Annotated in this window: 53 protein-coding genes (2 of these 53 only partly in view); 29 read left to right on the forward strand and 24 right to left on the reverse strand. The window is 69.0% G+C overall.

The features are described 5' to 3' along the window. The 7 genes from ASC76_RS20340 to ASC76_RS20370 form a co-directional block, all read right to left on the reverse strand. Positions 1-626, reverse strand: partial view of a TIGR00266 family protein gene (locus ASC76_RS20340; RefSeq protein ID WP_056470615.1) — the 5' portion only. Its footprint begins 193 nt before the window's first position; 626 of the gene's 819 nt are visible here — the first part of the coding sequence; it begins with the start codon at positions 624-626; its stop codon lies off the left edge, out of view. 178 nt (positions 627-804) lie between these two features. Further along, on the reverse strand, positions 805-1,470 hold the full coding sequence (locus ASC76_RS20345) for an HAD family phosphatase (RefSeq protein WP_056470617.1): 666 nt from the start codon (positions 1,468-1,470) through the stop codon (positions 805-807). Then, positions 1,471-2,841: an aldehyde dehydrogenase family protein gene (locus ASC76_RS20350; protein ID WP_056470621.1), complete on the reverse strand. Its 1,371-nt coding sequence runs from the start codon at positions 2,839-2,841 to the stop codon at positions 1,471-1,473. It abuts the gene before it with no gap. Positions 2,842-2,868: 27 nt separating this feature from the next. After that, the gene (locus ASC76_RS20355) at positions 2,869-3,669 is read right to left on the reverse strand and encodes a gamma-glutamyl-gamma-aminobutyrate hydrolase family protein (RefSeq protein ID WP_056470623.1); all 801 of its coding nucleotides are present in this window, start codon (positions 3,667-3,669) and stop codon (positions 2,869-2,871) included. A gap of 1 nt (position 3,670) precedes the next feature. Beyond that, positions 3,671-4,810, reverse strand: a complete 1,140-nt coding sequence (locus ASC76_RS20360; RefSeq protein WP_056470626.1) for an iron-containing alcohol dehydrogenase — start codon at positions 4,808-4,810, stop codon at positions 3,671-3,673. Between the two features lie 40 nt (positions 4,811-4,850). Beyond that, positions 4,851-6,443: an ABC transporter substrate-binding protein gene (locus tag ASC76_RS20365; protein ID WP_056470628.1), complete on the reverse strand. Its 1,593-nt coding sequence runs from the start codon at positions 6,441-6,443 to the stop codon at positions 4,851-4,853. Between the two features lie 2 nt (positions 6,444-6,445). Further along, on the reverse strand, positions 6,446-7,834 hold the full coding sequence (locus ASC76_RS20370) for a glutamine synthetase family protein (RefSeq protein WP_056470631.1): 1,389 nt from the start codon (positions 7,832-7,834) through the stop codon (positions 6,446-6,448). A 45-nt stretch (positions 7,835-7,879) separates the two neighbouring features. On the opposite strand from ASC76_RS20370, the gene ASC76_RS20375 reads away from it, so the two are divergent. Further along, positions 7,880-8,053: a hypothetical protein gene (locus tag ASC76_RS20375; RefSeq protein WP_200947183.1), complete on the forward strand. Its 174-nt coding sequence runs from the start codon at positions 7,880-7,882 to the stop codon at positions 8,051-8,053. Positions 8,054-8,060: 7 nt separating this feature from the next. On the opposite strand, the gene ASC76_RS20380 is transcribed toward ASC76_RS20375, so the two are convergent. The 4 genes from ASC76_RS20380 to ASC76_RS20395 are packed head-to-tail and all read right to left on the reverse strand — an operon-like array spanning position 8,061 to position 13,041. Next, positions 8,061-9,164 carry a 2-aminoethylphosphonate--pyruvate transaminase gene (locus ASC76_RS20380; RefSeq protein WP_056470634.1) on the reverse strand — a complete coding sequence of 368 codons (1,104 nt, stop codon included), beginning with the start codon at positions 9,162-9,164 and terminating at the stop codon, positions 8,061-8,063. Between the two features lie 22 nt (positions 9,165-9,186). Next, positions 9,187-10,908 carry a putative 2-aminoethylphosphonate ABC transporter permease subunit gene (locus ASC76_RS20385; RefSeq protein ID WP_056470636.1) on the reverse strand — a complete coding sequence of 574 codons (1,722 nt, stop codon included), beginning with the start codon at positions 10,906-10,908 and terminating at the stop codon, positions 9,187-9,189. A 28-nt stretch (positions 10,909-10,936) separates the two neighbouring features. Beyond that, positions 10,937-11,995: a putative 2-aminoethylphosphonate ABC transporter ATP-binding protein gene (locus ASC76_RS20390; RefSeq protein ID WP_056470640.1), complete on the reverse strand. Its 1,059-nt coding sequence runs from the start codon at positions 11,993-11,995 to the stop codon at positions 10,937-10,939. A gap of 8 nt (positions 11,996-12,003) precedes the next feature. Beyond that, positions 12,004-13,041 (reverse strand): putative 2-aminoethylphosphonate ABC transporter substrate-binding protein, encoded by a 1,038-nt coding sequence (locus tag ASC76_RS20395; protein WP_056470643.1) that lies wholly within the window; start codon positions 13,039-13,041, stop codon positions 12,004-12,006. A 179-nt stretch (positions 13,042-13,220) separates the two neighbouring features. Between ASC76_RS20395 and ASC76_RS20400 the strand changes: the two genes are divergently transcribed. From ASC76_RS20400 to ASC76_RS20430, 7 genes are read left to right on the forward strand one after another with little or no spacing between them, the layout of a single operon-like run. Continuing rightward, the gene (locus ASC76_RS20400) at positions 13,221-13,940 is read left to right on the forward strand and encodes a phosphonate utilization associated transcriptional regulator (RefSeq protein ID WP_056470645.1); all 720 of its coding nucleotides are present in this window, start codon (positions 13,221-13,223) and stop codon (positions 13,938-13,940) included. Next, positions 13,937-15,157, forward strand: coding sequence for a phosphonoacetate hydrolase (phnA, locus tag ASC76_RS20405; protein ID WP_056470648.1), 1,221 nt, complete (start codon positions 13,937-13,939; stop codon positions 15,155-15,157). Before ASC76_RS20400 ends, phnA begins: the two co-directional genes overlap by 4 nt. Positions 15,158-15,186: 29 nt before the next feature. After that, positions 15,187-16,605 carry a phosphonoacetaldehyde dehydrogenase gene (phnY, locus tag ASC76_RS20410; RefSeq protein WP_371262162.1) on the forward strand — a complete coding sequence of 473 codons (1,419 nt, stop codon included), beginning with the start codon at positions 15,187-15,189 and terminating at the stop codon, positions 16,603-16,605. A gap of 24 nt (positions 16,606-16,629) precedes the next feature. Next, positions 16,630-18,309, forward strand: coding sequence for a Na/Pi cotransporter family protein (locus ASC76_RS20415; protein ID WP_056470656.1), 1,680 nt, complete (start codon positions 16,630-16,632; stop codon positions 18,307-18,309). 13 nt (positions 18,310-18,322) lie between these two features. Further along, positions 18,323-18,895 carry a phosphonate degradation HD-domain oxygenase gene (locus ASC76_RS20420; RefSeq protein WP_056470659.1) on the forward strand — a complete coding sequence of 191 codons (573 nt, stop codon included), beginning with the start codon at positions 18,323-18,325 and terminating at the stop codon, positions 18,893-18,895. Next, positions 18,895-19,767: an EamA family transporter gene (locus tag ASC76_RS20425; RefSeq protein ID WP_056470662.1), complete on the forward strand. Its 873-nt coding sequence runs from the start codon at positions 18,895-18,897 to the stop codon at positions 19,765-19,767. Before ASC76_RS20420 ends, ASC76_RS20425 begins: the two co-directional genes overlap by 1 nt. Positions 19,768-19,776: 9 nt before the next feature. After that, entirely contained in the window at positions 19,777-22,188 is a 2,412-nt protein-coding gene (locus ASC76_RS20430) for an FAD-dependent oxidoreductase (protein WP_056470665.1), read from the forward strand. 9 nt (positions 22,189-22,197) lie between these two features. On the opposite strand, the gene ASC76_RS20435 is transcribed toward ASC76_RS20430, so the two are convergent. The 5 genes from ASC76_RS20435 to smc all read right to left on the reverse strand — a co-directional run bounded on the left by ASC76_RS20435 (position 22,198) and on the right by smc (position 30,332). Continuing rightward, positions 22,198-22,554, reverse strand: a complete 357-nt coding sequence (locus ASC76_RS20435) for a YXWGXW repeat-containing protein (protein WP_056470668.1) — start codon at positions 22,552-22,554, stop codon at positions 22,198-22,200. A gap of 150 nt (positions 22,555-22,704) precedes the next feature. Next, on the reverse strand, positions 22,705-23,511 hold the full coding sequence (locus ASC76_RS20440) for a DUF4743 domain-containing protein (RefSeq protein ID WP_056470671.1): 807 nt from the start codon (positions 23,509-23,511) through the stop codon (positions 22,705-22,707). Beyond that, on the reverse strand, positions 23,508-25,595 hold the full coding sequence (gene ligA, locus ASC76_RS20445; protein WP_056470675.1) for an NAD-dependent DNA ligase LigA: 2,088 nt from the start codon (positions 25,593-25,595) through the stop codon (positions 23,508-23,510). The genes ASC76_RS20440 and ligA overlap by 4 nt, the downstream gene beginning before the upstream one ends. 41 nt (positions 25,596-25,636) lie before the next feature. Then, entirely contained in the window at positions 25,637-26,710 is a 1,074-nt protein-coding gene (locus ASC76_RS20450) for a cell division protein ZipA C-terminal FtsZ-binding domain-containing protein (RefSeq protein ID WP_056470684.1), read from the reverse strand. A gap of 106 nt (positions 26,711-26,816) precedes the next feature. Further along, on the reverse strand, positions 26,817-30,332 hold the full coding sequence (gene smc, locus ASC76_RS20455) for a chromosome segregation protein SMC (RefSeq protein ID WP_056470687.1): 3,516 nt from the start codon (positions 30,330-30,332) through the stop codon (positions 26,817-26,819). Positions 30,333-30,472: 140 nt separating this feature from the next. On the opposite strand from smc, the gene queF reads away from it, so the two are divergent. Further along, positions 30,473-30,946 (forward strand): preQ(1) synthase, encoded by a 474-nt coding sequence (gene queF, locus ASC76_RS20460; protein WP_056470691.1) that lies wholly within the window; start codon positions 30,473-30,475, stop codon positions 30,944-30,946. Between the two features lie 9 nt (positions 30,947-30,955). Then, the gene (locus tag ASC76_RS20465) at positions 30,956-31,681 is read left to right on the forward strand and encodes a hypothetical protein (RefSeq protein WP_056470693.1); all 726 of its coding nucleotides are present in this window, start codon (positions 30,956-30,958) and stop codon (positions 31,679-31,681) included. Here the strand turns inward: ASC76_RS20465 and ASC76_RS20470 are convergent, their stop codons facing one another. Further along, positions 31,682-32,515, reverse strand: coding sequence for a transglutaminase family protein (locus ASC76_RS20470; protein WP_056470697.1), 834 nt, complete (start codon positions 32,513-32,515; stop codon positions 31,682-31,684). 200 nt (positions 32,516-32,715) lie between these two features. Here ASC76_RS20470 and dapC point away from each other — a divergent pair, with 200 nt between their 5' ends. The 9 genes from dapC (at position 32,716) to ASC76_RS20515 (ending at position 42,302) form a co-directional block, all read left to right on the forward strand. Further along, positions 32,716-33,927 carry a succinyldiaminopimelate transaminase gene (gene dapC, locus ASC76_RS20475; protein WP_056470700.1) on the forward strand — a complete coding sequence of 404 codons (1,212 nt, stop codon included), beginning with the start codon at positions 32,716-32,718 and terminating at the stop codon, positions 33,925-33,927. After that, positions 33,924-34,757: a 2,3,4,5-tetrahydropyridine-2,6-dicarboxylate N-succinyltransferase gene (gene dapD, locus ASC76_RS20480; protein WP_056470704.1), complete on the forward strand. Its 834-nt coding sequence runs from the start codon at positions 33,924-33,926 to the stop codon at positions 34,755-34,757. The genes dapC and dapD overlap by 4 nt, the downstream gene beginning before the upstream one ends. Before the next feature lie 73 nt (positions 34,758-34,830). Further along, positions 34,831-36,021, forward strand: a complete 1,191-nt coding sequence (locus ASC76_RS20485) for a PilT/PilU family type 4a pilus ATPase (protein ID WP_056470707.1) — start codon at positions 34,831-34,833, stop codon at positions 36,019-36,021. 8 nt (positions 36,022-36,029) lie between these two features. Beyond that, positions 36,030-37,181 (forward strand): succinyl-diaminopimelate desuccinylase, encoded by a 1,152-nt coding sequence (dapE, locus tag ASC76_RS20490; RefSeq protein ID WP_056470709.1) that lies wholly within the window; start codon positions 36,030-36,032, stop codon positions 37,179-37,181. Next, positions 37,178-38,065, forward strand: coding sequence for a 50S ribosomal protein L3 N(5)-glutamine methyltransferase (prmB, locus tag ASC76_RS20495; protein WP_056470713.1), 888 nt, complete (start codon positions 37,178-37,180; stop codon positions 38,063-38,065). The genes dapE and prmB overlap by 4 nt, the downstream gene beginning before the upstream one ends. Before the next feature lie 4 nt (positions 38,066-38,069). Continuing rightward, on the forward strand, positions 38,070-40,061 hold the full coding sequence (locus ASC76_RS20500) for an ABC-F family ATP-binding cassette domain-containing protein (RefSeq protein ID WP_056470716.1): 1,992 nt from the start codon (positions 38,070-38,072) through the stop codon (positions 40,059-40,061). 86 nt (positions 40,062-40,147) lie between these two features. Beyond that, positions 40,148-40,636, forward strand: coding sequence for a MarR family winged helix-turn-helix transcriptional regulator (locus ASC76_RS20505; RefSeq protein ID WP_056470720.1), 489 nt, complete (start codon positions 40,148-40,150; stop codon positions 40,634-40,636). A 42-nt stretch (positions 40,637-40,678) separates the two neighbouring features. Beyond that, complete coding sequence (locus tag ASC76_RS20510; protein ID WP_056470724.1) at positions 40,679-41,104, forward strand: organic hydroperoxide resistance protein; 426 nt, start codon at positions 40,679-40,681, stop codon at positions 41,102-41,104. Positions 41,105-41,237: 133 nt separating this feature from the next. After that, positions 41,238-42,302 (forward strand): hypothetical protein, encoded by a 1,065-nt coding sequence (locus ASC76_RS20515; RefSeq protein WP_056470727.1) that lies wholly within the window; start codon positions 41,238-41,240, stop codon positions 42,300-42,302. Positions 42,303-42,341: 39 nt separating this feature from the next. Here the strand turns inward: ASC76_RS20515 and ASC76_RS20520 are convergent, their stop codons facing one another. Beyond that, the gene (locus tag ASC76_RS20520) at positions 42,342-44,573 is read right to left on the reverse strand and encodes a bifunctional diguanylate cyclase/phosphodiesterase (protein ID WP_056470730.1); all 2,232 of its coding nucleotides are present in this window, start codon (positions 44,571-44,573) and stop codon (positions 42,342-42,344) included. 192 nt (positions 44,574-44,765) lie between these two features. Between ASC76_RS20520 and ASC76_RS20525 the strand changes: the two genes are divergently transcribed. Next, positions 44,766-45,158, forward strand: a complete 393-nt coding sequence (locus tag ASC76_RS20525) for a hypothetical protein (RefSeq protein ID WP_056470732.1) — start codon at positions 44,766-44,768, stop codon at positions 45,156-45,158. Positions 45,159-45,192: 34 nt separating this feature from the next. Further along, a complete protein-coding gene (locus ASC76_RS20530) occupies positions 45,193-45,615 on the forward strand; it encodes a hypothetical protein (protein ID WP_056470735.1) in 423 nt (140 codons plus the stop codon). On the opposite strand, the gene ASC76_RS20535 is transcribed toward ASC76_RS20530, so the two are convergent. Continuing rightward, positions 45,594-46,565: an asparaginase gene (locus ASC76_RS20535; RefSeq protein WP_056470736.1), complete on the reverse strand. Its 972-nt coding sequence runs from the start codon at positions 46,563-46,565 to the stop codon at positions 45,594-45,596. The genes ASC76_RS20530 and ASC76_RS20535 overlap by 22 nt on opposite strands. A 91-nt stretch (positions 46,566-46,656) precedes the next feature. On the opposite strand from ASC76_RS20535, the gene lexA reads away from it, so the two are divergent. Together lexA and ASC76_RS20545 are read left to right on the forward strand one after the other, a co-directional pair. Beyond that, on the forward strand, positions 46,657-47,349 hold the full coding sequence (gene lexA, locus ASC76_RS20540; RefSeq protein WP_056470740.1) for a transcriptional repressor LexA: 693 nt from the start codon (positions 46,657-46,659) through the stop codon (positions 47,347-47,349). A gap of 1 nt (position 47,350) precedes the next feature. Beyond that, complete coding sequence (locus ASC76_RS20545; protein WP_082549319.1) at positions 47,351-47,662, forward strand: helix-hairpin-helix domain-containing protein; 312 nt, start codon at positions 47,351-47,353, stop codon at positions 47,660-47,662. A gap of 4 nt (positions 47,663-47,666) precedes the next feature. Here ASC76_RS20545 and ASC76_RS20550 read toward each other — a convergent pair whose 3' ends face one another. After that, a complete protein-coding gene (locus tag ASC76_RS20550) occupies positions 47,667-48,179 on the reverse strand; it encodes a DUF1993 family protein (RefSeq protein WP_056470742.1) in 513 nt (170 codons plus the stop codon). 106 nt (positions 48,180-48,285) lie between these two features. Between ASC76_RS20550 and ASC76_RS20555 the strand changes: the two genes are divergently transcribed. From ASC76_RS20555 to ASC76_RS20570, 4 genes are read left to right on the forward strand one after another with little or no spacing between them, the layout of a single operon-like run. Continuing rightward, the gene (locus tag ASC76_RS20555; protein WP_056470745.1) at positions 48,286-49,293 is read left to right on the forward strand and encodes a D-2-hydroxyacid dehydrogenase family protein; all 1,008 of its coding nucleotides are present in this window, start codon (positions 48,286-48,288) and stop codon (positions 49,291-49,293) included. Further along, positions 49,293-50,471, forward strand: coding sequence for an MFS transporter (locus ASC76_RS20560; protein ID WP_056470748.1), 1,179 nt, complete (start codon positions 49,293-49,295; stop codon positions 50,469-50,471). The genes ASC76_RS20555 and ASC76_RS20560 overlap by 1 nt, the downstream gene beginning before the upstream one ends. Continuing rightward, positions 50,468-51,064, forward strand: a complete 597-nt coding sequence (locus ASC76_RS20565) for a chromate transporter (protein ID WP_056470750.1) — start codon at positions 50,468-50,470, stop codon at positions 51,062-51,064. The genes ASC76_RS20560 and ASC76_RS20565 overlap by 4 nt, the downstream gene beginning before the upstream one ends. Further along, on the forward strand, positions 51,061-51,606 hold the full coding sequence (locus tag ASC76_RS20570; RefSeq protein ID WP_056471229.1) for a chromate transporter: 546 nt from the start codon (positions 51,061-51,063) through the stop codon (positions 51,604-51,606). The genes ASC76_RS20565 and ASC76_RS20570 overlap by 4 nt, the downstream gene beginning before the upstream one ends. Before the next feature lie 17 nt (positions 51,607-51,623). Here the strand turns inward: ASC76_RS20570 and ASC76_RS20575 are convergent, their stop codons facing one another. The 3 genes from ASC76_RS20575 to rlmB all read right to left on the reverse strand — a co-directional run bounded on the left by ASC76_RS20575 (position 51,624) and on the right by rlmB (position 53,564). Continuing rightward, entirely contained in the window at positions 51,624-52,088 is a 465-nt protein-coding gene (locus ASC76_RS20575; RefSeq protein ID WP_056470753.1) for a hypothetical protein, read from the reverse strand. A gap of 89 nt (positions 52,089-52,177) precedes the next feature. Beyond that, the gene (upp, locus tag ASC76_RS20580) at positions 52,178-52,804 is read right to left on the reverse strand and encodes a uracil phosphoribosyltransferase (RefSeq protein WP_056470756.1); all 627 of its coding nucleotides are present in this window, start codon (positions 52,802-52,804) and stop codon (positions 52,178-52,180) included. A 13-nt stretch (positions 52,805-52,817) separates the two neighbouring features. Further along, the gene (gene rlmB, locus ASC76_RS20585; RefSeq protein WP_056470759.1) at positions 52,818-53,564 is read right to left on the reverse strand and encodes a 23S rRNA (guanosine(2251)-2'-O)-methyltransferase RlmB; all 747 of its coding nucleotides are present in this window, start codon (positions 53,562-53,564) and stop codon (positions 52,818-52,820) included. A gap of 29 nt (positions 53,565-53,593) precedes the next feature. On the opposite strand from rlmB, the gene ASC76_RS20590 reads away from it, so the two are divergent. Continuing rightward, positions 53,594-54,841 carry an FAD-dependent oxidoreductase gene (locus ASC76_RS20590; RefSeq protein ID WP_056470764.1) on the forward strand — a complete coding sequence of 416 codons (1,248 nt, stop codon included), beginning with the start codon at positions 53,594-53,596 and terminating at the stop codon, positions 54,839-54,841. Positions 54,842-54,895: 54 nt separating this feature from the next. Continuing rightward, a complete protein-coding gene (gene thrH / locus ASC76_RS20595) occupies positions 54,896-55,513 on the forward strand; it encodes a bifunctional phosphoserine phosphatase/homoserine phosphotransferase ThrH (protein WP_056470768.1) in 618 nt (205 codons plus the stop codon). Between the two features lie 225 nt (positions 55,514-55,738). Here thrH and ASC76_RS20600 read toward each other — a convergent pair whose 3' ends face one another. Then, positions 55,739-55,768, reverse strand: partial view of a DUF1624 domain-containing protein gene (locus ASC76_RS20600; RefSeq protein WP_056470771.1) — the 3' end only. The gene runs 711 nt beyond the window's last position; 30 of the gene's 741 nt are visible here — the last part of the coding sequence; its start codon lies beyond the right edge, outside the window; it ends in the stop codon at positions 55,739-55,741.

Below are 55,768 nucleotides of genomic sequence, written 5' to 3' on the forward strand. Positions count from 1 at the left end.
TCGCCGCCGAACAGCGCGGTCTTGACCTTGCCGACGTACTGGATCTCGAAATTCACGTTCGGCGTCATCGCGACAAGGCAACCGGTGTCGACGAGCAGGGTCTGGCCCGCCCGCAGTTCGCGCTTCACCACCGTGCCGCCGGCGTGCACGAAGGCCAGGCCGTTGCCCTCGAGCTTCTGCATGATGAAGCCCTCGCCGCCGAAGAAGCCGACCGACAGCTTCTGCTGGAAGTAGATGCCGAGCGACACGCCGCGCGCCGCGCACAGGAAGGCGTCCTTCTGGCAGATCAGCGTACCGCCGAGCGCGGTCAGGTCCATCGGCAGGATCTTGCCCGGGTACGGTGCGGCAAATGCCACCCGCAGCTTGCCCTGGCTCTGGTTGGTGTAGACCGTGGTGAACAGCGACTCGCCGGTGACCAGGCGCTTGCCGGCCCCGAGCAGCTTGCCGAACAGGCCCCCACCGCCGCCGCCCGAGCCATCGCCGAACACCGTGTCCATGCCGATGCCGGCGTCCATGAACATCATGCTACCGGCTTCGCCGACGGCCGCTTCGCCCGGGTCGAGCTCGACCTCGACGAACTGCATCTCGGCGCCACGGATCTCGTAGTCGACCACGTCCATTGCCATCTCTTCTTCCTCCTGTCGCTCGCTATTCTTGTCCCTGGCACTCGCCAGACCGGGGCGCAGCATAACGGCTGTCGCGCCGAAGGCATGCAAAGACCGCACCATCCGTGTCCCGTGGGCACGGTAGCGCATCGCTGCGAGGCGAGGTAACGGAGGTTGTCAGAGGCCGGGCGCGCCGCTTTCAGCGGGCCAGACGCAGTACGGGCCAGCCGGCCGCGGCGGCGTGGCGGTGCAGCGCGGCGTCCGGATCGACGACGGTCGGTTCGGCGACCGCGCTCAGCAGCGGCAGGTCGTTCGCCGAGTCGCTGTAGAAGACCGCCTCGCGCATCAGCGAGTCCGGCAGCGCCTGTTCCGCGAGCCACGCAAGCAGGCGTTCGACCTTGCCCTCCCGCATGTTCAGCACGCCGGCGGTGCGGCCGGAACACCGACCGTCGACCAGTTCGACCTCGGTCGCCAGCAGATCATCGATCCGCAGATGGCGCGCCGTCATGCCGGTCAGCACGCGGTTGGTGGCGGTCGTCAGCACCAGCCGGTCGCCGCGCGCGCGATGCGCCGCCACCAGCGCATGGGCCGCGGGCGGAATGCGCGGGGCGATCACCTCGGCGAGAAAACGGTCGCACCACGGACGCCACTCGGCCGGCGAGCGGCCCGCCAGCGTGGACACGTAGAACTCGCAGAAATCCTGCGCGCTGACGCTGGCCTCGGCGTAGCGCCGCGCCATCTCGGCATTGCGCGGCGCGAACTCGGCGCGGTCCAGCACGCCCTGGTCCATCAGGAACTCGCACCAGAGCACGTCGCTGTCGCCGGACAGCAGCGTGTGGTCCAGGTCGAACAGCGCCAGGCGCATTCAGGGTCGACGCAGGTGCCAGGCGCGGGGTCGCGTGAAGGTCTGCAGGCCGAGCGTCGACAGCGTGAGGCCCACGCCCGAATCGCCGTGACCGGACCAGGGCAGGCGCGGGCTCACCCGGTCGCAGCAGTTCCAGTAGACCGTGCCGGCGTTGACCTTGGACAGGATCGCGGTGGCGCGCGCTTCGTCCTTCGTGAACACGCCGGCCGTCAAGCCGTAGCGCGTGTCGTTCATCAGCGCCAGCGCCTCGGCGTCGCCGCTGACCTTCTGGATGCCGATGATCGGGCCGAAGCTCTCCTCGCGCATCACGTCCATCGTGTGGTCGACGCGGCTCAGTACCGTGGGCTCGAACCAGTTGCCGGGGCGGTCGGTCAGGCGGCGGCCGCCGGTCAGCAGTTCGGCGCCCTTCGCGCGGGCGTCGGCCACCTGCGCCTCGAGCACCGCGATCTGCGGCGCACGCGCGATCGCGCCGATGTAGGTGTCCTCGCTGGCCGGATCGCCGATCACGAAGCCATTGACCGTGTCGACGAAAGCCGCGACGAACGCGTCGTGGATGCGCTCGTGCACGTAGATGCGCTCGACCGAGCAGCAACTCTGGCCCGTGTTGTACATCGCGCCGTCGGCCAGCGATTCGGCGGCGGCCTTCACATCCGCGTCGTCCGCCACGTAGGTCGGGTCCTTGCCGCCGAGCTCGAGCTGCAGCTTGATGAAGCGCGGCCCGACCGCTGCGGCGATGCGCTGGCCGGTCGCGTGCGAGCCGGTGAAGAACACGCCGTCGATCCGCTGCTCGAGCAGGGCCGCACCGACCGCACCGCCGCCGACCAGCGGCACGAACACGTCGAGCGGCACGCCCGATTCGTGCAGCAGCCGGGCGATGTGCAGGCCCGTCAGCGTCGAGAATTCGGAGGGCTTGTAGAGCACCGCGTTGCCGGCCAGCAGCGCAGGCACGAAGACGTTGCCGCCGACGAAGTACGGGTAGTTCCAGGCCGAGATGTTGACGACGACGCCGAGCGGATCGAAGCCCAGCACCTCGCGCGTGCTGCCGTCGTCGTGCAGCTGCTGCGCGCCGATCGACGCCTCGGCCTGCGCGAGGAAGAAGTCGATGCGCGGCAGCAGACCGTTGACCTCGTTGCGCGACTGGCGGATCGGCTTGCCCACCTCGGCGGTCAACGTGGCGGCCAGGGCTTCCACCTCGGACGCCAGCGCGACGCGGAAGCGCTGCAGGATCTCCATGCGCTCGCGCAGCCCGAGTGCGGCCCAGGCCGGTTGGGCGGCACGCGCCGCCGCGGCCCGCTCGCAGACGATGGCGGGCGTGGCTTCGGGCACTTCGGCCAGCGGCGCGCCGGTCGCGGGGTTGTGGATCTTCAGCATGGGTGGACTCGTCGAGAAGGTGAGAGGTCAGGCCTCACGGCACGCACGCGCGGTCGCGAGGAAATCCTGCAGGATCGGGCTGCCGTCGAGCTGGGTCTTGTCCAGCGGCGTGAGCGCCAGGAACTCGGGGTGCCATTGCATGCCGAACACGTAGCTCGGCCCGCGCCAGCGGATCGCCTCGACGATGCCGTCGGGCACGCCGAGCGCCTCGACGACCAGGTCGCGGCCCAGGTCCTTCACCGCCTGGTGGTGGATCGAGTTGATCTTGGCCTGCTTCACGCCCGGGTACATCTGCGCGAGCTTGGTGCCCTGGATCAGGTTCACGTCGTGCAGCGCGCGCTCGTACAGGTCAGCGTCGCGGTGCGAGATCGCCTGGGTGACCTGGGTCGGGATGTCCTGGAACAGCGTGCCGCCGAGCGCCACGTTGATCAGCTGGCATCCGCGGCAGATGCCGATCACCGGCTTGCCGGCGGCGACGAAAGCGTTGAACAGGTCGATCTCGTAGCGGTCGCGCACGCGGTCGCCGGCCCACTCGGGCGTCAACGGGGTCTCGCCGTAGCTCTCGGGCGCCACATCCGCGCCGCCCTGCAGCACCAGACCGTCGAGGTGCTCGGCATACGAGCTCAGGCTCATCTCGCTGCGCTGGATCAGCCCCTCGCTCTCGATCGCCGGGATCATCACTGCGAGCACGTCCTTCGCGAGCACCCAGTGCGCGACCGATTGCTCGAGGTAGTGCAGCGTCTTGGTGTAGACACCGCCCAGGTCGAGCACCGGGCCGACCGGGTGGTGGATGCGTGCCGAGATGCCGATGATCAGGGGCCTGGCCATCTCAGAACGCCTCCGTGAAGAAGCGCTCGAAGTCCGCCGCGGTACAGGCGCGTGGATTGGTCGCGTGGCAGCCATCGGCCGTGGCGATCTCCACCAGCCGGCCGAACTGCTCGCGCTTGACGCCGACCGCCGCCAACCCCGGCGCGATGCCGATCTGGTGCTTCAGGTGCGCCAGCCACGGCACGAATCCGCTGGCCGACGACACGCCGACCACGTGCGCCAGTTCGGCGAGCTTGTGCGGCACCGTCTCCAGGTTGAAGCTCATCACCGGCTCGATCATCAGCGCGTTGGCCAGGCCGTGGTGCAGGTCGCACACCGTGCCGAGCGCGTGTGCGCAGGAGTGCACCGCGCCCAGGTCCTTCTGGAACGCGATCGCGCCCATCATCGAGCTCATCATCATGTCGGCCCGCGCCTGCAGGTTGCCGGGCTCGCGCACCGCCGTCAGCAACGCACGCGCGCCGATGCGCGTGCCTTCGAGCGCGATGCCGTCGCACAGCGGGTGGTACGCCGGCGACAGGTAGCTCTCGATGTTGTGGGTCAGCGCGTCCATGCCGGTCGCCGCGGTCACCGCGGGCGGCAGGCCGAGCGTGAGCTCGGGGTCGGCGAACACGACCTCGGCGAGGATCGCCGGCGAGAAGATCACGCGCTTGACGTGCGAGGCCTCTTCGCTGATCACGCTGCTGCGGCCGACCTCGCTGCCGGTGCCCGAGGTGGTCGGCAGCGCGATGAAATACGGCAGTGTGGCGGCGTCGATCGGGCGGACGTGCGGGTAATCCCACACGTACTCCATCACGTCGCCGGGGTGCGTGGCGAGCAGGCCGACGACCTTGGCTACGTCGAGCGCGGCACCGCCGCCGACGCCGATCACGCAGTCGGCCGCGTGCGCCTTGTACGCGGCGGCGCCGTTCATCACCTGGCTGCCGGTCGGGTTGCCGAACACGCCGCCGTAGACGGCGACGCTCAGGCCGGCCGCCTCCAACCCGGCCTGCAGCTCGGCCATCAGTGGCAGCGCGGCCAGGCCCTTGTCGGTGACGATCAGCGGGCGTTTCAGGCCCTGCTCGCGCAGGTGCGGTCCCGCGAGGGCGCGCGCACCGGCGCCGAAGTGGATCGTCGTCGGGAAGGAAAACTTGATGATGCTCATGGCGGTGTGGATGGTGCGGCCCGTCGGGCGATGGCGTGGATTATTGAACCCGCGCCCAGCGCAGCTCGGTGTAGTCGGTCGGCCACTGCACGACCGTGACCTTCTTGTTCATCGCCCAGTTGAGCGAGCGGCGGTAGAGCGGGATGAACGGCAGGTCGTCATGGACCATCCGCAGCGCGACGCCGACCATCGCGCGCCGTCGGGTCAGGTCGGGCTCGACGCGCATGCCGTCGATCAGCAGGTCCAGCTTCGGGTTGCTGTAGCGGCCGGCGTTGAAGGTGCCGCCGCCCGACTTGTCCCAGGTGCGGAACAGCGCGTTCAGCGACGCCCACGCGTCCGGGTTCGGCGTCCAGCCGAACTCCATGAAGCTCGCGGTGGCGCCCGTGAGCTTGGGGAAGAACTGGTTGGTCGCCGAGGTGCGCAGGCTGGCGCGGATGCCGACCTTGGTCAGCATCGCCGTCATCGCCTGGCACACCGCCTCGCGCCACGGCACGTTGACGCAGTCGAGCGTGACCGAGAAACCGTTCGGGTAGCCCGCCTCGGCGAGCAGGGCTTTCGCGCGCACCGGGTCGTACGGCAGGCGCTTGTCCAGTTCGGCCGGGGATCCATCGACCTTCGGCGACAGGAACGCGCCGGTCGGCACGCCCTGCCCGCGCAGCACCTTCTGCGCGATCAGGTCGACATCGAGCGCGTGGTAGACCGCGCGGCGCACGCGCAGGTCCTTGAACGGGTTGCGCGGCTGGCCGCCGATCCGGGCGTCGCTGCCCTCGAGTTCGTCGCGCGCCTGGTCGAACGTCAGGTACTGCTGGCCGAGGTCGACGGTCTGCATCAGCTTGATCGCGCCCTCGCGCTTCAGGCGCTCGATGTCCTGGTACGGCGGGTCGAGCACCAGGTCGATCTCGCCCGAGACCAGCGCCGCCAGCCGAGTCGCGTCGGAGCGGATCGCGACCAGCGTCACCTCGTCGACATTGCCGGAGCGCTTGTCGCCCCAGCCCCACCAGCGCGGGTTGCGCTGCAGCACGGTGCGCACGTCGGGTTCGAAGCGCTCCAGCCGGTACGGGCCCGTGCCGTTGGCGTTGCGCACGGCGAAGGTCTCCTGCTTGCCGTTGAAGTCCTGCGCCTTCTCGACCTTGTTCGCGACGCTCCAGGCCCGGCTCATCATCGCCAGCCCCTGCAGCTTCTCTGGCAGCACCGCGTCGGGCGCGTCGAGCACGAACTCGACCGTCAGGTCGTCGACCCGGCGTGCCGCCTTCACGCCCTTGAGCTGGAACGAGCGCTGCGAGGTGGCCCCGAGCGCGCGCTCGATCGAGAACACCACGTCGTCGGCGGTGAACGGCGTGCCGTCGTGGAACAGCACGCCCGGGCGCAGCTTGAAGCGCCAGGTGGTGGGGCCGGTGGCCTGCCACGACAAGGCCAGCGACGGCTCGGGCCGGAACAGCGCATCGCGGTTCACCAGCGATTCATACACCTGGGTGTAGACCCGCGTGTGGTACAGCAGCGCGACGGCGTGCGGGTCCATCGTCTGCGGGTCGAACGCGCTGGCAATGCGCAGCGTCACCGCGCCGGCGATAGGCGCCGCGGCGATCAGCGCCACGGCGAACAGATGGCGAACGCGGCTGAACAGGCGCGGCATCGTCAGATGATCTCGAAGTAGCGCTTCAGTTCCCAGTCGGTCACGCCGTCCAGCCACTGGCGCCACTCCCACTCGCGGGTGGCAGCGAAATGGTCGACGAAGTCGTCGCCGAACCAGTCCCGGGCCACGTCGGACTGCCTGAACACCTGCGTCGTCTCGATCAGCGTGCGCGGCGCGCGCGGGATGTCGTCCGCGCCCTGGTTGGTGCCGGTGATCGGCGGCTGGGTCAGCTTCAGGCCCTGCTCGACGCCGTGCAGCCCGGCCGCGATCACCGCGGCCATCGCGAGGTACGGGTTCACGTCGGCGCCGGGGCAGCGGGTCTCCAGGCGCGTGGCCTTCGGGCTGCCGGCGATCACGCGGAAACTCGCGGTGCGGTTGTCCATCCCCCAGGTCGGTTTGACCGGCGCCCAGAAGCCATCGACCAGGCGCTTGTAGCTGTTGATGGTCGGCCAGAACATCGGCGCCATCTCCATCAGGAAGCCGCACTGCCCCGCGAGGTAGCTCTCGAATAACTTGCTCATCTTGCGCGGCGATTTCGCATCGAAGAACAGGTTGGTCTTGCCATCCGACAGGCTCTGGTGGATGTGACCGGAGCAGCCTGGCAGCTGCTGGTTCCACTTCGCCATGAAGCTGGGCATCACGCCGAAGCGCGCGCCGATCTCCTTGGCGCCGGTCTTGAACAGGATCGCGCGATCGGCCTGCTCCAGTGCCTCGCCGAACGCGATCGCGACCTCGTACACGCCCGGCCCGGTCTCGGTGTGCAGCCCCTCGATCGGCACGCCGAACAGCGGCATCTCGTCCATCAGCGCCTTGAAGAACTCGCGCTTGTGGTTCATGCGCAGCAGCGAGTAGCCGAACATACCCGGCGTGATCGGCTCCGGGCCGACGCCCTGCTTGGCCGCCCAGCTCTGCGGCGTCTCGGCGAAGTTGAACCACTCGAATTCCATGCCCGCCATCGGCAGCACGCCGAGCTTCTCGGCGCGCTTGAGCACGCGCTTGAGCGTCTGGCGCGGGCAGATCGGCGACGGCTCGCCGGCCGGGGTCACGAAGTCGCCGAGGAAGAACGGCACGCCATCGTCCCACGGCACGTTGCGGAAGGTGTCGAGATCGAGCCGCGCGAGCGCGTCCGGAAAGCCGTGCTGCCAGCCGGTCAGCGTGGCGTTGTCGTAACAGTGGTCGTTGGCATCCCAGCCGAACACCACGTCGCAGAAGCCGAAGCCGCCGTTCGGGTGCGGTTGCGCCGCGCCGAGGAACTTGTCGATGTGCAGGTACTTGCCGCGCAGGATGCCGTCGATGTCGCTGACCGCGACCTTGACCTTGCCGGTGCCGGATTCGCGCACCGCCCTCAGCGCGGGATGCTCGGCCGAATTGTTCGCTCGCTTGTTCGCCATGGGCTGCCCTTTGATCGATCACACGATACTATTTGCGCTGCCTCGGTGCACACGCGCGCGCTGAGAGAAGGCAGCACGCTGAACAAGCAGCTCCGCCTGTGGCTGACCGACTACGCTCACCCGATCCCATTGCGGCAGTACGAAGCTGCGATGACCGGCTTGCGCGGCAAGTTGGTCGTGGGTCGCAAGCTGACGCGCGACGAGATGAACCGGCGTTGACGACCATTCAACGCGCCCAGACCAGCGCGCGCATCGCGTCGGCCACCGCGTTCACCGCCTGCTGCATCTCGTTGCGCCCGATCGCGCCGATGCAGCCGACGCGGAAGGTCTCCACCTCCGTCAGTTTGCCCGGGTAGAGGATGAACCCGCGGCGCTTGGCCTCGGCATAGAACGCCTTGAAGTCGTAGCCGGCGACCGCCGGCGCATGGAAGGTGACGATGATCGGCGCCTGCAGCGCCGGCGCCAGGAAGGGCTTGAAACCGAGCCCCTTCATGCCCTCGATCAGCGTCGCGCAGTTGTCGGCATAGCGCGCCAGGCGGGCGGGCTGTCCGCCCTCCTCGTCGAACTGCTTCAGCGCCTCGCCCAGCGCCGCGACCACGTGCGTCGGCGGCGTGAAGCGCCACTGGCCGGTCTTCTCCATGTAGGCGTGCTGGTCGAACAGGTCCATCGCCAGCGAGTGCGAGTTGTTCTCGCAGGCCGCGAGGGCAGCCTTGCGGATGAACACGAAGCCCATGCCGGGCACGCCCTCCAGGCACTTGCCGCTGGCGGCGACGAGCGCGTCGAACGTGACGGCACGCGCGTCGATCGGCAGCGCCGCGAACGAGCTCATCGCGTCGATGATCAGGCCCTTGCCGTGGCGCCGGCACACGTCGCTGACCGCCTGGAGCGGGTTGAGCACGCCGGTGCCGGTCTCGCAATGGATGAAGCCGACGTGGGTGATGCTGGGATCGGCGCGCAACTTCGCATCGAGCGCTTCCGCCGAGACGGCTTCGTCCTCGGGGTGCGCCATGATCGTCGTGCGCCGGCCCATCAGTGTGGCGACCTTGCCGAGCCGCTTGCAGTACGCACCGTTGTCCAGCACCAGCAGGTGGCCGTCGCGCGGCACCAGCGTCGCGACCGCGGCTTCGACCGAGAACGTGCCGCTGCCCTGCAAGGGCACGACGACGTGCGAATCGGCGCCGTCGATGATTGCGATCAGCCGGCGGCGCAGCTCGGCGGTCATCGCGACGAAATCGGCGTCCCACGAGCCCCAGTCGCGCAGCATCGCGAGCTTGGTGCGCAGCGTGGTGGTCAAGGGGCCCGGGGTCAGCAGGATGGCATCACGGTCCACGGCGTCGTCTCCTTCCTTGTTGTCAGCGGCCGCCGCGCCAGGCCTGGGTCCGGCGGTTGACCCACCAGCCGAGCGCGATGAACAGCAGGGTCACCAGCGTCGAGCCGGCGGTGATCAGCACCGCGCAGGCGGCGGCGGCGCCGGCCTCGCCGGCCTCGTCGAGGTTGAGGATCGCGATCGACGCGACCTTGGTGCTCGGCGAATAGAGGAACACCACCGCCGAGATCGTCGTCATCGCGTTGATGAAGAAGTAGCGTGCGATGTCGAGCAGCGTCGGCGTGCAGATCGGCAGCGTGACGCGCCAGAAAGTCTTGAAGAACGGCACCTTCAGCGACGCCGAGACCGATTCGAACTCGGTGTCCAGCGCCTTCAGCGCCGTCACGGCCGTCAGGTGACCCGTCGTGTAGAAGTGGACGATCGTGCACAGCACCAGCAGCGGCAGCGTCTGGTACAGGCCGTTCAACGGGTTGCCCGGCAGGTTGAAAAAGAAGATGTAGCCCAGCCCGAGCACCAGCCCGGGCACAGCCATCGGCAGCATCGCGAGCAGCCGCACGACCGGGCGCAGTGCGTCCATGCCGCGCGTCTTCTCCAGCATGTAGGCGCCGACGAAGACCAGGATCGTGCCGAAGAACGCCGTGCCGGCCGCGAGCTTCAGGCTGTTGACGAAGGCATCGCCGACCTCGGCGTCGACCAGCCCCATCGTGTAGTGGGTCAGCGTCGGCGCGAGGTTGTAGGGCCAGAAACTCGCGAACGACGCGAACACCGCCATGCCGAGCATCGCGAGCATCAGCGCGGCGATCAGCAGCGCGAAGACCAGCATCGCGATGTCGAAGCCTCGCGCCGGCTTCGGCCGGTACGGCACGGCGCGCGCCGACAGCATCGCGGTCTGCTTGCGGCTGATGGTCCAGTCGACGACGAAGGTGAGCACTGCCGGCGTCAGCAGCAGCAGGCCGACGACCGCGCCGCGCTGGAAATCCTGCTGGCCGATCACCAGCTTGAACACGTCGGTGGCGAGCATGTTGAAGTTGCCGCCGATCACCTTGGGGATGCCGAAGTCGGTCATCACCAGCGTGAAACTGACCAGCGCGGCCGAGATCAGCCCGTACTTCGCGCCCGGCAGCGTGATCGTGAAGAACTTGCGCCGCGTGCCGGTGCCCAGCGCGTCGGCCGCTTCGTACAGCCGCGCGTCGGCCAGCGACAGCGCCGTGACCAGGATCATCAGCGCGTGCGGGAACACCGCGAAGCACTCGGCCGCGACGACACCCGGCGCGCCGTAGATTTCGTTGAACCCGAACGCCTGGATGAAGCCGCGCACCAGACCCTGGTTGCCGAACCAGTAGATCAGCGACAGCGCAGACAGCAGCGAAGGCGCCAGCAGCGGCACCAGCGCGATCGTCCGCAGCGTGCCTTTCAGCGGAATGCAGCTGCGCGTCAACGCATACGCGAACGTGAAGGCCAGCGGCACCGTGATCGCGGTGACGAGCAGCGAGACCCAGACGCTGTTCCACAGCGAGGTCAGCAACGACGGTGTCGCCAGGTAGCTGGTGAAATTGACGAGGCCGACGAAGGCGCCCTGCGGGTCCTGCAGCGACTTGACCAGGATGCTCGCCAGCGGCAACGCCAGGAACACCACCAGCGCCAGCACGATTGCGAACAGCAGCGCGTGCGCGATGCGGTCTGTCCAGTGCGCGCGCTGGCGCAGCGCAGTGGTGCTGGGCGGCGACGGCAAGGCGACGGTGGACATGAAGGCGGCAGCTCGGCGCGGCGGGGCGTCAGAAGAAGCGCATGCGCTCCGGCATCACCCGCAGCGGCAGCCGGCTGCCGACCTCGAGGCTCTGCTCGGCCAGGTAGTTCAAGGACAAGTAGACCGTCAATGGTTGCGGCCCGATCTCGGCCGAGCGCACGCTGACATGGCAGTACGAGCCCAGGAACTCGATCTTCTCGATCGACGCCTCGAACACGTTGGCGTCCCCGGCCGCGATGGGGCGGGCGAGCACGTCCTCGGGGCGCAGGTAGACCTTGACGTCGCGCGCCGCGTCGGCGTCGAGCGTGCACTCGAAGCGGCTCGCGCCGATCTGCAGCGCGCGCCCCGGGTGCAGTCGGCCGGGGAGCACGTTGATCTTGCCGACGAAATCGGCGACGAAGGGCGTGGCCGGGTCGCGGTAGACCTGCATCGGCGTGCCGACCTGCTCGATCACGCCGTGGTTCATCACGACGATGCGGTCGGCTACCGACAACGCCTCCTCCTGGTCGTGCGTGACCATGATGGTGGTCACGCCGAGCTGGTTCTGCAACGCCCGGATCTCCTGGCGCAGCCGCACCCGCTCCAGCGCATCGAGCGCCGACAGCGGCTCGTCGAGCAGCAGCAGCCCCGGCTTGGTGGCGAGCGCGCGTGCGAGCGCGATCCGCTGCTGCTGGCCGCCCGACAGCTGCGCCGGGTACTTCGGCCCGCTGCCGGGCAGGCCGACGAGCTTGAGCAGTTCCTCGACCCGCTTCGCGATCTCGGCCCGCGGCTGCCTGCGGTTGACCAGGCCATAGGCGACGTTGTCGGCCACCGTCAGGTTCGGGAACAGCGCGTACGACTGGAAGACGATGCCGTAGTCGCGCTGCGCCGGCGGCAGCACCGAGATGTCCCGGCCCGCCTGGACGATGCGGCCGGCCGTCTGCGTCTCGAGCCCCGCGATGATCCGCAGCAGCGTCGTCTTGCCGCAGCCCGAGGGACCGAGGAAGCAGACGAACTCGCCCTTCGCGATCGCGAGGTCGACGTCACGCAGCGCCTGGAACGAACCGAAGTTCTTCCGGATGCCCTCCAGGCGCAGGTACTCGCTCATCGAGCCGCTTACTTCTTCGGCTCGGACTTCGCGTCGTAGCGCTTGTTCCACTCGGCCAGCACCCGTTCGCGGTTCGACGCGGTGGTCGCGAAGTCCATCTTCACCAGGCGCTTCTCGTAGTCGGCCGGCACGTTCTTCAGCGGTTCGGCCACGCCCGGGACCGCGGTGATCGCAAAGTTCTTGCCATACAGCTTCATCGCGTCCTTGCTCGAGGCCCAGTCGGCGAGCTTCTTCGCGGCGTCGAGCTTCTTGGTGCCGGCGTGGATCGCGAACGCCTCCAGGTCCCAGCCGAGGCCTTCCTTCGGGAACACCAGGTCGATCGGCGCGCCCTTGGCCTTGTTGGTGTTGCCGCGGTACTCGAACGAGATGCCCATCACGTACTCGCCGGTGGCCGCCATGTTGCAGGGCTTGGAGCCCGAATGGGTGTACTGCGCGATGTTCTCGTGCAGCGCGTCCATGAACTTCCAGCCACCGCCCTTGCCGTTGTCGTCGCCCCAGAGCGTGAGCCAGGCCGACACGTCGAAGAAGCCGGTCCCCGACGAGGCCGGGTTCGGCATCACGATCTGGCCCTTGTAGATCGGCTTGGTCATGTCCTTCCAGGTCTCGGGCTTGGGCAGGCCCTTCTTCTGCGCCTCGACGGTGTTGAAGCAGACGGTCGCGCCCCACAGGTCCATGCCGAACCACGCCGGCGGGTTCTTCTTGTCGCGGTACTGGCTCATGATCGCGTCGAGATTCAGCGGCGCGTACGGGATCAGCATCTTGTTCGTGTCCAGCAGCGCCAGGCTCGACGCCGCCACGCCCATCACCACGTCGGCCTGCGGATTGGCCTTCTCGGCCAGCAGCTTCGCGGTGATCACGCCGGTCGAGTCGCGCACCCACTTGATCTCGATGTCGGGGTTCACCTTGGTGAACCCGGCCTCGTAGGCTTTCAACTGGTCGGTTTCGAGCGCGGTGTAGACCGTGAGTTGCGTCTTCTGCGCGAACGCGCCGGTGCCGGCGAGCAGCGCCAGCGCAGCGAGCACCGGCTTGATGGAACCCAGATTCATGCGGAACTCCTGACGAAGAGGAAGCGTGGATGAAGCGAACCGGTTTGCAAGCCGCGTGCCCGTCGAGAGGGACGACCCCACGATGCTGGCAGGGCAGTCTAGGGGGGCACTCAAACCGTCGTCAACTGTTTCCTGAAAATTGTTGACAATAAACAGTCACTGTCATCTACTCGTCATCCATGAGCACTACCGTCGTGCCCCATCCGACCATCACGCTGCTGCAAACGAGTTCCCTCACGAGCGTCGTGCAAGGCGAGCTCGAGCGAATGATCCTGTCCGGCGAACTGGCCCCCGGCGCCAAGCTGACCGAGATGGCCCTGGCCGCGCGCCTGGGCGTCTCGCGCGGGCCGCTGCGCGAGGCGTTCCGCATGCTCGAGGAAGCCGGTCTGGTGCGCACCGAAAAGAACCGCGGCGTCTTCGTGCGCGACATCCCGATCCACGAAGCGGTCGAGATCTTCGACTTGCGCGCCGCGATGGACGAACTGGTCGGCCGCCGCCTCGCCGAGAACATCAGCCCGGTGCAGCTGAAGGAAGTTCGCGGCCTGGTCGACCAGATGGAGCAGGCGGTCAAGTCCAAGGACGCGTACCACTACCACCTGCTGAACCTGAAATTCCACGACCGCCTGGTCGAACTGGCGGGCAACAGCAAGCTGACCGCGATCTACCGCAAGCTGATCAAGGAGCTGAGCCTGTTCCGCCGCCTGAACCTGGCCGACGGCTGGTTGATGCCGATCTCCGCCAGCGAGCACCGGCAGATCGTCAAGGCGATCGCCTCGGGCGATGCCGAGGCGGCCGGCCGCGCGATGTTCGACCACGTGATCGAAAGCAAGGAACGCACGATCAAGAACAACCTGCGCCAGCAGCAGCATGCGCGCGCGCTGGAGAAAGCCCCCTCATGATCCTCAACGTCAACAACCGAAACTACGCCACGCCGAAGCATCCGACCGTCGTCGTCTGCGTCGACGGCTGCGAGCCCGATTACCTGGCCCAGGCAGTGGCGCACGGCCGCATGCCGTGGTTGAAGCGCGTGCTCGCCGAAGGCACCGCGCTGATCGCCGATTGCGTGATCCCGAGCTTCACGAACCCGAACAACCTGTCGATCGTGACCGGCGCCCCTCCTTCGGTGCACGGCATCTGCGGCAACTACCTGTACGACGTCGCGACCGACACCGAGGTCATGATGAACGACCCGAAGTGGCTGCGCGCGCCGACGCTGCTGGCCACGCTGGCCGAGGCCGGCGCGTCGGTGGCGGTCGTCACCGCGAAGGACAAGCTGCGCAAGCTGCTCGGCCACCAGATGACCGGCATCTGCTTCTCGGCGGAGAAAGCCGACGAGGTCGCGCTGGCCGAGCACGGCATCGCGGACGTGCTCGGGCTGGTCGGCAAGCCGGTGCCGTCGGTTTACAGCGCGGACCTGTCGGAGTTCGTGTTCGCCGCGGGCGTGAAGCTGATGCAGCAGGCGAAGCGGCCGGACGTGATGTACCTCTCGACCACCGACTACGTGCAGCACAAGCACGCGCCCGGCACCGACGGCGCGGACGCGTTCTACGCGATGATGGATTCGTACCTCGGCCAGCTCGACGCGCTCGGCTGCGTGATCGCGCTGACCGCGGACCACGGCATGAACGCGAAGACCGCGATGGACGCGCAGCCAGACGTGATCTATCTGCAGGACGTGCTCGACGGCTGGCTCGGCGCCTCGAAGGCGCGCGTGATCCTGCCGATCACCGACCCGTACGTGGTTCACCACGGTGCGCTCGGCTCCTTCGCGACGGTGTACCTCCCCGCAGGCGTCGATCAAGCGCCGCTGGTGAAGCGGCTGGCCGCCCAGCGCGGCATCGAATCGGTGCTGACCCGCGCCGAGGCGGCCGAGCGCTTCGAGCTGCCGGCCGATCGCATCGGCGACATCGTCGTCGTCTCCGAACGCTCCACCGTCATCGGCACCGCGGCGGCGCGCCACGACCTCAGTGCGCTCGACGCACCGCTGCGCTCGCACGGCGGCGTGTCCGAGCAACGCGTTCCTCTCATCCTGAACCGCAAGATCGACGGACTGGACATGAACCACCGCTGGCGCAACTTCGACGCCTTCGATCTCGCACTCAACCACGCGCAATGACCATGACCGACACCATCCAGAACTGGGGCATGCGGATCGCCGGCGAGAAGGTCGGCATGGACCGCACCGGCGACCGCTGCATCGAGGTCTTCAACCCGTACACCAACGCCTGCATCGGCAGCGTGCCGAAGGCGACGCTGGCGGAAGTGCAGAACACCTTCGCGATCGCCCACGCCTACAAGCCGAAGCTCACTCGTTTCGAGCGCGCGAACATCCTGAACAAGACCGCCGTGCTGGTGCGCGAACGCACCGCGCAGGTCGCCGCGTTGATCAGCGCCGAGTCCGGCCTGTGCATGAAGGACGCGACCTACGAAGCCGGCCGCGTCGCCGACGTGCTGGTCTTCGGCGCCAACGAGTGCCTGAAGGACGACGGCCAGATCTTCTCGTGCGACCTGACCCCGCACGGCAAGAAGCGCCGCGTCTACACCCAGCGCGACCCGCTGCTCGGCGTCATCACCGCGATCACGCCGTTCAACCACCCGATGAACCAGGTCGCGCACAAGGTGGTGCCGTCGATCGCGACCAACAACCGGATGGTGCTGAAGCCCTCCGAGAAGGTGCCGTTGTCCGCCCTGCTCTTCGCCGACCTGCTCTACGAGGCCGGGCTGCCGTCGGAGATGCTCTCGGTCGTGACCGGCGACCCGCGCGAGATCGCCGACGAGCTGATCACGAACCCGCTGGTCGATCTGGTCACCTTCACCGGCGGCGTCGCGATCGGCAAGTACATCGCGGCCAAGGCCGGCTACAAGCGCATGGTGCTCGAGCTCGGCGGCAACGATCCGATCATCGTGATGGAAGACGCCGATCTCGACGAAGCCTCGACGCTCGCGGTGCAGGGCTCGTACAAGAACTCCGGCCAGCGCTGCACCGCGGTCAAGCGCATGCTGGTGCACGAAGCGGTGGTCGGGCGTTTCACTGACCTCGTGGTCGAGAAGACGAAGGCCTGGAGCTTCGGCGACCCGAGCGATGCGAAGGTCGAGATGGGCACGGTGATCGACGAGGAGGCGGCGCGCCTGTTCGAGTCGCGTGTCGACGAAGCGGTTTCGCAGGGCGCCCGGCTGCTGGTCGGCAACCGGCGCGATGGTGCGCTCTACGCGCCGACCGTCATCGACCGCGTGCGGCCCGAGATGACCGTCGCGCTGCAGGAGACCTTCGGCCCGGTCTCGCCGATCATCACGTTCGCGACCATCGACGAGGCGATCAGGATCTCCAACGGCACGGCCTACGGCCTGTCATCGGCCGTCTGCACCAACCGGCTCGACTACATTTCGCGCTTCGTCTCCGAACTGCAGGTCGGCACGGTCAACGTCCGTGAGGTGCCTGGCTACCGACTCGAGCTGACGCCGTTCGGCGGCATCAAGGACTCGGGCCTCGGGTACAAGGAAGGCGTGCAGGAAGCGATGAAGAGCTTCACCAACACCAAGACCTATTCCCTGCCCTGGGTCTGACCTCAGAAAGGCTTTCCCGACCCGATGATCCATCTGCTGAACCTGCTGGCCGCGATCGCCCTGCTCGTGTGGGGCACGAACATCGTGCGCACCGGCGTGATCCGGATCTTCGGCGAGAACCTGCGCCGGGTGCTGGCCAGCAGCCTGAGCAACCGCGCCAAGTCGATGCTGGCCGGCCTGGCGGTCACCGGGCTGGTGCAGTCGAGCACGGCCACCGCGGTGATCATCTCGTCGTTCGTCGGCAGCGGGCTGGTCGGCATGGCCGCCGGCCTCGCGGTGATGCTCGGCGCGGAGATCGGCACCAGCCTGATGGCGGTGGTGTTCTCGTTCGACCTGTCGTGGCTGTCGCCACTGCTGATCTTCACCGGCGTGGTGCTGTTCATCTCGAACGAGAAGAGCACCTGGGGCCGCGCCGGGCAGGTAGCGATCGGCTTCGGCCTGATCACGCTCGCGCTGCAGCTGATCGTCTCGGCCACGCAGCCGATGATCGCGTCGCCGGTGATCCGCGGCCTGATCGTCGGGCTGCCGAACGACGTGTTCCTCGACATCATCGTCGGCGCGTTGCTGACGATGGCCTGCTACTCCAGCCTCGCGTTCGTGCTGCTGACGGCCACGCTGGCCGCGTCGGGCATCCTGCCGGTCACGGTCGCACTCGGCCTGGTGCTGGGCGCCAACATCGGCAGCGGCATCCTCGCGATGCTGACGAGCTCCGGCCCGCCGGTGCTGCGCCTGCGCCTGCCGCTCGGCAGCCTGCTGTTCAAGCTGACTGGCTGCGCCATCGCCATTCCGCTGCTGCCGCAGGTGCACGTGCTGCTGCAGGAATACGTCCCGAGCGTGCACGCGCAGGTGATCGCGTTCCACCTCGGCTTCAACGTGATCCGCGCGCTGCTGTTCATCGGCCTGACCGGCCCGATGGCGCGCTGGGTCGAGAAGCTGCTGCCTGCACCGCCGGCAGCGGCTGGCTCGACGCGCCCGCGCCACCTCGACCCGTCCGCGCTGCAGACGCCGTCGCTCGCGATCAGCTGCGCCGCGCGCGAGGCGTTGCACCAGGCCGATGTGGTCGAGACCATGATGCACGGCATCCTGCCGGTGCTGCGCGACAACGACCTCGTGCTGGCGGAGCAGCTGCGCAACATGGACGACACGGTCGACCAGCTCTACTCCGCGATCAAGTTCTACCTGACGCAGATCTCGCGCGAGGCGCTGTCCGAGGATGAAGGCCGGCGCTGGACCGACATCGTCTCGTTCACGATCAACATGGAGCAGATCGGCGACATCATCGAGCGCGTGATCCAGGACATCGAGGACAAGAAGATCCGCAAGAACCGCCGCTTCTCCGATGCCGGCATGGCCGAGATCGTCCACCTGCACGAGCGCCTGACCGCGAACCTGCGGCTGGGCATGAGCGTGTTCCTCGACGGCCACGTGCGCGACGCCAAAAAGCTGCTCGAGGAGAAGGCGCGCTTTCGCGATCTGGAACACGAATACGCCGCCAGCCACATCGCCCGGCTGCAGGACAACACGGCGCAGAGCATCGAGACCAGCTCGCTGCACATCGACCTGATCAGCGACCTGAAGCGCATCAACTCGCACATCTGCTCGATCGCCTATCCGATCCTGGAATCGGCCGGCGCGCTGACCAAGACCCGCATCCGCAATTCGCAGCACGGTGCGCTGAGCGGCCCAGAAACCCCCATCCGCTGAGCGCCACGACGCCATGATCAGCCTCGACGACATCGCCCTGCTCTTCGCACGCCACGGCGCCAGCCAGTACAGCGGCGAGCCGGTCACCCAGCTCGAGCATGCGCTGCAGACCGCGCACCTGGCCGAACAGTCCGGCGCCGACGATGCACTGGTCACGGCCTGCCTGCTGCACGACCTGGGGCACCTGCTGAACGACCAGGGCGAGACGCCATCGCTGCGCGGCATCGACGACACGCACCAGTACTACGCGCTGCCGTTCCTGCGCGGGCTGTTCCCGGATGCCGTGCTCGACGCGATCAAGCTCCATGTCGACGCGAAGCGCTACCTGTGCCAGGCCAACCCGGGCTACTACGCGAAGCTGTCGGACGACTCGAAGCGCAGCCTCGCGCTGCAGGGTGGCGTGTTCGGCGCCGAGCAGGCCGCCGCGTTCGTCGAGCAGAGCGGCGCGCGCGACGCGGTGATGCTGCGGCAGTGGGACGACCTGGCGAAGCAGGCCGATCTGGTCACGTCGCCACTCGCGCATTTCCTCGAACGCGCGGCGCGGTGCGCGCTGGCGCCGGCCCACGCCGACGCATCCCACGCCTGATGGCCTTGACCTGGCCGATCGTCGCCGCCGTCCTGTGCGCGGCGCTGCTCCACGCCTCGTGGAACGCGTTGATCAAGTCCGGCAACGACAAGGCGCTGGACACCGCGCTGGTCCACTTCCTCGGCGCGCTGATCGCGCTGCCCTTCATGCTCTGGATCGGCCTGCCGCCGCGCAGCGCCTGGCCGTTCATCGCGGCGTCGCTGGTGATCCACATCGGCTACTACATCGCGCTGGTCGGCGCGTACCAGCACGGTGAGCTGGGCCTGACCTACCCGATCATGCGCGGCTTCGCGCCGATGCTCGTCGCGCTGGCCAGCAGCGCATTCATCGGCGAGGCGCCATCGCTGGTGGCGTGGCTGGGCATCGTCGGCATCACGCTGGGCGTGGCGCTGGTCGGCCTCGCGCACCCGGGCGAAGCGCTGCACCACCGCAAGGCGCTGATGTTCGCGTTCGCGAACGCCGCGATCATCGCGACCTACACCGTGGTCGACGGCCGCGGCGTGCGCGAGAGCGTCGCCGACGACCACGGTGCCATCCGCTACGTGTTGACGCTGTTCGTGCTCGACGGCATCGCGTATCCGCTGCTGGTCTGGCTGCGGCGCAGCGCGCAGGGCCGGCGCGAGATCGTCACCTACGCGCGCCAGCGCTGGCCGGTCGCGGCGCTCGGCGGCAGCGCGTCGATCGGCGCCTACGGCATCGCGCTGTGGGCGATGACGCGCGCGCCGGTCGCCTCGGTCGCGGCACTGCGCGAGACCTCGGTGCTGTTCGCCGCGCTTATCGGCACCGTGTGGCTGAAGGAGCGCTTCGGCCTGCAACGCGCCATCGGCACCGGCGTGATCGTGGCCGGCGTGATGGCGCTTCGCTTCGGATAGGAGTTCGACATGACCCTGCCCTCCCACGCCCGCATCGTCGTCGTCGGCGGCGGCATCGCCGGCTGCTCGACGGCCTACCACCTGAGCCTGATGGGCGAGCGCGACGTGTTGCTGCTCGAACAGGGCAAGCTGACCTGCGGCACCACCTGGCACGCCGCCGGGCTGGTCGGGCAGATGCGCCCCAACCGCAACATGACGCAGATGAGCAAGTACGGCATCGAGCTCTATTCGACGCTCGAGGCCGAGACCGGCCTCGCGACCGGCTGGAAGCAGTGCGGCAGCGTCAACGTGGCCGCGACGCCGGAGCGGATGAAGGTGCTGCGCAAGCAGGCAGCGCTGGCGCGCAGCTTCGGCGTCGAGGTCGAGGTGATCGACGCGCAGCGTGCCGGCGAGCTCTACCCCTTGCTGCGCACCGACGACCTCGAAGGCGGGTTGTGGATTCCCGGCGACGGCAAGGCGAACCCGGCGGACCTGACGATGTCGCTCGCCAAGGGCGCGCGCAACCGCGGCGTGAAGATCGTCGAGGACATCGAGGTGACCGGCGTGCTGACCGAGAACGGCCGCGTCGCCGGCGTGCGCACGACCCAGGGCGATGTTCGCTGCGAGGTCCTGGTGAACTGCGCCGGCCAGTGGGCACGCCAGTTCGGCCGCCTGGCCGGCGTCAACGTGCCGCTCTACTCGGCCGAGCACTTCTACATCGTCACCGACCGGATCGACGGCGTGCACCCGATGCTGCCGGTAATGCGCGACCCGGATGGGTTCATCTACTACAAGGAAGAGGTGGGCGGGCTCGTGATGGGCGGCTTCGAGCCGCAGGCCAAGCCGTGGCGGATGGACCCGATCCCGAGCACCTTCCAGTTCCAGCTGCTCGGCGAGGACTGGGACCAGTTCGAGATCCTGATGACGAACGCGATCCATCGCACGCCATGCCTCGAGACCGCGAAGGTCAAGATGCTGCTGAACGGCCCCGAGAGCTTCACGCCCGACGGCAACTTCATCCTCGGCGAGGCGCCGGAGCTGCGCAACTACTTCGTCGCGGCCGGCTTCAACTCCGCGGGCATCGCGAACTCCGGCGGCGCGGGCCGGCTGATCGCCGAATGGATCGTCGACGGCGAAGCGCCGAGCGACCTGTGGGACGTGGACATCCGCCGCTTCGGCCCGTTCATGGCCAACCGGAAAGCGCTGGCCGAACGCACCGGCGAAACGCTGGGCCTGCACTACGCGATGCGCTGGCCGCGCCAGGAGCTCGAGACCGCGCGCCCGCTGCGCACCTCGCCGCTCTACGACCTGCTGGCCGACAAGGGTGCGGTCTTCGGCAGCAAGAACGGCTGGGAGCGCGCCAACTACTTCAAGCCCGCCGGCGCCCACCCCGCCGAGCCCGGGCTCGGCCGCCCGCAGTGGCTCGACTGGGTGATCGACGAGCAGCGCGCGACGCGCGAGGCGGTGGCGCTGTACGACCAGACCTCGTTCTCCAAGCTGCTGCTGCAGGGCCGCGATGCGCTCGCCGTGCTGCAGCGCCTGTGCGCGAACGAGATCGACGTGCCGGTCGACAGGATGGTCTACACCGCGCTGCTGAACGAGCGCGGCGGCTTCGAGAGCGACCTGACCGTGATCCGCACCGGGGCCGACCGTTTCATGATCGTCACCGGCTCGGCGCAGACCACGCGCGACCAGGACTGGATCAATCGCCACATCGGCCCGACCGAGCACGCGATGCTGACCGACGTCAGCGCGATGGTCGCGGTGCTGTCGGTGATGGGCCCGAAGGCCCGCGAGTTGCTGGCGCGGGTGTCGCCGGACGACCTCTCGGCCGAGGCGCTGAAGTTCTCGCAGAGCCGCGAGATCGATGTCGGCTTCGCCCGCGTGCGCGCGGCGCGCATGAGCTACGTCGGTGGTCCGGGCTTCGAGCTCTACGTGCCGATCGAGATGGCGCGCCACGTGTACCTCGCGCTGCACGAGGCGGGCGACGACCTGGGCCTGCGCGACGCCGGCTACTACGCGCTCGACGCGCTGCGCATCGAGGCGGGCCGCCGCGCCTGGGGCGCCGAACTGGGGCCCGACGAGACGCCGTTCGAGGCCGGGCTGACCTTCGCGGTCAGGCTCGACAAGCCCACGGAGTTCGTGGGACGCAAGGCGTTGCTGAAGGCGCAGGGCCAGCCGCTTCGCAAGAAGCTCGTGACCCTCGTTCTCGACTCGGCGGCTCACTACGCCTGGGGCGGCGAGCCGCTCCTGATCGATGGGCTGCCAGTCGGCGAACTGTCGTCGGTCGGCTGGAGCCCGAAGGCGAACGCCTGCGTCGCGCTGGGCTACGTGCGTGGCGAGGCAGCTCGGCGCCCGCACGCCGGCACGCGCGCGCAGGTCGATCTGTGGGGCGAAGCGATCGGTGCGACGGCCTGGGACACCTGGCCGCCGCGCGCGTGATCGCCGCCGTCAGTTGCGATTCGGGTTGTTCGGCCGGCGGTCGTAGCGGTTCGGCACGCCATCGCCATCACGGTCCCAGCCGCCGCGGCGCATCTGCCAGCGCTCGCCGCGCTGCACCCACTCGGGGCGGTGATAGACATAGCCCGGACGCTCGCGCATCCAGCTGCCGGCGACCCACACGTGGCGGCGCCCGTTCCAGTTCCAGTACCCCGGCGACCAGACGAAGCCGGGCCGCGCCGCCGGCACGACTTCGGTGCGCAATGGCGGCGGCGACACCCTGACAAGGACGTCGGCCTGGGCCGGCAGCGCCGAGACGCCGAGCAGTGCCGCGAGCGCGGCGGCATAGACAGTGGTCTTGATGTTCATGGTGCAGCTCCTTGAAGCACGGGACTGAAGTCTCGACGCGGCCCGGGCGCCTTCTCGTCGGCAAACCGGAGAGCGTCATGTCAGTCAACGTGCCAGACCGCCGCGCGATGGCGCTGGCGCCTGCGAAGCTTTGCAAAGTTGCCCCGGACGCTACAGGCAGCGCTGCAGTTCGAGCCAGCGCATCAGCAGCGCCGCTGCCTCGACGGTGAAGGCGTTGGACGTCAGGCGCGCGATCAGCTCGGCGATCTTCAGGCACTCGAAGCGCGCGACTTCGCCATCGCGGTTCTCGGGCACCACGCCATGCGGAACGACGGCGTCGAACAGTTCGATGTGCTCGACCATGTAGCCATCGGAGACCGGGCGGCGCACGGTCAAGCGGCCGCGTGGCTGCAAATGCTGCAAGGCGGCGATGCGCAAGCCGGCTTCTTCCCAGGTCTCGCGTTCGAGCGTCGTCGCGTCGGACTCGCCGGCCGCCTGCAGGCCGCCCATCAGCGTGTCCCACTGGCCCGGATCGGTGGCCTTGTCGAGCGCGCGCTGCTGCACCCAGACGCCGCCGTCGGGCGTTTGCCCGACCAGGTGCACCGCGTGGGTGGTGATGCCCAGCGGGCGCACGGCCGCGCGTTCGATGCGGGCACGCGGCATGTCGTGCTGATCGGTCACGGTCAACAGCTCGTCGCGCCAGCCGTTGACCACGCGTTCGGCATGCAGCCAGGCCGCGATGCGGGCCAGCGCGGCATCGGCGGACGCGGCGTCGCCGGCGGCGATGCACACGCCCGCCTCGGACGCGCGGACGGGCAGCCCGGCGGCCACCAGGCGTTGCGCGAGCGCCGGCTCGATCGAGCCAATGCACTCGCCCGGCACGCCCAGCCAGAGCGGAGCGCGGGCCCGTACGGGCGGCGCGTCGACGCGGGCGCGCAGGCGGCGCCAGAATTCGTCGGCGGCGCCGTCGCGTGTCATGTTGGAACGGCGGGCGGCTCGGGCAGCAGCGCAAGCAGCGCCGCCTCGTCGATCACGGTGATGCCGAGCTCGGTCGCCTTGTCGAGCTTGCTGCCCGCCTCGGCACCGGCGACGACGACGCTCGTCTTCTTCGAGACCGAACCGCTGACCTTGCCGCCCGCCGCTTCGATGCGGTCCTTCGCCTCGTCGCGGCTCAGCGTCGGCAGCGTGCCGGTCAGCACGAAGGTCTGGCCAAGCAGCGGCTTGGGCGCGTTGTCGGCCGTGCCGTCGTCTTCCTTCCACGTGATGCCGCAGGCGCGCAGCTGTTCGACGATCTCGCGGTTGTGCGGCTGCGCGAAGAAGGTGTGGATGCTGTGGGCGACGATCGGGCCGACGTCGCTCACCTCCAGAAGCTGCGGCTCGCTGGCACCGAGCACGCGGTCGAGCTGGCCGAAATGCCTGGCCAGGTCCTTCGCGGTGGTCTCGCCGACATGGCGGATGCCCAGCGCATACAGGAAGCGGGCGAGCGTGGTCTGCTTGCTCTTCTCGAGCCCGTCGACCAGGTTCTGCGCGCTCTTGTCGGCCATGCGCTCCAGCGCGGCGAGGTTCGCGACGCCGAGCTTGTACAGCTCGGGCAGCGTGCGCACGATGCCGGCATCGACGAGCTGATCGACCAGCTTGTCGCCCAGCCCCTCGACGTCCATCGCCCGCCGCCCGGCGAAATGCAGGATCGCCTGCTTGCGCTGCGCGGGGCAGAACAGGCCGCCCGAGCAGCGCCAGTCGACCTCGCCCTCCTCGCGCGTGATCTCGCTGCCGCAGACGGGGCACTTGCCGCCGAGCCGCTGGTACAGGTCGAACGGCTGCGCGTCGGGCGGGCGCTTCTCGATGATCGAACCGACGACCTCCGGGATCACGTCGCCGGCACGTCGCACGATCACGGTGTCGCCGATCCGCACGTCCTTGCGGTCGATCTCGTCCTGGTTGTGCAGCGTCGCGTTGCTGACGGTCGTGCCACCGACGAACACCGGCTGCAGCTTGGCGACCGGCGTCAGCTTGCCGGTGCGGCCGACCTGCACGTCGATGTCCACGAGCCGCGTCGTCTGCTCCTGCGCCGGGTACTTGTGCGCGACGGCCCAGCGCGGCTCGCGCGACTTGAAGCCGAGCTGCTCCTGCTGCGCGCGGTCGTCGAGCTTGTAGACGACGCCGTCGATGTCGAACGGCAGCGCGTCGCGCTTCGCGGCGATCTCCCGGTGGAACCGGATCAACCCCTCGGCGCCATGCTCGACGCGACTGTCGTCGTTGACCGGCAGGCCCATCCTGCGGAACGCGGCGGCGAGCGCGTGCTGGGTGCCCGGCACGTCCCAGCCGACGACCTCGCCGAGCGCGTAGGCGAAGAAGCTCAGCGGCCGCTTGGCCGCCTTGCCGGCATCGAGCTGGCGCACCACGCCGGCCGCGGCGTTGCGCGGGTTGACGAAGGTCTTCTCGCCCTTCGCGCCGCCTTCGATCAGTTTGCGCTGGCGCTCGTTCAGCGCTTCGAAATCGTCGCGCCGCATGAACACCTCGCCGCGCACGTCGATCACGGCGGCGGCCAGGGCCGCGGCGCCGCGCAGCCGCTTCGGCACGGTCGCGATCATGCGCACGGTGTGGGTCACGTCCTCGCCGGTCTCGCCATCGCCGCGGGTGGCGGCCTGCACCAGTTCGCCGCGCTCGTAACGCAGGTTGATCGCCAGCCCGTCGAACTTGAGCTCGGCGTGGTAGGCCAGCGGCGGCGCGTCGTCCGCCAGGGCGAGGGCCTTGCGCACCCGCGCGTCGAACTTCTCGGCACCGGCCGGCGTGGTGTCGGTCTCGGTGTGGATCGACAGCATCGGCACCGCGTGCCGCACCGGCGCCAGGCCCTCGAGCACGGCGCCGATCACGCGCTGGGTCGGCGAGTCGGGCGTCACCAGGTCGGGGTGCGCGGCCTCGATCGCCTGGAGTTCCTGGAACAGCTTGTCGTACTCGGCGTCCGGGATCTGCGGCGCGTCCAGCGTGTAGTAGAGGTGCGCGTGGTGCTGCAGTTCCTTGCGCAGCGCCACGGCGCGCTTGGCGGGGTCGTGATCGGGCATGGCCCGAAGTTTAGTCAGGTCACGCGCGTTTGCTGGCCTGTTCAGCTGAACAGGCGCCGCGCGGCGGGCGAACCGGCCGCCAGGTCGCGCGCTTCGAGCGCGGCGTAGAGCTGGCCGAGCTCGCTGCCGATCGCGGCGAAGCTCTCGGTGCCGAGCTCGCGGCCGTGGTCGTCGACGATCACCGCGTCCATGCTCTGGGCCAGCGCCTGTGCGCTCGCCTGCCAGGCGTCGAAGGGCTGGGCCGACGGGTCGGTCTGCGGCACGTCGAAGCTCAGCGTGACCTCGCGCACCGCGGCGACGTTCGGGTCATCCGCCAACGCAGCCTGCGAATTGAAGGTCAACGTCAGCTTCGGCGGCGCGCCCTCTTCCGCACCGGGCATCACGAGTCGGCCCGGCACGACGCCGGGCACGAAGCCGTGGCGGCTGGCGTGCTGCTGGATGTAGCCGACGCTCCACGCCCCGGCGCGCGAGCGCAGCTGCACCGCGAGCTGCGCGTCGTGCGCGCTGGCGAAATGGTCGAGCTCGCGGGCGGCGGCGACGGCTTCGAGCATGTCGGGGAAGTCGGGCATCGCGCCGATCGCGTCGGCGAACGCCTGCACCTTCTGCACGAACTCGGAATACTCGATCTCGTTGAGCGCCCCGGTGCGGTTGGCCAGCTGCACGCCGGCCTGGAACTCGCCGTAGCGCTGGCTGCTGGCAGGGAATTCCCACTCGCCGGTCTCGCTGTTCAGGCCTTCGATGCCGAACGGCTTGCCGCCCGCGCGACGCGTGGGGGGTACGTGCGCGAGGGCCTGCGTTCCGGCGATCGGCGCTTCGACCGCGAGCGTCGCGATCGAATCGATCAGCGCGTCCAGCCGCGGGATCGTGCGCCGGTTGGCGCGGCGCTCGGCGTGCGCGGACAGATCGGCGATGGCGGCGGCGGCCGCGTCACCGGCGTCGGCGTCGGACGGCGGCTCCTCCACGCCCATCACCGGCTCGCGCGGCTCCACGCGCTCGGGCGCGCGCTCGGCGCGCTTCGGGTCGGCGCGCCGCGCCTGCCACGCACCGTGCGCGATCACGCCGGCCAGCACCACGCCGCCGAGCGACGCCAGTGCGATCGTCAAGGTGTTGCTCATGTCAGCCCCTCGCCCGATGGATAGATCGGCCGGTCCCCAAAGGCCACGAAGTGGCCTCTACGTGGCCCTCGGACGAGCCTTGCCTGGGGCGGCCCGGCGCGGCGGCTCATGCCGCCTCCGCGAGGCTCACCGCCGCGTCCATGTCGACCGTCACGATGCGCGAGACGCCCTGCTCCTGCATCGTCACGCCGATCAGCTGCTCGGCCATCTCCATCGCGATCTTGTTGTGGCTGATGAACAGGAACTGCGTACCCTGCGCCATCTGCTTGACGAGCTTGGCGTAGCGCTCGGTGTTGGCGTCGTCGAGCGGCGCGTCGACCTCGTCGAGCAGGCAGAACGGCGCCGGGTTCAGCTGGAAGATCGCGAAGACGAGCGCGATCGCGGTCAGCGCCTTCTCTCCGCCCGACAGCAGGTGGATCGTGCTGTTCTTCTTGCCCGGCGGCTGCGCCATCACCTGCACGCCGGCGTCGAGGATCTCGTCGCCGGTCATCACGAGCTTCGCGTTGCCGCCGCCGAACAGCTCGGGGAACATGCGGCCGAAGTGGGTGTTGACCTGGTCGAAGGTGCTCGCGAGCAGGTCGCGGGTCTCCAGGTCGATCTTGTGGATCGCGTCTTCCAGCGTCGTCATCGCCTCGACCAGATCGGCGTTCTGCGCATCCAGGAAGGTCTTGCGCTCGCGCGATGCGGTCAGCTCATCGAGCGCGGCCAGGTTGACCGCGCCGAGTGCGTTGATCTCGCGGTTGATGCGGTCGATCTCGCCTTGCAGCCCGGTGAGCTTGACGCCGTCCGCCTCGATGCCGGCCGCGAGCGCCTCGAAGTCGACGTTGGCTGCCACGAGCTGGTCGAGGTACTGCGCGCCGCCGAGCTGCGCGGCCTGCTCTTCCAGCTGCAGCTTGGTGATGCGGTCACGCAGCGGCTGCAGGCTCTGCTCGTGCTGCAGGCGCTGTTCGTCGGCGCGGCGCAGGCGCATCGTCAGGTCGTCGTACTCGCTGCGCTTGGCGCCGAGCGCGGCCTCGCGCTCGAGCTTCAACGCGAGTGCTTCCTGCAGGCCGGCCTGGGCCGAGGCGTCGGTCAGCCGCGCCAGTTCTTCCTGCAGTGACGCGTGCGCCTGCTGGTTGCCGGCGAGTTGTTCGGCCGCGGTCTCGATGCCGCGCTGCAGCTCGCCGCGGCGCGCTGCCAGCGCCCGCGCCGCGAACTGCGCCTCCTGCGACTGGCGCTCCAGCGCGCGCAACTGCTCGCGCGCCTCGGCGAGCTTGCGCTCGGCGGCGATCACCGCGTCGTCGAGTTCGGCGTGGCGCTCCTGCGTGGTCGCGAGCTGCATGTCGAGCTCCTCGAAGCGGGCCTCGCCGGTCGCACCGCGCTCGGCCAGGTCCTCGAGCTGCGCGTCGATCTCGGCGAGTTCTTCGTCGAGCTGCGCGCGGCGGGTGCTGGTCTGTTCGGCCAGCTGCGACAGGCGCATCAGCTCGACCTGCAACTGGTGGGCGCGGGTCTGCGTCTCACCGGCTTCGCGGCGGGCGAGGACCAGGCGCTGCGAGGCGTCGGTGTAGCTGGCCTCGGCTCGCACGAGGCTGCTGCGGGCCTCCTCGGCGATCAGCACCTGGGCGCGCAGCTGGCGCTCCAGGTTCTCGATCTCCTGCGCACGTGCCAGCATCCCGGCCTGCTCGGAATCGGGCGCGTAGAACGCGACGGCGAACTGGCTGACCGCATGGCCATCGCGGGTCATGATGACCTCGCCGTGCGTGAGCTTCGCGCGCTCGGCCAGCGCCTCGTCGATGGTCGCGGCGGTGTAGACGCCTTCGAGCCAGTCGTTCAGCAGCGCCTTCAGGCCGGCGTCGCTCAGCCGCAGCAGGTCGCTGAGCTTGGACAGCGTCTGGTGCGTGTTCGAGATCGCGGCGTTCGGTGGTGTGTAGAACGCGAGCTTGGCGGGCGGCGCGTCGTTCGCGAACGCTCGGATCGTCTCCAGGCGGCCGACTTCGAGCGCGCCCATGCGCTCGCGCAGCGCGGCTTCGAGCGCCGTCTCCCAGCCCGATTCGATGTGGATCTTCGTCCACAGGCCCTGCAGCGAATCGAGGCCGTGCTTGGCCAACCAGGGCTTGAGCTTGCCCTCGGTCTGCACCTTCTCCTGCAGCGCGCGCAGCGCGTCGAGCCGGGCGCTCAGGTCGGCCTGCTTGCCGCTCTCGGTGTTGACGCTGTCCTGCTTCGCGCGGCGCTCGTCGTCGAGGGCCGGCACCTGGTCGTTCAGCTCGTGCAGCCGCGCGTCGGCGACGCCCGCCGTCTCGTCGGCGACCGCGTGCTGCTGCTTCAATTCCGCGAGGCGCTCGGCGTCGGGCGCCGCCAGCTGGTTGCGCTCGGCCGCGAGCTTGTCGCGCCGCGCGTTGAACTGGCGCTTCTGGTCGTCGAGGTTGCGGCTTTCGGCCGCCAGCACCTGGATCTGCTGCTGCACCGCGCCGACCTTGGTACGCTGCTCGTTGCTGGCGTTCTGCGCGGCGCGCACGGCGTCCTCGAACGTCGGCAGGTTGCCGGACTGCTCCTCGGCCTGCGCCGCGAGCACCTCGCCCTGCTCGTCGGCCGTGGCGATCTGCTCGGCTATTGCGGAGAGCTCGTCCTGCGCCTCGGTCCGGCGCAGCGCCCACTGCTCGTTCTGCGCCGTCAGCTCGACCAGGCGCTGCTCGACACGAGCCCGGCCCTCGACGACATAGCGGATGCGCTCCTCCAGCCGGCTCACCTCGAGTGCGGCTTCGGCCAGCGCGCCCTGGTGCGCGTGCAGTTCGTCGCTGGCGGCGTAGTGCGCCTGGCGGATCGTCTCGAGCTCGGCCTCGCCGTGACGCAGCTCGGCGGTGCGCGCCTCCAGCGCGTTGATCGCCTCGGCGACGTTCTTCTTGACCCGCGCCTCCTCGCTCGCCGCGTCGCGGTGCTTCAGGAACCACAACTGGTGCAGCTTGGTCTCGCCGCTGGTCTGCAGCGCGCGGTACTGGCTCGCGACCTCGGCCTGCTTCTCGAGCTTCTCGAGGTTGCTGTTCAACTCGCGCAGGATGTCCTCGACACGGGTCAGGTTCTCGCGCGTGTCCTTCAGCCGGTTCTCGGTCTCGCGGCGGCGCTCCTTGTACTTGGAGACGCCCGCGGCTTCTTCGAGGAACAGGCGCAGCTCCTCGGGCTTGCTCTCGATGATGCGGCTGATCGTGCCCTGGCCGATGATCGCGTAGGCGCGCGGCCCGAGGCCGGTGCCGAGGAACACGTCCTGCACGTCGCGGCGGCGCACCGGCTGGTTGTTGATGAAGTAGCTGCTGGTGCCGTCGCGGGTCAGCACGCGCTTGACCGCGATCTCGGCGAAGCGGTTCCATTGGCCGCCGGCGCGCCCGTCCTCATTGCTGAAGACCAGCTCGACGCTGGAGCGCGACGCCGGCTTGCGGTTTCCCGAGCCGTTGAAGATCACGTCCTGCATCGACTCGCCGCGCAGTTCGCTCGCCTTGCTCTCGCCCAGCACCCAGCGCACCGCGTCCATGATGTTGGACTTGCCGCAGCCGTTCGGCCCGACGACCCCGACCAGCTGGCCCGGGAGCTGGAAGTTGGTCGGCTCCGCGAACGACTTGAAACCGGAAAGCTTGATCGAGTTCAGGCGCATCTTGGGACCACGTGAAGCGGGCGGCGGGTTGGCGCCTAAGTGCTTGATTTATTTGAGAAAAGCCTGCAGGACGCAGGCTTCGGAGCAGCCCGGATGATAGCATTCGACGCTTGTCTCAAAGCTCTCGAAAAGTCACCGCCATGGCCAAGACCGCCACCCCGAAAACCGCGCCCTCGCAGCGCCAGAAGCCCGCGAATCCGCCCAGCGCGCCGAGCAAGGAGCTGCAGGTGTTTCCGAACCCGACGCCGCAGCGCGATTACGTGATCCAGTTCCAGATCCCCGAGTTCACCTGCCACTGCCCGCTGACCGGCCAGCCGGACTTCGCGCACTTCACCATCGACATGGTCGCCGACCGGCTCTGCGTCGAGCTGAAGAGCCTGAAGATGTACATGTGGAGCTACCGCAACGAAGGCGCGTTCCACGAGAAGGTCACCAACGACATCGTCGACGACATCGTCCGGGCCACCGACCCGCGCTTCATCCGCATCACCGCCAAGTGGTACGTGCGTGGCGGCATCTACACCAACGTGGTCGCCGAGCACCGCAAGAAGGGGTGGAAGCCCGAGCCCGTCGTGCAACTCCCTCGCCACGACGCGGCCACCGGGTTGCTGTAGCCTGAACGCATGACTTATTGCGTTGGCGTCAAGCTCGAAAGCGGTCTCATCCTGGCGAGCGATTCGCGCACCCACGCGGGTGTCGACAACTACGCCAAGTTCTGCAAGATGACGGTGTTCGAGCGCGCGGGCGACCGCGTGCTGGTGCTGCTCAGCTCGGGCGGGCTCGCCGCGACGCAGGCCGCGATCGGGCTGCTGCGCAAGCGTGCGGGGCCGGATGAAACCACCGGCCTCTGGGCGGCTTCGTCGATGTTCGACGTCGCCAATCTCGTGGCCGACGCGATGCGCGACATCGAGCGGCGCGACGGCCCGCACATGGAAAGCAGCGGCCTCAAGTTCAACGCCTCGTTCATCCTCGGCGGGCAGATCCGCGGCGAGGCGCCGCGGCTGTTCCGCATCTACGCCGAAGGCAACTTCATCGAGGCCGGCGCCGAGACCTGCTTCCTGCAGACCGGCGAGGCCAAGTACGGCAAGCCGATCCTGGACCTGGCGATCACGCCGACCGCGACGATGGACGACGCGACCAAGTGCGTGCTCGTGTCCTTCGATTCGACGATGCTGAGCAACCTGTCGGTCGGCATGCCCATCGATCTGCTGTGTTACGAGAACGACCGGTTGACCGTGACGATGAAGCGCCGCTTCGAGTACGGCGACGAGTACTTCGAGGTGCTGAAGAAGCAGTGGGTCAGCGGCACCCGCAAGGTCTTCCGCGAGCTGCCGCCGCTCGCCTGGTGATTACACGGCGTTCCCGCAGCTGTCGACCTCGTACGTCGTCACGTCGAATCGCGTCAGCTGGTTCTGGCCGAACGCCATCGTGATCGGCACGTCGCCCGCATCGCGGCCGCGCGCCATCACGACCCGGCCGATGCGCGGTACGTTGTGGCGGGCATCGAAGGTGTGCCAGCGGTCGCCGAGGAAGACCTCGAACCAGGCGCTGAAGTCCATCGGGTAGCGCACCGGCGGAATGCCGATGTCGCCGAGGTAGCCGGTGCAGTAGCGCGCCGGGATGTTCATGCAGCGGCACAGCGTCACGGCCAGGTGCGTGTAGTCGCGGCACACGCCGACCTGCTCGCGGAAGCCCTCGACGGCCGTTCGGGTCGCGCGTGCCTGCTGGTAGTCGAAGCGGATGTGCCGGTGCACGAAATCGCAGATCGCCTGCACGCGTGGCCAGCCCTTGGCGGTGTGGCCGAACTGGTTCCAGGCGAACTGCAGCAACTCGCTGTCGACCTCGCAATAGCGGCTGGGCAGCAGGAACTGCAGCGTCGCCGGCGGGAGGTCGGTCGGATCGTGCTGCCAGGCGTACCAGTCGGTCGGGTCGTGCAAACCGGAGTCCTGGATCACCGATTCGCTGCGGAACCTCACATGGTCCACGCCGTGCGGCGCGTTCACGCGGCCCACCTGGTTGCCGAATGCGTCGAGGTACTCCTCGACTTCGAGCGTGGGGCTGATCCCGACGATCTCGGGCGCCATCAGGTCGTCGCGCCGCGACGGGTGGACGTGCAACAGGTAAATGATCGCCATCGGCGAGGCGACCGACAGCTCGATGTCGAAGCCGATCTTGATGAACATGGGTCGATGATCCGGGGAAAGGGTATGGCCGAGCGGTCGCGTACGCGAACGATCGACAGAGGGTTGGACATACGGTAAGGCCGCCCGGTCTCACGCGTCAGCGGCGAACCGGCCGCTCGCGGGCGTGGAACAGCGCGCCCGGCCGTAGTCGGCTTCCTACGCACGAAACGAGCCAGCGGCACTCCATCGATAATCGCCCGATGAACCCGCTGCTGTCGCGCCTGCACCCCTACCCGTTCGAGCGCCTGCGTGCGCTGACCAAGGACATCGTGCCGAATCCGGCGCTCAAGCCGATCAGCCTGGGCATCGGGGAGCCGCGGCACGCCACGCCGGAGCTGATCAAGCAGGCGATCACGGACAACCTGAAGGGCCTGGCGAGCTATCCCGCCACCGCCGGCGATCCGGCGCTGCGCCAGGCGATGGCGGCGTGGGTGCAGCGGCGTTACGGCGTCACGGTCGATCCGCGGACCCAGGTGCTGCCGGTGGGCGGCTCGCGCGAGGCGCTGTTCGCGCTGGCGCAGACGGTGATCGACCCGACGAAGGCCCGGGCCACTGTCGTCAGCCCGAACCCGTTCTACCAGATCTACGAGGGTGCGGCGCTGCTGGCGGGCGCCGAAGTGGCCTACGTGAACAGCGACCCGGCGCGCAACTTCGCGGCCGACTGGGCGAGCGTCTCCGACGACACCTGGGCCCGCACCCAGCTGCTCTACGTCTGCTCGCCCGGTAACCCGACCGGCGCGGTAATGCCGCTGGCCGAGTGGAAGCGCCTGTTCGAGCTCAGCGACAAGCACGGCTTCGTGATCGCCTCGGACGAGTGCTATTCCGAGATCTACTTCCGCGACGAGCCGCCACTGGGCTCGCTGGAAGCCGCGACGAAACTCGGCCGCGGCTTCGACCGGCTGGTCGCGTTCACCAGCCTGTCGAAACGCTCGAACGTGCCGGGCATGCGCTCGGGCTTCGTCGCCGGCGACGCGGCGATCCTGAAGCAGTTCCTGCTCTACCGCACCTACCACGGCAGCGCCATGAGCCCGGTCTACCAGCAGGCCAGCATCGCCGCCTGGAACGACGAGTCCCACGTGGTCGCGAACCGCGACAAGTACCGCGCGAAGTTCGCGCAGGTCGTGCCGGTGCTGGCGCCGGTGCTGCCGGTCGCGCTGCCCGATGCCGGTTTCTACCTGTGGGCGGACGTGTCGGAGCTGTCCCCCGGCGGCGACGAGATCGCCTTCGCGCTCGGGCTGCTCGCTCAATACAATGTCGCGGTGCTGCCCGGCACGCTGCTGGCGCGCGCATCCCACGGCATCAACCCGGGAGCAGGCCGCATCCGCCTGGCGCTGGTCGCCGAGGTCGACGAGTGCCTCGAGGCCGCGCACCGAATCGTTTCCTTCATCACCGCCCAACGAGCCCCGTCATGACCCAAGCAAGCCCCCACCAGCTGCAAAGCACCATCGAACTCGCCTGGGAAAGCCGCGCGTCGATCAATGCGACCAACAGCCCCGAGATCTACACCGCAGTGGAAAGCGTCATCGCCGACCTGAACGCCGGCCGCCTGCGTGTGGCCGAGCGCCAGGGCGTGGGCCAGTGGACCGTCAACCAGTGGGTCAAGAAGGCGGTGCTGCTCAGCTTCCGTCTCAACGACAACAAGATGATGCGCGCCGGTGACCTCGGCTTCTTCGACAAGGTCCAGACCAAGTTCGCGCACCTGACCGAGGACGAGATGCGCGCCACCGGCGTGCGCGTGGTGCCGCCGGCGGTCGCGCGGCGCGGCTCGTACGTGGCGAAGAACGTGGTGCTGATGCCGAGCTACGTGAACATCGGCGCCTACGTGGATGAAGGCACGATGGTCGACACCTGGGCCACCGTCGGCTCGTGCGCGCAGATCGGCAAGAACGTCCACCTGTCCGGCGGCGTCGGCATCGGCGGAGTGCTGGAGCCGCTGCAGGCGAACCCGACGATCATCGAGGACAACTGCTTCATCGGCGCCCGCAGCGAGGTCGTCGAGGGCGTGATCGTCGAGGAGAACTCGGTGATCTCGATGGGCGTGTACATCAGCCAGAGCACCAAGATCTACAACCGCATGACCGGCGAGGTGAGCTATGGGCGCATCCCGTCCGGCTCGGTCGTCGTCAGCGGCAACCTGCCGGCGGCCGATGGCAGCCACAGCCTGTACTGCGCGGTGATCGTCAAGCAGGTCACCGCCGAGACGCGCGCCAAGACCAGCATCAACGAACTGTTGCGCAGCTGATCACGGCCGGGGCGCCCACGCCGCCCGCGAAGCGTGAAATGATCGGCCGTTCCCCAAGCCTGAAAGGATTCTCATGAGTGGCGGAAACATGGAGCGCGTGCTGCGCCTGATGTCGGAGAAGGCGGCGTCGGACGTGTACCTGTCGGCGAGCTCGCCGATCCTGATCAAGATCAACGGCCAGCTGCTGCAGCTGAGCGACCAGCCGCTGACCCACGCGCAACCGCGCCAGCTGCTGGCCGAACTGCTGACGCCGAGCCAGCTCGAGGAGCTGGACGACACCGGCGAGCTGAACATCGGTGTCGGCCTGGCCGGCGTCGGCAGCTTCCGGCTCAGCGCGTTCCGGCAGCGCGGCTCGATCGCCGCGGTGTTCCGCTGCATCCCGTTCGTGATCCCGACGCTCGAGAGCCTGAACGTGCCGCCGGTTCTGAACACGCTGGTGCTCGAGAAGCGCGGCCTGATCCTGATGGTCGGCTCTACCGGCGCCGGCAAGAGCACCACGCTCGCCGCGATGCTGGAGCAGCGCAACCAGCAGCTGGCCGGCCACATCCTGACGATCGAGGACCCGATCGAGTTCCTGTTCAACAACAAGAAGTCGGTCGTGAACCAGCGCGAGGTCGGGCGTGACACCCATTCGCTGCAGGTCGGGCTGAAGAACGCGCTGCGCCAGGCGCCCGACTGCATCCTGATCGGCGAAATTCGCGACCGCGAGACGATGACCGCAGCGATCTCGTACGCACTGTCCGGCCACCTGGTGCTTTCCACGCTGCACGCCAACAACAGCTACCACGCGCTCGGCCGGATCCTGTCGTTCTACAGCCCGGAAGCGCGCCCTGCGCTGCTGGCCGACCTGGGCGCCGGGCTGAAGGCGATCGTCTCGCAGCGCCTGATGCGCGCCACCGCCGGTGGCCGCGTGCCGGCGGTCGAGGTGATGCTGAACACCAAGCTGGTCGCGGAGATGATCGAGAAGGGGGACTTCTCCGGCGTCAAGGAGGCGATGGAGAAGTCGATGGCCGAAGGTTCGCAGACCTTCGAGCAGGACCTGGCGCGCCTGATCAACACCGGCGTGATCTCGCGCGACGAGGGCCTGGCCTTCGCCGACTCGCCGACCAACCTGATGTGGCGCCTGCAGAACGACATGACGCCGGTCTCCCGCATCGTGCCCAAGCGCGACGAATCCGACGACCAGGCCTCGTTCACCGAAATCACGCTCGACGTGCGGCCCGAACCGGCCTCGACCTCGGCGGCGAGCCTGCGCCGCTTCTGAGTCCGCCGATGTCCCGCACGCTGCAACTCACCGAACAGCTGATCGCCCTGCGCTCGGTCACGCCCGAAGACGGCGGCTGTCAGGCGTTGCTGCGCGAGCGCCTGGCCACGCTCGGCTTCGAGTGCCACACGCGGGTGCACGGCCCCGCCGGCGCAGAAGTCACCAACCTGTGGGCCGTGCGCCGCGGCACGGCCGGTGCGGCCGGCAAACTGCTTGCGTTCGCCGGCCATACCGACGTGGTCCCGACCGGCCCGCTGTCGCAGTGGACCAGCGATCCGTTCGTGCCCACGCACCGCGACGGCCAGCTCTACGGACGCGGTGCGGCCGACATGAAAACCTCGATCGCAGCGATGGTCGTCGCGGTCGAAGAGTTCGTCACCGCCGTGCCGCAGCACGCCGGCTCGGTCGCCTTCCTGCTGACCAGCGACGAAGAGGGCCCCGCGCTCGACGGCACCGTCAGGGTCTGCGAGTGGCTGCGCGAGCGCGGCGAGCGGCTCGACTACTGCGTCGTCGGCGAGCCGACCTCGGTCGATTCGCTCGGCGACATGATCAAGAACGGCCGCCGCGGCACGCTGTCCGGCAAGCTGCGGGTGATCGGCGTGCAGGGCCACATCGCCTACCCGCACCTCGCGAAGAACCCGATCCACCTGCTCGCACCGGCGCTGGCCGAGCTGGTCGCGGTCCGCTGGGACGAAGGCAACGCGTACTTCCCGCCGACCAGCTGGCAGGTCTCGAACGTCCACGCCGGCACCGGCGCCGGCAACGTGATTCCGGGCGACGCGGTGGTCGACTTCAACTTCCGCTTCTCGACCGAATCGACGCCGGAGTCGCTCAAGGCGCGTGTCCACGACGTGCTGGACCGCCACGGCCTAAAATACGAGCTCGCGTGGACGCTCGGCGGCGAGCCCTTCCTGACGCCGGTGGGCGACCTGAGCGAGGCGCTGTCCGCCGCGATCCTCGGCGTCACCGGCCTCACAACCGAGCTCTCGACCACCGGCGGCACCTCCGACGGCCGCTTCATCGCCAAGATCTGCCCGCAGGTGATCGAGTTCGGGCCGTTGAACGCGACGATCCACAAGATCGACGAACGGGTCGACGTCGCGAGCCTCGATCCGCTGAAGAACATTTACCGTGACCTGCTGGTCCGTTTGCTGACATGACACTGATCGATCTCATCACCGCGCAGAGCGCCCGCCTCAAACAGGCGGGCGTTTCGTTTGGGCACGGCACCGGCAATGCATTCGACGAAGCGGCGTGGCTGGTGCTGTGGTCGCTCGGGCTGCCGCTGGACGCCCTCGAGGAACGCGCGAAGAAGGACCTGACCGCCGACGAACAGGCGACTGCCGAGGGCCTGATCACCCGGCGCATCGAATCGCGCCTGCCCGCCGCGTACCTGACGAAGGAAGCCTGGCTGCAGAACGTGCCGTTCTACGTCGACGAGCGCACCATCGTGCCGCGCTCGTTCATCGCCGAGCTGCTCGCCGACGGCGAAGGCACCGGCACGCTCGACGCCTGGCTCAGCGACACGACCCACAAGGTGCTCGACCTGTGCACCGGCAACGGCAGCCTCGCGGTGATCGCGGCGATGGCCTACCCGGAGATCGTGGTCGACGCGGCCGACGTGTCTGACGACGCGCTGGCGGTCGCGCGCATCAACGTCGAGCGCCACAAGCTGGACAGGCGCATCACGCTGCTGCGGTCCGACCTGCTCGCCTCGGTACGCGGCCCGTACGACCTGATCCTGTGCAACCCCCCGTACGTGAATTCGCAGAGCATGCAGGCGCTGCCGGCCGAGTACCGCGCCGAGCCGGCTCTGGCGCTGGCGGGCGGCGACGATGGCATGGACCTGGTTCGCCGGATCCTGCGCGAAGCGCCGAAGCACATGACGGCCGATGCCGTGCTGGTGCTCGAGATCGGCAACGAGCGCCCGCATTTCGAGCACGCGTTCCGGCGCCTCGAAGTGGCCTGGCTCGAAACCAGCGCCGGCGACGACCAGGTGCTGCTGGTCACACGCGAATCCCTCTCCAAATACCGCTGGTCCTGATCCCATGCTCGCTCTGAACAACGTCTCCCTGCGCCGCGGCGTCAAGCTCGTCCTCGATGGCGCCAGCGTCGTGCTGCAGCCCGGCGAGAAGGTCGGCCTGGTCGGCCGCAACGGGGCCGGCAAGTCGTCGCTGTTCTCGCTGCTGACCCATCGACTGCAGTCGGATGCCGGCGATGTGGCGATGCCGCCCCGTTGGCGCATCGGCGAGGTCGCGCAGGAGATGCCCGAGACCGACCAGGGCGCGACCGAGTTCGTGCTCGAAGGCGACACGCGGCTGATGGAAGCGCAGGCCCAGCTCGTTCAGGCGGAGCTCGATGACGACGGCCACGCGATGGCCGAAGCCCACCACGCGATCAGCGACGCCGGCGGCTTCGAGGCGCGCCCGCGCGCGCAGGCGATGCTGCTCGGCCTCGGGTTCAAGACCAGCGAGCTTGATTCGCCGGTCAACAGCTTTTCGGGCGGCTGGCGCATGCGCCTGCAGCTCGCCCGCGCGCTGATGTGTCCGGCCGACCTGATGCTGCTCGACGAGCCGACCAACCACCTGGACCTGGACGCGCTCGTCTGGCTCGAGGCGTGGCTCAAGCGCTTCGAGGGCACGATGATCGTGATCAGCCACGACCGCGAGTTCCTGGACGCGATCACCAACGTCACGCTGCATCTCGACGCCACCAAGCTGACCCGCTACACCGGCAACTACACCGCGTTCGAGGAGATGCGCGCCGAACGCATGATGCAGGCGCAGGCCAACTTCGCGAAGCAGCAGGAGCGCATGGCGCACCTGCAGAAGTTCATCGACCGCTTCAAGGCCAAGGCCAGCAAGGCCAAGCAGGCGCAGAGCCGCGTGAAGGCGCTGGCGCGCATGGAGAAGCTCGGCCCGGTGCTGACCAGCGCCGACTTCCAGTTCGAGTTCCGCGAGCCGCTGAGCCTGCCGAACCCGATGCTCGCGTTCTCGATGATGGCCTGCGGCTACCGCGCCGACGACGGCAGCGAGACCCGCATCATCGACGGCATCAACCGGTCGGTGCTCGCCGGCCAGCGCATCGGCATCCTGGGCGCCAACGGCCAGGGCAAGTCGACGCTGGTCAAGACCATCGTCGGCGACCTGCCGCTGCTGGCCGGCGAGGTCACCGAGGGCAAGGGCCTGTCGATCGGCTACTTCGCGCAGCAGGAACTCGACGTGCTCTCGCTCGACGACGGCGCGCTGATGCACATGATCCGCCTGGCCCGCGACAAGGGCCCGGCCGGCCGCGAACAGGAGCTGCGCGACTTCCTCGGCTCGTTCCGCTTCGTCGGCGAGATGGTGTCTCAACCGGTCGGCACGCTCTCCGGCGGTGAGAAGGCGCGCCTGGTGCTGGCGATGCTGGTCTGGCAGCGCCCCAACCTGCTGCTGATGGACGAGCCGACCAATCACCTCGACCTGACCACCCGCGAAGCGCTAAGCATGGCGCTGAACGAGTTCGAGGGCACGGTGATGCTGGTCAGCCATGACCGCGCGCTGCTGCGCGAGGTCTGCGACGAGTTCTGGCTCGTCACGGCCGGCGGCGTGCAGCCGTTCGACGGCGACCTCGACGACTACCAGAAGTGGCTGCTCGAACAATCGCGCGAGGCCGCCCGCGAGCAGTCCAAGGGCGACAAGAAGCGCAAGCGCGACGCGGTGGCGCCGGCGCCGGCGCCCGCGCCGGTCGCCGCCCCCAGCGTCGCGGCGGCAACCGGCGGCCACGATCGCAAGACCGGTGCCGCGCAGCGCCAGCAGCGCAGCGACGAACTGAAGCCGCTGCGCAAGGAACTCAATGCCGTCGACAACCGCCTGGGGGTGCTGATGAGCGACCGCGACGCCGCCGAGGCCGCGCTCGCGGCGCCGACGCTGACGCCGGCCCAACGCGCCGAGCAAGGCAAGCGACTGAAGCAGATCGGCGACGAGATCGAGACGCTCGAGGCGCGCTGGCTCGAGCTCAGCACACGCGTCGACGCCTTGGCGGCGCAACCCGCAGGCTGAACGCCGTGGCGGCAACAGCCCTGTTGTCATCGCGGGCAATTAGATTGTTCGCAATTTAATCGACAGCAATTTGTTAGAGTGGGCCCATGCGTCAACCCACCGATCCCCGTGAACTGCAGCGCCTCGATCGCCAGCTGTGTTTCGCGCTGTACTCGAGCTCGCTGCAGATGACCAAGCTGTACAAGCCGGTGCTGGCGCCGCTCGGCCTGACCTACCCGCAATACCTGGTGCTGCTGGTGCTCTGGGAGCACGACGCACAGCCGAAGGCGCAGCGCGAGCCGATCGGCGTGGGCGAACTGGGCCGGCGCCTGTACCTCGATTCGGGCACGTTGACCCCGCTGCTCAAGCGCATGGAAATCGCCGGCCTGGTCGCCCGCACCCGCGCCGCTGACGACGAACGCCGCGTAGCGCTGTCGCTGACCGACGCCGGCCGCGCGCTCCAGCGCCGCGCGGCCGGCGTGCCGCAACAGGTCGCGTGCGCCACCGGGTGCAAGTTGACCGAGATCTCCGAACTCACGACGCGGCTGCAGCAGCTGCGCGACCACGTGGCCGACCACCTCGCGCTGGCCGCGTGAACCCCGATCCCCTTCCCCCACCCGCAACCAAGGACCTCGCCCATGAAGCTCGACAAAGTTCTGTACACCGCCCACGCCACCTCGACCGGCGGCCGCGAAGGCACCTCGAAATCGTCCGACGGCGTGCTCGACCTGAAGCTCACGACCCCGAAGGAAATGGGCGGCAACGGCGCGGTCGGCACCAACCCGGAACAGCTGTTCGCGGCCGGCTACTCGGCCTGCTTCATCGGCGCGATGAAGTTCGTCGCGATGAAGCAGAAGATCGCGTTGCCGGCCGACACCTCGATCGCCGCCGATGTCGGCATCGGCCCGATCCCGGCCGGTTTCGGCATCCAGGTCGCGCTGAACGTCTCGATCCCCGGCATGGAGCGCGAGGCGGCGCAGAAGCTGGTCGAGGCGGCGCACCAGGTCTGCCCGTACTCGAACGCGACCCGCGGCAACATCGAAGTCACGCTGACCGTCGTCTGATCGCCGATCACCGCGAATGCGCACGCATTCGCGGTGTTTTCGGGGGCTCGGCGGGCCTGCGCGGCGTTATCGTAAATGTGGCTCAAGTGTGACTCAGAGCCGCCGATGAACGATCAACGACCTGCCGCGCGCGATGCCCCTGACCCCGTTCCCGACCCTGATGTCCGACGAGCCCGAGCGCTTCGGCTGGCCCGCGCTTCCGTTCGACTGGCGCCACCGCGCGCCGCCCGGCATCGACGTCCCGCAACCGTGCCGCATCGAGAGCGTGGTCGGCACGCCGGTCGACGGCGAGATGACCGGGTTCGATGCGCTGCAGCGCACGCTGCACTTCCGCACCTCGCGTGACGGCACGATCGTCGAACTGCCGTTCGCCCGCTTCCGCCGCCTCACCCTGACCACGCCGCTGCAACCCGCACTGAGCGCATCCGGCGCGCCGGCAGAACGCGTGCCGGTCGCCGCCCAGGAGCGCGACTACCGGCTCCAGGGCGCCGGCACCGTGACGCCGATCACCGGCCGGACCTGTGGCCGCGTCGAGACCGCGGACGGCATGTTCCTGTTTCCGCCGGTGCAGGAGGAGTCCGCGCTGCAACGCGTCTTCGTGCCGCGCAACGCCTACATCCGCAGCGAATTCGGCGCGTCGGCCGAGGAGATTGCTGCCCGGATGTGGATCTCGAGTCCGCACGAGCTGCTCGCGGCAATCGAACGCCAGCAGCGCATGCCGATCCTGCCGCTCGGCCATTCGCTGCTCGAACTCGGGCTCCTGACCGAAACGCAGCTCGAGCGCGCGCTGGCACGCCAGTCGGCCGCTCGCGACGTCCCGCTCGGCGAGATGCTGGTCAAGGACGGCCTGATCTCGCGCGGCGACCTGCAGACGGCGCTCGCGCACAAGATGGGCTATCCGCTGGTCGACCTCGGCCGCTTCCCGATCGACCCGAAGGCGGCGGCCAAGCTGCCGCGACGCGTCGCGCTCGGCCTGCACATGATCCCGCTGCTTCTGGTGAAGGACCAGCTCATCGTCGCCGTCGACAAGCCGGCGCGCGTGATGAAGCTCAAGGGCGTCAACGCGATCACGGGCGTGACCGTGACGCCGGTGCTCGCGTCGCGCATGCAGATCATGCTCGCGCAGGACCGCCAGAAGAACGACATCTGGTCCGGCCACGTCGCCGACAAGCTGCCGTTCTTCGCCAGCACCATCTGAGCCGCTCGCGTCCGGCGCGGCGCGCGCTGCGCGCCAGCGTCAGAAGATCGAGTTGCTGTTCGGCAGCGTGCTGGCGAAGCCGTTCGAGCGCGAGGGCACCCGGTCATGCTGGCTTTGCGGCACCGTGGACGTGACCGCCCGCCGATGGGCCAGCAGCTCCTGCTGCGAGATCGGCCGCGTCTCGCCGAACAGCGAGGGTTTGAACGCGATCTCGCGCTCGCGGTCGTCGCTGGCCCACAGCAGCAGCGCGCGGGCCGACATCGGCTTGGCGAACAGGTAGCCCTGCAGCTCGTCGCAGCCCATCTTGATCAGCAGGTCGCGCTGGCTCTCGGTCTCGACCCCCTCGGCAACGACCTTCAGGCCCAGCGCGTGCGCCAGGCGGATCACCGCGTCGACGACGGCGCGTGCGTCGGCACCGGTCTCGATGTCCATCACGAAGCTGCGGTCGATCTTGAGTTCCTCGGCCGGCAGCTTGCGCAGGTAGCCCAGGCTCGAATAGCCGGTCCCGAAATCGTCGATCGACAGGTGCACGCCGGCCTCGCCGAGGCGCTGGAAGGTGACCTGCGTGGCACGCGTGTCCTCCATCGCGACCGACTCGGTGATCTCGCAGGTCAGCAGCGACGGATCGATGCGGTGCCGTGCCAGCGCCGTCGTGATGCGCTCGACCAGGTCGTCCTGGCGCATCTGGAAGGCCGACAGGTTGATCGCGACGCGCATGCGCAGGCCCTTGTCGCGCCACGCCCGGGATTGCCGGCAGGCGTCCTCGATGACCCAGTTGCCGAGCGTGCCGATCAGGCCGAAGCGCTCGGCCACCGGGATGAACGTGGCCGGGCCGATCATCCCCTTGGTCGGGTGCTTCCAGCGCAGCAGCGCCTCGGCCGCGGTGACCCGGCCGGACAGCGCGTCCACTTTCGGCTGGTAGAACAGTTCGAGTTCGTTGTTCTCGAGCGCCAGGCGCAGGTCGCGCTGCAGGTCGAGCTGCTCGTGCGCATCGGCCTCCATGCTCGGCTCGAAGAAGCAGTAGCACGCGCCACCCGAGCGCTTGGCCGCGTACATCGCGGCATCGGCGCGCGCGATCAACTTCGGCTGCGCGCCGCCATCCGGATAGAACACGATCCCGATCGAACACGAGATCACCACCTCGCGGCTCCCGATCGAATACGGCTCGCTCAGGGTCGCCAGCATGCGCGTGGCGACCTGCGCCGCGTTCTGCTCGTCGACCTCGCCTTCGAGCAGCATCAGGAATTCGTCGCCGCCGACGCGGGCCATCGTGTCTGCCGAGCGCGAGATCCGCCGCAGCCGGTCGCCGACCTGGCGCAGCACCGCATCGCCGCTGCTGTGGCCGAAGGAATCGTTGATCGGCTTGAAGCCGTCGAGGTCGATGAACAGCACCGCGAGCCGCTCCCGGGCCTGGTCGGCGCGGCCGACCGCGGCCACCAGCTTGTCCTCGAACACGAGCCGGTTCGGCAATCCCGTGAGCGCGTCGTGGTATGCGATCTTCTGCAGGTCGGAGTTCGCCTGGCGCAGCGAACGCTCGAGGCCGTCGGCCCGCTCGGCGAGGTGGCGCTCGATGCGCGACATGAAGCGCACCACCGACAGCGACACCGCGGCCGCGATGCCCGCGAGCCAGCCGGCATGCGGGCTCGGCAGTCCGGGCATGGCGTCGGGTGCGCCGAACGAGACGTCGTCGCCCACCACGAGCCACAGGAAGGCGGCGAACGCGACCCCTGCGGCGGGCCCGGCCCAGCGCGCGCGGCGCTCGGACCATCGCAGCAGGCCTTCGCTGGCCAGCAGGTACGCGACCAGCGTCAGGCTCGCGCCGATCAGGGTCAGGTCGAGTGGCCAGCTCTGCGACCACAGCGGTGCCCAGGCGTTGACAGGCTGCAGCGACACCAGCATCAGGCTGCTCGACACCAGCACCCCGAGCGCGAGGCCGGCGCTGATGCGCAGCCAGCCGCGCCAGCCGGGCAGCGCGATGGAGACCGCGGCGAAGACACCGAACGCGGTGCCGACGCTCACCAGCCAGGACGCGAGCATCAGTGCGCCGTCGTGAGACAGGTCGAGCGCCCCATGGCGCGCCAGCAAGGTCATCAGCAAGGCCGCCGACAGGCTGGTGCCCCATGCCGCCGCGCCACCCAGCAGCCAGCCCCAGGGGCTGGCGTGGCGCTTGGTGCGGGCGCGCCGCACCAGGTCGAGCGCGACGAAGGGGAGGTACAGGCACAGCGCCATGACCCCCGCATACAACGCGCTGCGCATCCAGTTGTCGTCCATCGAACATCCTCTCCGACAACGTCGCTGCGGGGCGACGAACCCGTGGCGGAACCGAGCGATGGACGCTCGGACCGGTGATCCGGGTTTATCGACGGGCGGTCCGTCGACTTGATGGAAATGTTTCCCGACTGCAAGAGACCGGGGGATTGCGCGGCTAAAGTATCGCCAGCGCCAACCGATAGGCAGTGAACCATGCAAGACCTCACCGCATTGCTGTTCGCCATCCTCGCCATCGCCGTGACGGCCATCGCGTCGCGCTGGTGGTACCGCCGCGAGCGGCTGCGGCTCGAGAGCAAGCTCGGCCGCGTCAATGCGGACCGTGACGTGTTGCACGAACAGGTCAAGAAGGCCCGCGAGCAGGTGGCGCAGCTTCAGAAGGAGCTGTCCGCCCGGCGCCAGGCTGCCACGGCCCTGACCAAGGCCGCACCGACCGCGGCGGTCCATGCGCCGATGCCGACCGGTCCCGCGGCGAATGCGCTGGCCGGCGGGCTGCTGTTCGAAGCGCCGCAACTCGCGGCACACGGTTTCGCCGACACGCAACCGTTCAGCGAGAGCACCTTTCCGGGATTGCGCCCGCGCCCCTGATCACCTGTCGCAGCACGCCGAAGGCGCCCTGACGATGCGCAAGCTGTTGCCGCTTCTCCGGTTCCCGCTGACGTTGCTGCGCGCTGCCGCGCCGACGCCGCCCAAGGGCCCCAAGCCGCCGGAACTGATGACCGACTCCGACTGGGTGCGCCATCGCGCGCCCCGCCGCCACCGTGACGAGGTGCTGTCGGACGCCGCCGTGGCCTGGCTGGCGCGTCTGCCGGACGACTTCCGGCCCGACCTGTTGGCCGCACGCTACCCGCGCATCGCCAACCGCATGGCGCTGCTGTGGCGCGATCCGGGCCTGATCGAGGAGTACCTCGACGACCTGCTGGTGGCACGGCGGCCGAATCGCCAGGGTTTCGCGCCGGAGGTGGCGAGCGATCTGCGGTCGCTGCAAGTCCTGAACGAGCACCGCCTCTACGGCGCCGGCGATCAGGACGACCGCGCGGCCTGAGCCGCCGATGGCGCCGCCATCAGGCGCAGCATCAGCTCGATCCGCGCCTTCGTGGGCGTCAACGCACCGGCAGACGGGAAAGCAGTGTCGCCCGAGTCGATGATCCGCCCGTCGAGGCAGCGCGTGCTGCGCCAGACCGACACGCCTGCGTCCTGGGCTGCTGCCAGCGCCCGCTCCAGGCGCTCGTGCACGCTGCCGTTGCCGGTGGCCGCGACGACGATGCCGCGCGTGCCGGCGGCACACAGCGCGGCAACGATCGCGCCGCTCGCGCCGGCATGGCTGGTCACGATCTCGACCGCCGGCCACGCGCCCGCATCGGCGGGCAGCTGTGCCGCGCCGACCAGCGACGGCTCGCATGGCCACTCGCGGAACCGCCGCAGAACGCCCTCCTCCACCACGCCCAGCGGCCCCGCATCGCCCGACGCGAACGCGTCGAGCCGGTAGGGATGCACCTTGCGCACGTCAGCCGCGGCGTGCAGGCGACCCGCCAGCAGCGCCGTCACGCCGCGGGCGCCGGGGGTGCGCGCCACCGTGACCGCGTCGAGGAGGTTTTGCGGGCCGTCCGCCTGCAGCGCGGTCGCGGGCCGCATCGCCGCGGCCAGCACGATCGGCCGGGCCGGTGCCAGCGTGCGCTGCAGGAACCAGGCGGTCTCCTCGAGCGTGTCGGTGCCGTGGGTGATGACGATGCCCGCCACCTCGGGCCGCGCGAGGTGGTGTGCGCAGCGCAGCGCCAGCGTGTGCCAGACCGCGTGCGTCATGTCCTTGCTGTCGAGTTGCGCGATCTGCTCGGCCTCGATCGGTGCACCGGCCAGTGCCGGGACCGCTGCCAGCAACTGCGCGACGCCCCGCTGCGCGGCCACGTAGCCGACGTTGTCCGTCACCTCGCTCGCCGCGCCGGCGATGGTGCCTCCGGTCCCGAGCACCACGACGATGGACGATTCGTTTTGCATTTTTGCGTCAGCTGGATGAAAATACAGGTACTGGATGGATCGTCAGCACCGCTCAGCCGTGCCGGCGGCGCATCCGCTTCAAGGACGCCCAGTGTACGAACCGCCCAAGCTCACCGATCGCCAGCAGCAGATCCTCGACCTCGTACAGAGCGCGATCGAGCGCACCGGCGCCCCGCCGACCCGCGCCGAGATCGCCAGTGAACTCGGCTTCAAATCGGCCAACGCGGCCGAAGAACACCTGCAGGCACTGGCGCGCAAGGGCGTGATCGAGCTGGTCGGCGGCACGTCGCGCGGCATCCGGCTTCGCTCCGAGACGCTGCGCCAGCTCAACCAGCAGCGCGGCAAGCAGTTCGCGCTGCCCCTGCCGAGCCTGGCGCAGCTCACGCTGCCGCTGATCGGCCGCGTCGCCGCCGGCAGCCCGATCCTCGCGCAGGAGCACGTCGACCAGACCTACCTGATGGAGGCCAGCATGTTCCCGCGCCGGCCCGATTACCTGCTGAAGGTCCGCGGCATGAGCATGCGCGACGCCGGCATCATCGACGGCGACCTGCTCGCGGTGCAGCGCGCCAAGGACGCCAAGAACGGCCAGATCGTCGTGGCACGGCTGGGTGACGAGGTCACCGTCAAGCGATTCCGGCGCACCCGTACCGGCATCGAGCTGATTCCCGAGAACCCCGATTTCCAGACCATCGTCGTGCCCACCGGCGGCGCCGATGCAGGCGAGTTGCAGTTCGAGCTCGAGGGCCTGGCGGTCGGGCTGATCCGCAACAACATGATGCTGTGAGATGGCTGCTGCGACCGTGATCAAGTCACCCAAGGCGGCCAGCGCCGCCGAGTGCGCGACGCTGGAGCAACTGCCCAACATCGGGCCGTCGCTCGCGGCCGACCTGCGCTCGATCGGCATCGCCCGGCCGGCCGACCTGCGCGGGCAGGATGCCTACGCGCTCTACCGCAAGCTGTGCACGGCGTCCGGGCAGCGCCAGGATCCGTGCGTGCTCGACACCTTCATGGCCGCCGTCGATTTCATGAACGGGGCCGCCGCCGCGCCCTGGTGGCGTTACACGCCGCAGCGCAAGGCGCAGTTCGGGCAACTCTGACGGTTCAGCCCTTCGGCGCGCCCAGGAAGTCCATCTTCCCGATCTCGACGCCGTTGTGACGCAGCAGCGCGTACGCCGTCGTCGCGTGGAAGAAGAAGTTCGGCAACGCGAAGTGCTTCAGGTAGGCCTCGCCCTTCATCACGATCGGGCCGGTGCGGCGCGGCAGCGTCACGTCCTTCTCCTCGGTGCCGTCGATGCTGTCGGCGGGCACCGACTTGACGAACTCGATGGTGGCGGCGATGCGGGCGCGCAGGTCGGCCAGGGTCTTCTCGCTGTCGTCGAACTTCGGTGCGTCGACGCCGGCCAGGCGGGCCATCAGGAACTTGGCGGTGTCGCAGCAGATCTGCACCTGGGTCGTGAACGGCAGCATGTCGGGGGCCAGACGCGCCGCCAGCAGGACCGCGGGGTCGAACTTCTTCGCGGTCGCGTGGGCCTCGGCCTTGTCGAGCCAGGCCGACAGATTCGTGAGCATCGTGACGAAGATCGGCGCGCTGGCCGAGTGCATGGTGATCGACATGGGTCTGTCTCCAGGGTCGTGGACAAGGGAGCGGGCATGCTACAGGCCTTCTTGCGGCCGTGCACAATCGGGTCCGACACAGGCATCGACGGACCCTCCCGACCTCGTGAACATCATCATCCTCGACGATTACCAGGACGCGGTGCGCAAACTCAAGTGCGCGAGCGTGATGGAGCAGCTGAACGCCAAGGTCTTCACCAACACCGTCAAGGGCATCGGCCAGCTCTCGGTGCGTTTGCGCGATGCGGACGTGCTGGTGCTGATCCGCGAGCGCACCCAGTTCCCGAAGCAGTTGCTCGAGAAGCTGCCCAAGCTCAAGCTGATCTCGCAAACCGGCAAGGTCGGCTCGCACATCGACGTGGAGACCTGCACGCGCATGGGCATCGCGGTGGCCGAGGGCGTCGGCTCGCCGGTCGCGCCGGCGGAGCTGACCTGGGCGCTGATCATGGCGGCGATGCGCCGCCTGCCGCAGTACATCGGCAACCTGAAACACGGCGCGTGGCAACAGTCGGGGCTGAAGGCGGCGTCGATGCCGCCGAACTTCGGCCTCGGCATGGTGCTCAAGGGCAAGACGCTGGGCATCTGGGGCTACGGCAAGATCGGCCAGATGGTGGCCGGTTACGGCCGCGCCTTCGGCATGCACATCACGGTGTGGGGCAGCGAGTCGGCGCGCGAGCGCGCCACGCGCGACGGCCATGTCGCGGCACCGAGCTGCGAGGCTTTCTTCGAGGCCTGCGACGTGCTGACGCTGCACCTGCGGCTGCATGACAGCACGCGCGGCGTCGTCAAGCTCGACGCGCTGTCGCGCATGAAGCCGACCGCGCTGCTCGTGAACACCTCGCGCGCCGAGCTGATCGAGGAAGGCGCGCTGGTCTCGGCGCTGAACCGCGGCCGCCCCGGCATGGCGGCGGTCGACGTGTTCGAGAGCGAGCCGATCCTGCAGGGCCACCCGCTGCTGCGGCTCGAGAACGCGGTGTGCACGCCACACATCGGCTATGTCGAACAGGACAGCTACGAGATGTACTTCAAGGCCGCGTTCGACAACGTCGTCAACTTCATCAACGGCACGCCGACGAACATCCTCAACCCCGAGGCGCTGAAAGTGATGCGCTGATGCCGGAGTCGTCGCAGCCTGCGGCAGGGGTCCACGCCAGCTTGCGCTGGGCGCTGATGTTCGGCAACTTCGTGATCGGCTGCGGCGTGATGTCGGTGGCCGGCACGCTCAACGACATCGCGCGCTCGCTGGACGTGTCGGTCGCGCTCGCGGGCCAGCTGATCGCGATCGCGGCGGCGACGATGGCGTTCGGCGCCCCGCTGCTGGCGGGCTGGGTCGCGGCCTTCGATCGGCGCCGGCTGCTCGCACTCGCGCTGGTGTGGTACGGCGCGGGTCATGCGCTGAGCGCGCTCATGCCGAGCTACGCAGCCCTGTGGCCGGTGCGCGCCGTCACGATGCTGGCCGCGGCGGTGTTCACGCCGCAGGCCGCCGCAGCGATCGGGTACATGGCCGCGCCGCATGAACGCGGCCGCGCGATCACCTTCATCTTCCTCGGCTGGTCGGTCGCCTCGGTCGCGGGGCTGCCGATGTCGGCCTGGATCGGCGAGACCTTCGGCTGGGAGGTGGCGTTCGCGACCGTCGCGGCGCTGTCGATCGTCGCGGCCGCCTGGGTCTTCGCGGTGATGCCCGACGGTGTGCGCCCGGCCGCCCTGTCGATGCGCGCCTGGAAGGACGTCTTCACCAGCCCCGTGCTGATGGCGATGGTGCTGGTCACCGCGCTCTCGGGCGCCGGGCAGTTCACGCTGTTCTCGTACTTCGCGCCCTACTACAAGCACCAGCTCGGCGCGAGCACCGAGCAGATCACGATGCTGTTGATGTGGTTCGGCGCGTTCGGGCTGGTCGGCAACGTGGTGCTGACGCGCGTGATCGATCGGGTCGGGCCGAACGTGGCGGTGGCGGTGGCGCTGTCGCTGATCGCCGTCTCGCTGCTGCTGTGGCCGCTTGGCAGCACGCTGGTCGGCACCGCGGTGATCCTGATCCCGTGGGCGCTGGGCTGCTTCTCGTCGAACTCGACCCAGCAGGCGCGCCTGGGCATGGCGGCGCCGGCGCTGGCTCCCGCGCTGATGGCGCTGAACACGTCGGCGATCTACCTGGGTCAGGCCGTCGGCGCGTCGAGCGGCGGCTGGCTGATCTCGCATGGCGGTTATGCGCCGTTGAACTGGTGGGGTCTGGCCTGGTTGCTCGCGGCGATCGGGTTGAGCCTGTGGGCCGGCAGCCGCAAGGTGGCGTTCGCATGACACCGGCCACGGGCGCGCTGCAGGACGGCACCGACGTTGCGGTGCCGCAGTCGCTCGGCGAGTTGTTTCTTGCGTTCAACCGGCTCGCGTTGCAGGGTTTCGGGGGCGTGTTGCCGGTGGCGCAGCGCGAGCTGGTCGAGCGCCGCAACTGGTTGACCAAGGACCAGTTCGTCGAGATGCTCGCGATCAGCCAGGTGCTGCCGGGCCCGAACGTCGTCAACCTGGCGCTGATGTTCGGCGACCGCAGCTTCGGCACGCGCGGTGCGATGGCCGCGCTCGGCGGAATGCTGATGGCCCCGATGGTCATCGTGCTGGCGCTGACGGCGCTCTACGTGCGCTTCGACCAGTACCCGATGGTGACCGGCGCGCTGCGCGGCATGGGCGCGGTCGCGGCGGGGCTGATCCTGTCCACGGGGCTGAAGCTGCTCGGCACGCTGCGCCGCAACGCGATGGGATTGCCGATCTGCCTGGGCTTCGGCGCGCTCACGCTGATCGGCACCGCGTGGCTGCGGATTCCGCTGGTGTGGGTGATCGCCGGGCTCGGCTCGGTCGCGATCGTCGTCGCGTGGTGGCGGCTGAAGGCGGCGCGATGAAGCTCGACGCGACCGACCTGTTCGGCCTGTTCACCCATTTCCTGATCCTGAGCCTGCTCGCGGTCGGCGGCGCGATCACGACGGTGCCCGACATGCACCGCTACATCGTCGTCGAGCATCACTGGTTGACGGACGCCCAATTCACCGCGTCGATCGCGATCGCGCAAGCAGCGCCCGGGCCGAACGTGTTGTTCGTCGCCGTGCTCGGCTGGAACGTGGCCGGGCCGCTGGGCACGCTGGCGACGATGACCGGCATCCTGGTGCCATCGACGGTGCTGTCCTTGTGGGCCACGCGCTGGGGCGCGCAACGGCGCGAGACGCGCTTCGTGCGCGCCTTCACCGCCGGGCTGACGCCGCTGACGCTGGGCCTGCTGCTCGCGACCGGCTGGGTGCTCGCCGAACCCTACCTGCGCGACCCGGCGCACCGCTGGGGCGCGCTCGCGCTGATCGTCGTCAGCATCGTCGTGATGCTGCGCACCAAGCTCAGCCCGATGTGGTTGGTCGCGCTCGGCACCGTGGCCGGCGCACTCGGCTTCGTTTGAGGCCGGCCGGCGATCCTTCAGCCGAGCGCGCGCTCGACCACGCCGGGCAGTGCGCGCAGGTCGTCCACCACCGCACTCGGCAGCTCCGACCAGTCGCTGGACGCGTTCGCCTCGTGCGTCGCCGCGACCAGCACGTCGGCCCCGCCGTCGGCCGCTGCGCTGACCATCAGGCTCAACGGCATGGCCGGCCGCGAATCGGCCTCGTTCATCACCACCAGCGTGCCGCCGATCGACGAGGCCAGCACGAGCACCGGCGGCGCGCCGGCCACCCGCGCCAGGACCGACAGCCCGCGGTCGCGCGCCGCCAGCTCGATGCGCTGCAGCGTTTCGCTCACATCGTAGCGACTGTGGCGCAGCAGGCGCAGCGCATGGCTGCGTTCCGATTCGGAAGCGCCGCGCAGCGGAATCATCGCGGCCATCACGACGGCCAGGCTGCCGGTCATCCACAGGCGGAACGGGCGAGGCAGGATGATGTTCTTCATGCGGACAGCCTAGGGGCGACCTGTGACGGCCGCAAGACATGTCGCGTCAAGATTGGTAAAAGTTCAACCCGCGGGTCGACCGCGGGGCATCACTTGGTGCCGAAGATCTTGTCGCCCGCGTCGCCCAGGCCGGGGATGATGTAACCGATCTCGTTCAGGTGGCTGTCGATCGACGCGGTCCAGCAGCGCACGTCCGGGTGCGCCTTGTCGAGTGCGGCCACGCCCTCGGGCGCCGCGACCAGCACCAGCGCGCGGATGTCCTTGCAGCCGCGCTGCTTCAGCAGATCGACGGTCGCGATCATCGACCCGGCGGTCGCGAGCATCGGGTCGATGATCAACGCGGTGCGTTCGTCCAGCTTGCCGACAAACTTCTCGAAGTAGTTCTCGGGCTGCAGGGTCTCGTGGTTGCGGCTGAGGCCGACGACGCTGACCTTGGCGCTCGGGATCATGTCGAGCACGCCGTCGAGCATGCCCAGGCCGGCGCGCAGGATCGGCACGACCGTGACCTTCTTGCCGCTGATCCGCTCGATCTCGGCCGGGCCGCTCCAGCATGCGATCGTCGTCTTCTCGAGCGGGAAATCGGCGGTCGCCTCATACGCGAGCAAGCGCGCGAGCTCGTTCGTCAGCTCGCGGAACTTTTTCGTGGAGATGTCGTTCTCGCGCAGCAGGCCGACCTTGTGCTTGACCAGCGGATGCTTGACGTCGATCACCGGCATGGATGGTTCTCCTTCACGACTTCTTGAGGCGCTGGCGCACCGCTTCGTACAGACACAAGCCGCTGGCGACCGACACGTTCAGGCTCTCGACCGCACCGGCCATCGGCAGGCGGACCAGCTCGTCGCAGGTCTTGCCGGTGAGCTGGCGCATGCCGCTGCCTTCGGCGCCGAGCACCAGCGCGACCGGGCCGGTCAGGTCGAGGTCGTAGAGCGAGCGCTGCGCGTCGTCCGAGGTACCGATGATGCGGATGTCGCGCTCCTTCAGCTCATTCAAGGTGCGTGCCAGGTTGGTGACCATGAAGTACGGCACCGTGTCGGCCGCGCCGCTCGCGACCTTCGCGACCGTCGCGTTGATGCCGACCGCGTGGTCCTTCGGCGCGATCACCGCATGCGCGCCGGCGCCGTCGGCCACGCGCAGGCAGGCGCCGAGGTTGTGCGGGTCGGTGATGCCGTCGAGCACCAGCAGCAGCGCCGGGCCGTCGACGGCGTCGAGCGTGTCGTCGAGCGAGTTGCTGATCGACAGCGCCTCGACCCGCGCGGCGACGCCCTGGTGGCGCTGCGAACCGCTGAGCTTGGCCAGGCGCTCGTCGTCGCTGTCGACCAGCTTGACGCCGGCCTCGCGGGCGCGCTCGACGAACTGGCGCATGCGCTGATCGCGCCGCGAGGCGTCCACATGCACCTCGAGGACCGACCGCGGCGCGGACTTCAGTCGCACGGTCACCGCGTGGAAGCCGAACAGGACTTGCTTTCCCTTTGTCATTCGCCGATGTTACGGCCTACGATCGCGCCATGGACGCCACGCCCTCGCTCCGCACCGAATGCTGCATCGCCGGCGGTGGCCCGGCCGGGCTGATGCTGGGCTTCCTGCTCGCGCGGGCCGGTGTCGACGTGATCGTGCTCGAGAAACACCTCGACTTCCTGCGCGACTTCCGCGGCGACACGATCCACCCGTCCACGCTGACCGTGCTCGACGACCTCGGGCTGCTCGAGGACTTCCTGAAACTGCCGCACGACGAGGTGACGGAGCTGGTCGGCGATGTCTACGGCGAGTCCGTCACGATCGCCGACTTCACCCACCTCGACGCGCCGCGGCCGTTCATGGTGCTGGTGCCGCAATGGGACTTCCTCGATTTCATCGCGGATCGGGCGCGCGCACTGCCGAATTTCTCGCTCCGCCTGGGCGCGAAGGCGCTGGGCGTGATCGAGCGCCCGGACGACGGCGCGGTGATCGGCGTCAACGTGCAGACGGCCGAAGGCGGCTTCGCGGTCCACGCCGACCTGGTCGTCGCCGCGGACGGCCGCCACACCACGCTGCGCGGGAGCGCCGGCCTGGCAAGCGAGGACCTCGCCGCGCCGATCGACGTGCTCTGGTTCCGCGTCCCGCGCGACCGCGCCGACCCGCGCTCGCAGACCGGGGGCTCGATCCGCCCCGGCGCCCTGCTCGTCACGCTGAACCGCGGCGACTACTGGCAGTGCGCATACGTGATCCCGAAGGGCTCGCTCGCCGCCCTGCAGGCCGCCGGCCTCGACGCGTTCCGCGACCGCGTCGGCGCGGTCGCGCCATTCCTGGTCCCCGGCAGTTCGACGCTGACCGATTGGGACCAGATCAAGCTGCTCAGTGTGCAGATCAGCCGCATGCCGCGCTGGTGGCGCGACGGGTTGCTGTGCATCGGCGATGCGGCGCATGCGATGTCGCCGGTCGGCGGCGTCGGCATCAACCTGGCCATCCAGGACGCGGTGGCTGCGTCGAACCTGCTGACCGAACCACTGCGCGAGAAGCGCCTGACGCCCGAGCACCTGGAGGCCGTGCAGCGCCGCCGCGATTGGCCGGCCCGGGTGACGCAGCGGGCCCAGATCGCGATCCAGAACGAGGTGCTGGCGCCGGTGCTCGCCGGCACCGCGGCGCCCGCCGAGCTGCCGCTGCCGGTGCGGCTGCTGCAACGCTTCGCGGTGCTGCGGCGGCTGCCGGCGCGGCTGGTCGGCATCGGCGTGCGGCCCGAGCGGGTCGAGACGCGGGCCGTGAGCCGACAACCCTAGCGCGTCGGGTACGATCCGCGCCGCCCTTCACCACCGCCGCGCCGGAGCCACCCCATGCAAATGATCTGCCTCGACCTCGAAGGCGTGCTCTTCCCCGAGATCTGGATCGAGTTCTCGAAGCGCACCGGCATCACGGAACTGTCGCGCACCACCCGCGACGAGCCGGACTACGACAAGCTGATGAACTTCCGCATCGGCCTGCTCGCGCAGCACGGGCTGAAGCTGGCCGACATCCAGGACGTGATCGCGGGCATGGGCCCGATGGCGGGCGCGAAGGACTTCCTGGACGACCTGCGCAGCCGCTACCAGGTGATCATCCTGTCCGACACGTTCTACGAGTTCGCGCAGCCGCTGATGAAGCAACTGGGCTGGCCGACCCTGATGTGCCACAAGCTCGAGGTCGATGCCGACGGCTTCGTGCGCCGCCACGTGCTGCGCCAGCCGGACCAGAAGCGCCACGCCGTCAACGCGCTGCGTGGCCTCAACTTCCAGGTGATCGCCGCTGGCGACTCCTACAACGACACCGGCATGCTCGGCGCCGCGCACGCCGGCTTCTTCATCCATCCGCCCGAAGCCATCGTCAAGCAGTTCCCGCAGTTCCCGGTGACACGCAACTATGCCGACCTGAAGTCGGCGATCGACACCGCCGCGCTGCGGCTGCGCGGCGGTTGACCGGCACCGCGACCGTTCAGTCGCGACCGCGGCGGGCGCAGCGGTCGTCGACCAGGCAGCTGCGGTAGCTCGGATCGGTCTTCAGCAGATAGCGCGTTCGCGCCGCGAAGGCCGCAGGGCTTCCCCGGCCCGATGCCGTCGGCAGGACGGCCGGAGACGACCCAATCGCAGGGCTTGGCATACGGCGCGTTGAAGGCCAGGCTGCCCCAGCGCAGCCACGCGGACTCAGCGGCGCAACGTGGAGACCAGCATGAG

Origin of the sequence: Rhizobacter sp. Root404 (genome assembly GCF_001425865.1) — a bacterium.
Taxonomy (GTDB): domain Bacteria; phylum Pseudomonadota; class Gammaproteobacteria; order Burkholderiales; family Burkholderiaceae_C; genus LMDS01.

Bases quoted from the DNA above. Each gene is read 5' to 3' on its own strand.
- ASC76_RS20345 (WP_056470617.1), bottom strand. From the start codon at position 1,470: ATGCGCCTGGCGCTGTTCGACCTGGACCACACGCTGCTGTCCGGCGAC.
- ASC76_RS20350 (WP_056470621.1), bottom strand. From the start codon at position 2,841: ATGCTGAAGATCCACAACCCCGCGACCGGCGCGCCGCTGGCCGAAGTG.
- ASC76_RS20355 (WP_056470623.1), bottom strand. From the start codon at position 3,669: ATGGCCAGGCCCCTGATCATCGGCATCTCGGCACGCATCCACCACCCG.
- ASC76_RS20360 (WP_056470626.1), bottom strand. From the start codon at position 4,810: ATGAGCATCATCAAGTTTTCCTTCCCGACGACGATCCACTTCGGCGCC.
- ASC76_RS20365 (WP_056470628.1), bottom strand. From the start codon at position 6,443: ATGCCGCGCCTGTTCAGCCGCGTTCGCCATCTGTTCGCCGTGGCGCTG.
- ASC76_RS20370 (WP_056470631.1), bottom strand. From the start codon at position 7,834: ATGGCGAACAAGCGAGCGAACAATTCGGCCGAGCATCCCGCGCTGAGG.
- ASC76_RS20385 (WP_056470636.1), bottom strand. From the start codon at position 10,908: ATGTCCACCGTCGCCTTGCCGTCGCCGCCCAGCACCACTGCGCTGCGC.
- ASC76_RS20390 (WP_056470640.1), bottom strand. From the start codon at position 11,995: ATGAGCGAGTACCTGCGCCTGGAGGGCATCCGGAAGAACTTCGGTTCG.
- ASC76_RS20395 (WP_056470643.1), bottom strand. From the start codon at position 13,041: ATGAATCTGGGTTCCATCAAGCCGGTGCTCGCTGCGCTGGCGCTGCTC.
- ASC76_RS20400 (WP_056470645.1), top strand. From the start codon at position 13,221: ATGAGCACTACCGTCGTGCCCCATCCGACCATCACGCTGCTGCAAACG.
- phnA (WP_056470648.1), top strand. From the start codon at position 13,937: ATGATCCTCAACGTCAACAACCGAAACTACGCCACGCCGAAGCATCCG.
- phnY (WP_371262162.1), top strand. From the start codon at position 15,187: ATGCGGATCGCCGGCGAGAAGGTCGGCATGGACCGCACCGGCGACCGC.
- ASC76_RS20415 (WP_056470656.1), top strand. From the start codon at position 16,630: ATGATCCATCTGCTGAACCTGCTGGCCGCGATCGCCCTGCTCGTGTGG.
- ASC76_RS20420 (WP_056470659.1), top strand. From the start codon at position 18,323: ATGATCAGCCTCGACGACATCGCCCTGCTCTTCGCACGCCACGGCGCC.
- ASC76_RS20425 (WP_056470662.1), top strand. From the start codon at position 18,895: ATGGCCTTGACCTGGCCGATCGTCGCCGCCGTCCTGTGCGCGGCGCTG.
- ASC76_RS20430 (WP_056470665.1), top strand. From the start codon at position 19,777: ATGACCCTGCCCTCCCACGCCCGCATCGTCGTCGTCGGCGGCGGCATC.
- ASC76_RS20435 (WP_056470668.1), bottom strand. From the start codon at position 22,554: ATGAACATCAAGACCACTGTCTATGCCGCCGCGCTCGCGGCACTGCTC.
- ASC76_RS20440 (WP_056470671.1), bottom strand. From the start codon at position 23,511: ATGACACGCGACGGCGCCGCCGACGAATTCTGGCGCCGCCTGCGCGCC.
- ligA (WP_056470675.1), bottom strand. From the start codon at position 25,595: ATGCCCGATCACGACCCCGCCAAGCGCGCCGTGGCGCTGCGCAAGGAA.
- ASC76_RS20450 (WP_056470684.1), bottom strand. From the start codon at position 26,710: ATGAGCAACACCTTGACGATCGCACTGGCGTCGCTCGGCGGCGTGGTG.
- smc (WP_056470687.1), bottom strand. From the start codon at position 30,332: ATGCGCCTGAACTCGATCAAGCTTTCCGGTTTCAAGTCGTTCGCGGAG.
- queF (WP_056470691.1), top strand. From the start codon at position 30,473: ATGGCCAAGACCGCCACCCCGAAAACCGCGCCCTCGCAGCGCCAGAAG.
- ASC76_RS20465 (WP_056470693.1), top strand. From the start codon at position 30,956: ATGACTTATTGCGTTGGCGTCAAGCTCGAAAGCGGTCTCATCCTGGCG.
- ASC76_RS20470 (WP_056470697.1), bottom strand. From the start codon at position 32,515: ATGTTCATCAAGATCGGCTTCGACATCGAGCTGTCGGTCGCCTCGCCG.
- dapC (WP_056470700.1), top strand. From the start codon at position 32,716: ATGAACCCGCTGCTGTCGCGCCTGCACCCCTACCCGTTCGAGCGCCTG.
- dapD (WP_056470704.1), top strand. From the start codon at position 33,924: ATGACCCAAGCAAGCCCCCACCAGCTGCAAAGCACCATCGAACTCGCC.
- ASC76_RS20485 (WP_056470707.1), top strand. From the start codon at position 34,831: ATGAGTGGCGGAAACATGGAGCGCGTGCTGCGCCTGATGTCGGAGAAG.
- dapE (WP_056470709.1), top strand. From the start codon at position 36,030: ATGTCCCGCACGCTGCAACTCACCGAACAGCTGATCGCCCTGCGCTCG.
- prmB (WP_056470713.1), top strand. From the start codon at position 37,178: ATGACACTGATCGATCTCATCACCGCGCAGAGCGCCCGCCTCAAACAG.
- ASC76_RS20500 (WP_056470716.1), top strand. From the start codon at position 38,070: ATGCTCGCTCTGAACAACGTCTCCCTGCGCCGCGGCGTCAAGCTCGTC.
- ASC76_RS20505 (WP_056470720.1), top strand. From the start codon at position 40,148: ATGCGTCAACCCACCGATCCCCGTGAACTGCAGCGCCTCGATCGCCAG.
- ASC76_RS20510 (WP_056470724.1), top strand. From the start codon at position 40,679: ATGAAGCTCGACAAAGTTCTGTACACCGCCCACGCCACCTCGACCGGC.
- ASC76_RS20515 (WP_056470727.1), top strand. From the start codon at position 41,238: ATGCCCCTGACCCCGTTCCCGACCCTGATGTCCGACGAGCCCGAGCGC.
- ASC76_RS20520 (WP_056470730.1), bottom strand. From the start codon at position 44,573: ATGGACGACAACTGGATGCGCAGCGCGTTGTATGCGGGGGTCATGGCG.
- ASC76_RS20525 (WP_056470732.1), top strand. From the start codon at position 44,766: ATGCAAGACCTCACCGCATTGCTGTTCGCCATCCTCGCCATCGCCGTG.
- ASC76_RS20530 (WP_056470735.1), top strand. From the start codon at position 45,193: ATGCGCAAGCTGTTGCCGCTTCTCCGGTTCCCGCTGACGTTGCTGCGC.
- ASC76_RS20535 (WP_056470736.1), bottom strand. From the start codon at position 46,565: ATGCAAAACGAATCGTCCATCGTCGTGGTGCTCGGGACCGGAGGCACC.
- ASC76_RS20545 (WP_082549319.1), top strand. From the start codon at position 47,351: ATGGCTGCTGCGACCGTGATCAAGTCACCCAAGGCGGCCAGCGCCGCC.
- ASC76_RS20550 (WP_056470742.1), bottom strand. From the start codon at position 48,179: ATGTCGATCACCATGCACTCGGCCAGCGCGCCGATCTTCGTCACGATG.
- ASC76_RS20560 (WP_056470748.1), top strand. From the start codon at position 49,293: ATGCCGGAGTCGTCGCAGCCTGCGGCAGGGGTCCACGCCAGCTTGCGC.
- ASC76_RS20565 (WP_056470750.1), top strand. From the start codon at position 50,468: ATGACACCGGCCACGGGCGCGCTGCAGGACGGCACCGACGTTGCGGTG.
- ASC76_RS20570 (WP_056471229.1), top strand. From the start codon at position 51,061: ATGAAGCTCGACGCGACCGACCTGTTCGGCCTGTTCACCCATTTCCTG.
- ASC76_RS20575 (WP_056470753.1), bottom strand. From the start codon at position 52,088: ATGAAGAACATCATCCTGCCTCGCCCGTTCCGCCTGTGGATGACCGGC.
- upp (WP_056470756.1), bottom strand. From the start codon at position 52,804: ATGCCGGTGATCGACGTCAAGCATCCGCTGGTCAAGCACAAGGTCGGC.
- rlmB (WP_056470759.1), bottom strand. From the start codon at position 53,564: ATGACAAAGGGAAAGCAAGTCCTGTTCGGCTTCCACGCGGTGACCGTG.
- ASC76_RS20590 (WP_056470764.1), top strand. From the start codon at position 53,594: ATGGACGCCACGCCCTCGCTCCGCACCGAATGCTGCATCGCCGGCGGT.
- thrH (WP_056470768.1), top strand. From the start codon at position 54,896: ATGCAAATGATCTGCCTCGACCTCGAAGGCGTGCTCTTCCCCGAGATC.